57 protein-coding genes, 1 tRNA gene, 1 pseudogene and 1 other annotated feature (1 of these 60 running past the window's edge) are annotated in these 54,356 nt (G+C 55.6%); of the genes and pseudogenes, 25 read left to right on the forward strand and 34 right to left on the reverse strand.

Annotated elements, in window-relative coordinates; genetic code table 11:
* Nucleotides 1-257: 257 nt before the first annotated feature.
* The 3 genes from NR195_RS17645 to NR195_RS17655 all read right to left on the reverse strand — a co-directional run bounded on the left by NR195_RS17645 (nucleotide 258) and on the right by NR195_RS17655 (nucleotide 1,424).
* The gene (locus NR195_RS17645; RefSeq protein ID WP_010259015.1) at nucleotides 258-575 is read right to left on the reverse strand and encodes a hypothetical protein; all 318 of its coding nucleotides are present in this window, start codon (nucleotides 573-575) and stop codon (nucleotides 258-260) included.
* A gap of 138 nt (nucleotides 576-713) precedes the next feature.
* The gene (locus NR195_RS17650; RefSeq protein WP_061901682.1) at nucleotides 714-1,139 is read right to left on the reverse strand and encodes a DUF4186 domain-containing protein; all 426 of its coding nucleotides are present in this window, start codon (nucleotides 1,137-1,139) and stop codon (nucleotides 714-716) included.
* 12 nt (nucleotides 1,140-1,151) lie between these two features.
* Nucleotides 1,152-1,424, reverse strand: a complete 273-nt coding sequence (locus tag NR195_RS17655) for a cupin domain-containing protein (protein ID WP_010259018.1) — start codon at nucleotides 1,422-1,424, stop codon at nucleotides 1,152-1,154.
* Between the two features lie 171 nt (nucleotides 1,425-1,595).
* On the opposite strand from NR195_RS17655, the gene NR195_RS17660 reads away from it, so the two are divergent.
* The gene (locus NR195_RS17660; RefSeq protein ID WP_010259020.1) at nucleotides 1,596-2,492 is read left to right on the forward strand and encodes a lipid kinase; all 897 of its coding nucleotides are present in this window, start codon (nucleotides 1,596-1,598) and stop codon (nucleotides 2,490-2,492) included.
* A 36-nt stretch (nucleotides 2,493-2,528) separates the two neighbouring features.
* On the opposite strand, the gene NR195_RS17665 is transcribed toward NR195_RS17660, so the two are convergent.
* The 6 genes from NR195_RS17665 to NR195_RS17690 form a co-directional block, all read right to left on the reverse strand.
* Nucleotides 2,529-2,762 (reverse strand): hypothetical protein, encoded by a 234-nt coding sequence (locus NR195_RS17665; protein WP_061901683.1) that lies wholly within the window; start codon nucleotides 2,760-2,762, stop codon nucleotides 2,529-2,531.
* A gap of 250 nt (nucleotides 2,763-3,012) precedes the next feature.
* Nucleotides 3,013-3,468, reverse strand: coding sequence for a DUF421 domain-containing protein (locus tag NR195_RS17670; protein ID WP_010671255.1), 456 nt, complete (start codon nucleotides 3,466-3,468; stop codon nucleotides 3,013-3,015).
* A 12-nt stretch (nucleotides 3,469-3,480) separates the two neighbouring features.
* On the reverse strand, nucleotides 3,481-3,990 hold the full coding sequence (locus NR195_RS17675) for a hypothetical protein (protein ID WP_228379703.1): 510 nt from the start codon (nucleotides 3,988-3,990) through the stop codon (nucleotides 3,481-3,483).
* 131 nt (nucleotides 3,991-4,121) lie between these two features.
* Nucleotides 4,122-5,087 (reverse strand): magnesium and cobalt transport protein CorA, encoded by a 966-nt coding sequence (locus NR195_RS17680; protein ID WP_010259025.1) that lies wholly within the window; start codon nucleotides 5,085-5,087, stop codon nucleotides 4,122-4,124.
* 103 nt (nucleotides 5,088-5,190) lie between these two features.
* On the reverse strand, nucleotides 5,191-6,210 hold the full coding sequence (locus NR195_RS17685; protein WP_010259026.1) for a DUF481 domain-containing protein: 1,020 nt from the start codon (nucleotides 6,208-6,210) through the stop codon (nucleotides 5,191-5,193).
* Nucleotides 6,211-6,314: 104 nt separating this feature from the next.
* Nucleotides 6,315-6,911, reverse strand: coding sequence for a DUF1349 domain-containing protein (locus NR195_RS17690; protein ID WP_158149498.1), 597 nt, complete (start codon nucleotides 6,909-6,911; stop codon nucleotides 6,315-6,317).
* 354 nt (nucleotides 6,912-7,265) lie between these two features.
* Here NR195_RS17690 and NR195_RS17695 point away from each other — a divergent pair, with 354 nt between their 5' ends.
* Complete coding sequence (locus NR195_RS17695; protein ID WP_003854080.1) at nucleotides 7,266-7,502, forward strand: DUF2171 domain-containing protein; 237 nt, start codon at nucleotides 7,266-7,268, stop codon at nucleotides 7,500-7,502.
* 346 nt (nucleotides 7,503-7,848) lie between these two features.
* Here the strand turns inward: NR195_RS17695 and NR195_RS17700 are convergent, their stop codons facing one another.
* The 4 genes from NR195_RS17700 to NR195_RS17715 all read right to left on the reverse strand — a co-directional run bounded on the left by NR195_RS17700 (nucleotide 7,849) and on the right by NR195_RS17715 (nucleotide 10,588).
* Nucleotides 7,849-8,652 (reverse strand): carboxymuconolactone decarboxylase family protein, encoded by an 804-nt coding sequence (locus NR195_RS17700; protein WP_163762820.1) that lies wholly within the window; start codon nucleotides 8,650-8,652, stop codon nucleotides 7,849-7,851.
* A 25-nt stretch (nucleotides 8,653-8,677) separates the two neighbouring features.
* Nucleotides 8,678-9,400 (reverse strand): putative quinol monooxygenase, encoded by a 723-nt coding sequence (locus NR195_RS17705; protein WP_010671252.1) that lies wholly within the window; start codon nucleotides 9,398-9,400, stop codon nucleotides 8,678-8,680.
* Between the two features lie 80 nt (nucleotides 9,401-9,480).
* Nucleotides 9,481-10,044 carry an NAD(P)H-dependent oxidoreductase gene (locus NR195_RS17710; RefSeq protein WP_052272109.1) on the reverse strand — a complete coding sequence of 188 codons (564 nt, stop codon included), beginning with the start codon at nucleotides 10,042-10,044 and terminating at the stop codon, nucleotides 9,481-9,483.
* A 220-nt stretch (nucleotides 10,045-10,264) separates the two neighbouring features.
* The gene (locus tag NR195_RS17715; protein WP_033771095.1) at nucleotides 10,265-10,588 is read right to left on the reverse strand and encodes a hypothetical protein; all 324 of its coding nucleotides are present in this window, start codon (nucleotides 10,586-10,588) and stop codon (nucleotides 10,265-10,267) included.
* Nucleotides 10,589-10,729: 141 nt separating this feature from the next.
* Here NR195_RS17715 and NR195_RS17720 point away from each other — a divergent pair, with 141 nt between their 5' ends.
* Entirely contained in the window at nucleotides 10,730-11,629 is a 900-nt protein-coding gene (locus NR195_RS17720) for a LysR family transcriptional regulator (RefSeq protein WP_010259037.1), read from the forward strand.
* A gap of 302 nt (nucleotides 11,630-11,931) precedes the next feature.
* Nucleotides 11,932-12,264, forward strand: a complete 333-nt coding sequence (locus tag NR195_RS17725) for a SymE family type I addiction module toxin (protein ID WP_010671248.1) — start codon at nucleotides 11,932-11,934, stop codon at nucleotides 12,262-12,264.
* Nucleotides 12,265-12,577: 313 nt separating this feature from the next.
* Here NR195_RS17725 and NR195_RS17730 read toward each other — a convergent pair whose 3' ends face one another.
* Nucleotides 12,578-12,901 carry a hypothetical protein gene (locus NR195_RS17730; protein WP_050680174.1) on the reverse strand — a complete coding sequence of 108 codons (324 nt, stop codon included), beginning with the start codon at nucleotides 12,899-12,901 and terminating at the stop codon, nucleotides 12,578-12,580.
* A 498-nt stretch (nucleotides 12,902-13,399) separates the two neighbouring features.
* Here NR195_RS17730 and NR195_RS17735 point away from each other — a divergent pair, with 498 nt between their 5' ends.
* On the forward strand, nucleotides 13,400-13,627 hold the full coding sequence (locus tag NR195_RS17735; protein WP_022626078.1) for a DUF333 domain-containing protein: 228 nt from the start codon (nucleotides 13,400-13,402) through the stop codon (nucleotides 13,625-13,627).
* 1,370 nt (nucleotides 13,628-14,997) lie between these two features.
* On the opposite strand, the gene NR195_RS17740 is transcribed toward NR195_RS17735, so the two are convergent.
* Nucleotides 14,998-15,291 (reverse strand): DUF2542 family protein, encoded by a 294-nt coding sequence (locus tag NR195_RS17740; protein WP_033766659.1) that lies wholly within the window; start codon nucleotides 15,289-15,291, stop codon nucleotides 14,998-15,000.
* Nucleotides 15,292-15,434: 143 nt separating this feature from the next.
* On the opposite strand from NR195_RS17740, the pseudogene NR195_RS17745 reads away from it, so the two are divergent.
* Nucleotides 15,435-16,138 (forward strand): annotated as a pseudogene (locus tag NR195_RS17745) (site-specific integrase); the annotation flags it as partial.
* 15 nt (nucleotides 16,139-16,153) lie between these two features.
* Here NR195_RS17745 and NR195_RS17750 read toward each other — a convergent pair.
* Nucleotides 16,154-16,230: transfer RNA gene (locus NR195_RS17750), tRNA-Arg, on the reverse strand.
* Nucleotides 16,231-16,324: 94 nt separating this feature from the next.
* Complete coding sequence (locus NR195_RS17755; protein WP_022626086.1) at nucleotides 16,325-16,828, reverse strand: DUF1198 family protein; 504 nt, start codon at nucleotides 16,826-16,828, stop codon at nucleotides 16,325-16,327.
* Nucleotides 16,829-17,001: 173 nt separating this feature from the next.
* On the opposite strand from NR195_RS17755, the gene folD reads away from it, so the two are divergent.
* Together folD and ybcJ are read left to right on the forward strand one after the other, a co-directional pair.
* Complete coding sequence (gene folD, locus NR195_RS17760) at nucleotides 17,002-17,868, forward strand: bifunctional methylenetetrahydrofolate dehydrogenase/methenyltetrahydrofolate cyclohydrolase FolD (protein WP_010671240.1); 867 nt, start codon at nucleotides 17,002-17,004, stop codon at nucleotides 17,866-17,868.
* Nucleotides 17,869-18,081 carry a ribosome-associated protein YbcJ gene (gene ybcJ, locus NR195_RS17765; RefSeq protein WP_003849455.1) on the forward strand — a complete coding sequence of 71 codons (213 nt, stop codon included), beginning with the start codon at nucleotides 17,869-17,871 and terminating at the stop codon, nucleotides 18,079-18,081. It begins immediately after the preceding gene.
* A gap of 27 nt (nucleotides 18,082-18,108) precedes the next feature.
* Here the strand turns inward: ybcJ and NR195_RS17770 are convergent, their stop codons facing one another.
* Complete coding sequence (locus NR195_RS17770) at nucleotides 18,109-19,215, reverse strand: AAA family ATPase (protein ID WP_010671239.1); 1,107 nt, start codon at nucleotides 19,213-19,215, stop codon at nucleotides 18,109-18,111.
* Between the two features lie 33 nt (nucleotides 19,216-19,248).
* Nucleotides 19,249-20,634, reverse strand: coding sequence for a cysteine--tRNA ligase (cysS, locus tag NR195_RS17775; protein ID WP_010259051.1), 1,386 nt, complete (start codon nucleotides 20,632-20,634; stop codon nucleotides 19,249-19,251).
* A gap of 212 nt (nucleotides 20,635-20,846) precedes the next feature.
* On the opposite strand from cysS, the gene ppiB reads away from it, so the two are divergent.
* From ppiB to purK, 4 genes are all read left to right on the forward strand, one after another.
* On the forward strand, nucleotides 20,847-21,341 hold the full coding sequence (gene ppiB / locus NR195_RS17780) for a peptidylprolyl isomerase B (protein WP_010259052.1): 495 nt from the start codon (nucleotides 20,847-20,849) through the stop codon (nucleotides 21,339-21,341).
* Nucleotides 21,341-22,057 carry a UDP-2,3-diacylglucosamine diphosphatase gene (lpxH, locus tag NR195_RS17785; RefSeq protein ID WP_033766656.1) on the forward strand — a complete coding sequence of 239 codons (717 nt, stop codon included), beginning with the start codon at nucleotides 21,341-21,343 and terminating at the stop codon, nucleotides 22,055-22,057. The genes ppiB and lpxH overlap by 1 nt, the downstream gene beginning before the upstream one ends.
* Nucleotides 22,058-22,188: 131 nt before the next feature.
* A complete protein-coding gene (purE, locus tag NR195_RS17790) occupies nucleotides 22,189-22,695 on the forward strand; it encodes a 5-(carboxyamino)imidazole ribonucleotide mutase (protein ID WP_010259054.1) in 507 nt (168 codons plus the stop codon).
* Nucleotides 22,692-23,756, forward strand: a complete 1,065-nt coding sequence (purK, locus tag NR195_RS17795; RefSeq protein ID WP_256844782.1) for a 5-(carboxyamino)imidazole ribonucleotide synthase — start codon at nucleotides 22,692-22,694, stop codon at nucleotides 23,754-23,756. Before purE ends, purK begins: the two co-directional genes overlap by 4 nt.
* A gap of 275 nt (nucleotides 23,757-24,031) precedes the next feature.
* On the opposite strand, the gene ybbP is transcribed toward purK, so the two are convergent.
* Nucleotides 24,032-26,449 (reverse strand): putative ABC transporter permease subunit YbbP, encoded by a 2,418-nt coding sequence (gene ybbP, locus NR195_RS17800; RefSeq protein ID WP_256844783.1) that lies wholly within the window; start codon nucleotides 26,447-26,449, stop codon nucleotides 24,032-24,034.
* Nucleotides 26,446-27,132, reverse strand: coding sequence for a putative ABC transporter ATP-binding protein YbbA (gene ybbA / locus NR195_RS17805; protein ID WP_033756810.1), 687 nt, complete (start codon nucleotides 27,130-27,132; stop codon nucleotides 26,446-26,448). Before ybbA ends, ybbP begins: the two co-directional genes overlap by 4 nt.
* On the opposite strand from ybbA, the gene tesA reads away from it, so the two are divergent.
* The 7 genes from tesA to NR195_RS17840 all read left to right on the forward strand — a co-directional run bounded on the left by tesA (nucleotide 27,100) and on the right by NR195_RS17840 (nucleotide 32,676).
* On the forward strand, nucleotides 27,100-27,726 hold the full coding sequence (tesA, locus tag NR195_RS17810) for a multifunctional acyl-CoA thioesterase I/protease I/lysophospholipase L1 (RefSeq protein WP_010671236.1): 627 nt from the start codon (nucleotides 27,100-27,102) through the stop codon (nucleotides 27,724-27,726). The two genes, ybbA and tesA, sit on opposite strands and share 33 nt — an antisense overlap.
* Before the next feature lie 267 nt (nucleotides 27,727-27,993).
* Nucleotides 27,994-28,914 (forward strand): peptidoglycan-binding protein, encoded by a 921-nt coding sequence (locus NR195_RS17815; protein WP_256844784.1) that lies wholly within the window; start codon nucleotides 27,994-27,996, stop codon nucleotides 28,912-28,914.
* Nucleotides 28,911-29,360: a lysozyme inhibitor LprI family protein gene (locus tag NR195_RS17820; protein ID WP_022626094.1), complete on the forward strand. Its 450-nt coding sequence runs from the start codon at nucleotides 28,911-28,913 to the stop codon at nucleotides 29,358-29,360. Before NR195_RS17815 ends, NR195_RS17820 begins: the two co-directional genes overlap by 4 nt.
* A 186-nt stretch (nucleotides 29,361-29,546) precedes the next feature.
* A complete protein-coding gene (locus tag NR195_RS17825) occupies nucleotides 29,547-30,320 on the forward strand; it encodes an SDR family oxidoreductase (protein ID WP_179257114.1) in 774 nt (257 codons plus the stop codon).
* A 79-nt stretch (nucleotides 30,321-30,399) separates the two neighbouring features.
* Nucleotides 30,400-31,257 (forward strand): co-chaperone YbbN, encoded by an 858-nt coding sequence (locus NR195_RS17830; protein ID WP_010259064.1) that lies wholly within the window; start codon nucleotides 30,400-30,402, stop codon nucleotides 31,255-31,257.
* Nucleotides 31,258-31,315: 58 nt separating this feature from the next.
* The gene (locus NR195_RS17835; RefSeq protein WP_010259065.1) at nucleotides 31,316-32,230 is read left to right on the forward strand and encodes an SPFH domain-containing protein; all 915 of its coding nucleotides are present in this window, start codon (nucleotides 31,316-31,318) and stop codon (nucleotides 32,228-32,230) included.
* Complete coding sequence (locus NR195_RS17840; RefSeq protein WP_010671234.1) at nucleotides 32,230-32,676, forward strand: NfeD family protein; 447 nt, start codon at nucleotides 32,230-32,232, stop codon at nucleotides 32,674-32,676. The genes NR195_RS17835 and NR195_RS17840 overlap by 1 nt, the downstream gene beginning before the upstream one ends.
* On the opposite strand, the gene cueR is transcribed toward NR195_RS17840, so the two are convergent.
* Complete coding sequence (gene cueR, locus NR195_RS17845) at nucleotides 32,664-33,068, reverse strand: Cu(I)-responsive transcriptional regulator (RefSeq protein WP_010671233.1); 405 nt, start codon at nucleotides 33,066-33,068, stop codon at nucleotides 32,664-32,666. The two genes, NR195_RS17840 and cueR, sit on opposite strands and share 13 nt — an antisense overlap.
* 97 nt (nucleotides 33,069-33,165) lie before the next feature.
* On the opposite strand from cueR, the gene copA reads away from it, so the two are divergent.
* The 3 genes from copA (at nucleotide 33,166) to ybaK (ending at nucleotide 37,208) form a co-directional block, all read left to right on the forward strand.
* Complete coding sequence (gene copA / locus NR195_RS17850; protein WP_256844785.1) at nucleotides 33,166-35,679, forward strand: copper-exporting P-type ATPase CopA; 2,514 nt, start codon at nucleotides 33,166-33,168, stop codon at nucleotides 35,677-35,679.
* 71 nt (nucleotides 35,680-35,750) lie between these two features.
* Nucleotides 35,751-36,554, forward strand: a complete 804-nt coding sequence (locus NR195_RS17855) for a TraB/GumN family protein (RefSeq protein ID WP_010671231.1) — start codon at nucleotides 35,751-35,753, stop codon at nucleotides 36,552-36,554.
* Between the two features lie 174 nt (nucleotides 36,555-36,728).
* A complete protein-coding gene (gene ybaK / locus NR195_RS17860; RefSeq protein WP_010259070.1) occupies nucleotides 36,729-37,208 on the forward strand; it encodes a Cys-tRNA(Pro)/Cys-tRNA(Cys) deacylase YbaK in 480 nt (159 codons plus the stop codon).
* Here ybaK and NR195_RS17865 read toward each other — a convergent pair.
* Nucleotides 37,205-38,074 carry a LysR family transcriptional regulator gene (locus tag NR195_RS17865; protein WP_010671230.1) on the reverse strand — a complete coding sequence of 290 codons (870 nt, stop codon included), beginning with the start codon at nucleotides 38,072-38,074 and terminating at the stop codon, nucleotides 37,205-37,207. The two genes, ybaK and NR195_RS17865, sit on opposite strands and share 4 nt — an antisense overlap.
* 89 nt (nucleotides 38,075-38,163) lie before the next feature.
* Between NR195_RS17865 and NR195_RS17870 the strand changes: the two genes are divergently transcribed.
* Entirely contained in the window at nucleotides 38,164-38,595 is a 432-nt protein-coding gene (locus NR195_RS17870) for a multidrug/biocide efflux PACE transporter (RefSeq protein WP_010671229.1), read from the forward strand.
* Between the two features lie 34 nt (nucleotides 38,596-38,629).
* On the opposite strand, the gene ushA is transcribed toward NR195_RS17870, so the two are convergent.
* Nucleotides 38,630-40,345 (reverse strand): bifunctional UDP-sugar hydrolase/5'-nucleotidase UshA, encoded by a 1,716-nt coding sequence (gene ushA, locus NR195_RS17875; RefSeq protein ID WP_256844801.1) that lies wholly within the window; start codon nucleotides 40,343-40,345, stop codon nucleotides 38,630-38,632.
* Between the two features lie 581 nt (nucleotides 40,346-40,926).
* On the opposite strand from ushA, the gene ybaL reads away from it, so the two are divergent.
* Entirely contained in the window at nucleotides 40,927-42,621 is a 1,695-nt protein-coding gene (gene ybaL / locus NR195_RS17880) for a YbaL family putative K(+) efflux transporter (protein ID WP_010671227.1), read from the forward strand.
* A gap of 387 nt (nucleotides 42,622-43,008) precedes the next feature.
* Here the strand turns inward: ybaL and NR195_RS17885 are convergent, their stop codons facing one another.
* From NR195_RS17885 to NR195_RS17900, 4 genes are all read right to left on the reverse strand, one after another.
* Nucleotides 43,009-44,310 (reverse strand): inosine/guanosine kinase, encoded by a 1,302-nt coding sequence (locus NR195_RS17885; protein ID WP_010255936.1) that lies wholly within the window; start codon nucleotides 44,308-44,310, stop codon nucleotides 43,009-43,011.
* A gap of 58 nt (nucleotides 44,311-44,368) precedes the next feature.
* Nucleotides 44,369-45,328 carry a ferrochelatase gene (hemH, locus tag NR195_RS17890; RefSeq protein ID WP_256844786.1) on the reverse strand — a complete coding sequence of 320 codons (960 nt, stop codon included), beginning with the start codon at nucleotides 45,326-45,328 and terminating at the stop codon, nucleotides 44,369-44,371.
* 113 nt (nucleotides 45,329-45,441) lie between these two features.
* Entirely contained in the window at nucleotides 45,442-46,086 is a 645-nt protein-coding gene (adk, locus tag NR195_RS17895) for an adenylate kinase (RefSeq protein WP_010671225.1), read from the reverse strand.
* A 129-nt stretch (nucleotides 46,087-46,215) separates the two neighbouring features.
* Nucleotides 46,216-47,076: a DUF6024 family protein gene (locus NR195_RS17900; RefSeq protein WP_010255933.1), complete on the reverse strand. Its 861-nt coding sequence runs from the start codon at nucleotides 47,074-47,076 to the stop codon at nucleotides 46,216-46,218.
* 186 nt (nucleotides 47,077-47,262) lie between these two features.
* Here NR195_RS17900 and NR195_RS17905 point away from each other — a divergent pair, with 186 nt between their 5' ends.
* Nucleotides 47,263-48,132, forward strand: coding sequence for a LysR substrate-binding domain-containing protein (locus NR195_RS17905; RefSeq protein ID WP_033785429.1), 870 nt, complete (start codon nucleotides 47,263-47,265; stop codon nucleotides 48,130-48,132).
* Between the two features lie 82 nt (nucleotides 48,133-48,214).
* Here NR195_RS17905 and htpG read toward each other — a convergent pair whose 3' ends face one another.
* From htpG to NR195_RS17935, 6 genes are all read right to left on the reverse strand, one after another.
* Nucleotides 48,215-50,089, reverse strand: coding sequence for a molecular chaperone HtpG (gene htpG / locus NR195_RS17910; protein WP_029519428.1), 1,875 nt, complete (start codon nucleotides 50,087-50,089; stop codon nucleotides 48,215-48,217).
* A gap of 97 nt (nucleotides 50,090-50,186) precedes the next feature.
* Nucleotides 50,187-50,792, reverse strand: a complete 606-nt coding sequence (recR, locus tag NR195_RS17915) for a recombination mediator RecR (RefSeq protein ID WP_003850420.1) — start codon at nucleotides 50,790-50,792, stop codon at nucleotides 50,187-50,189.
* Nucleotides 50,792-51,124, reverse strand: coding sequence for a YbaB/EbfC family nucleoid-associated protein (locus NR195_RS17920; protein ID WP_003850423.1), 333 nt, complete (start codon nucleotides 51,122-51,124; stop codon nucleotides 50,792-50,794). The genes recR and NR195_RS17920 overlap by 1 nt, the downstream gene beginning before the upstream one ends.
* A gap of 55 nt (nucleotides 51,125-51,179) precedes the next feature.
* Nucleotides 51,180-53,276, reverse strand: a complete 2,097-nt coding sequence (gene dnaX, locus NR195_RS17925) for a DNA polymerase III subunit gamma/tau (protein ID WP_033779645.1) — start codon at nucleotides 53,274-53,276, stop codon at nucleotides 51,180-51,182.
* Nucleotides 51,777-51,838: a sequence feature (DnaX frameshifting element), on the reverse strand. (Overlaps the previous gene by 62 nt.)
* Before the next feature lie 158 nt (nucleotides 53,277-53,434).
* The gene (gene apt / locus NR195_RS17930; RefSeq protein WP_010671221.1) at nucleotides 53,435-53,986 is read right to left on the reverse strand and encodes an adenine phosphoribosyltransferase; all 552 of its coding nucleotides are present in this window, start codon (nucleotides 53,984-53,986) and stop codon (nucleotides 53,435-53,437) included.
* A gap of 144 nt (nucleotides 53,987-54,130) precedes the next feature.
* On the reverse strand, nucleotides 54,131-54,356 hold the 3' portion of the coding sequence (locus NR195_RS17935; protein WP_010255914.1) for a DUF454 family protein. The gene runs 164 nt beyond the window's last position; only the last 226 of its 390 coding nucleotides appear in the window; the start codon falls outside the window, past its right edge; it ends in the stop codon at nucleotides 54,131-54,133.

Consider the following 54,356-nt stretch of genomic DNA (forward strand, 5'->3'; position numbering starts at 1 on the left):
CGCCGTCAAAGCCGAAGGTACCGCGTGAGCGGCGCGAGGACGGCCCGGCAGCAGCAGAGGTGCTCAGGCCCGCACTGTGGCTCGCTCGCCCAGAAAAAAAGCTGCCACGTTTGACCGTGACGGCCTTTGCGTCTTTCCGATCTGACCCAGTACCCTGAGCAGGCTCGATCCAGCAGCAATCCAAAGCCAGAATTTCCCAACCATAAAAAAACCCACCTTTCGGTGGGTTCTTTTTTTAACCTGAAAACAGCCGCGAATTAATTAGTCGCTTTGTTTTTCAGATCTTCAGCACCCTGCTTGGTTTTATCCCAGCCTTTCTCAGTGCCTTCTTTGGTTTTGTGCCAGCCTTTCTGCGTACCTTCGGTGATTTTACTGCCGGTGGTATCGCTTTTGCCTTCAGCAGCATGCTCAGACTTCAGCTTCAGCTCTTTGCCTTCGTTCTGGGTCTGATGCAGTTTTTCCTTCGCGGTATCGGCGCCTTTATGCGCTTCCGCAACGGTGTTGTCTGTGGTGGTAGCAGCAAATACCGGCGAGGCCAGCAAAATAGCAGACAGTGCAATAATTGATTTCTTCATAATTCCCTCTGTATGAATCGTTGCCGTGTAGGTTTTAATCCTGGCATAGTGTTCCCAGGAAAGATTTAAGAATAAACCAGGAATGAAAAAGGGCCAGTTTTCACCAGAAAAAGCCGCCGGTTGTAGCTTTTTCGTCCATTACCAAAGTGCGAGTTGCGGATCGTCGTCCGGTTTCGGCTGGCTTCGGCTGATGCGAGCAGGCGGTGCAGGCTGCTGCATCTGATGAGTGATCCACTGCAGCAACACCGTCACTATATAGGTCTGCTGCTCCGCGCTCAGCGGCTGGTGCTGTCCGATGTTGTGCCACTTACTCAGACAGCCACGACAGCAGGTTGCGGTGGCGTGCTGAGCGATAAACACCGGGTGGCCGCGCATCGGCGTCTGCTTGCCATCATTTTCAGGCTGCGCAGGCGCCAGCCGCTGTGCCACAAACTCAGCGGCGTGCTGGCGCAATACCGGCTCGCCTTTGCTGCTCGCATAATCATATTCCGCGCGTCCCAGACGAAAGCGCTGACGGAACGGCGAGCGTGACAGCCGGGTAAAAAGATCGTCAGAAACCTTCATGCTGATTGCCAGTCACTCATATTTACGTCCCGCCAGATAGCGTACGCCCTGCGACCCGAACGCCTCACGATGGAGTTCATTGGGCTGCAGATGAAATGTCTCACCGGGATGATAGGTGGTATCGCCCTGTTCGGTACTGATGGTGATGTCACCACTCAGAATCAGTGCCAGTGCTTCAAAGGGATGTACATGATTATCAAGCTGGGCGGCGGCTGCACGCTCAATCAACAGAGGCTCGTCAAAACCCTGTTCGGCTAACAATTTTCTGAATTCGTGTTCTGTCATCGCAACTCCTCAGTGTGGATCTGACCCTTAGCAGTGTAGACGATCTTTATCGCCGCTTATGGCACTCAACAGGTTACGTAAAGTAGCGCAAGCAGGGTTGTTCACCGGTCAGGCCAGTGCTGTACTTGCCGTCTCGTTACAGCCATTTTGACATCGGGATAACGCAAAAGTATGTCTCAACAGGAGAAAACTGCCCTGCTTCTGATTAATCAGCGCTCACGCAAAGGACGCGCCGAGGCCAGCCGCGCACAGTCGCTGCTGGCTCAGGCCGGGTTCACCCTGCTGCAACCGGCCGGAGATGATACCCGCAGCTACAGCGAATTAATCGCGGCGTATGCCCATCGCGTTGATGCGGTGATCGTCGGCGGTGGCGACGGCACGCTTAATGCGGCCGCGCCGGGACTGATGCAGACCGGCCTGCCGCTGGGCATTTTACCGCTGGGCACCGCCAACGATTTTGCCCGCACGCTGGGCATTCCTGCCAGCCTGGAGTCCGCGATAAAGATTATCGCTGACGGGCAGCTGCGTGCAGTAGACCTGGGTGAAGTGAATCAGCACCTGTTTCTGAACGTCTCCAGCATCGGCTTTTCGGTGGAACTGGCGCGCAACCTCACGGCGGAATCGAAAAAACGCTGGGGAGTGGGCGGTTATGCCCTGGCGGCTTTGCGGGTGCTGCGGCAGAGCCGTCCCTTCAGCGCTACGCTGGTGCATCAGGGCCATCGGACGCCGATCAAAACGGTTCAGGTGTCGGTGGGCAATGGACGCTTTTATGGGGGCGGCATGACAGTGGAACAGCGTGCCGCACCAGACGATGGGTTACTGGATGTCTATAGTCTGGAGCTGCAGCATAGCTGGCAGCTCATTGCGCTGCTGCCCTTTCTGCGGCGCGGCACTCACGGTCGCTGGCGTAACGTGCGGGCATTCAGCGCCACGGAGCTGACGATTGAGACGCGCCGTCCCCATTACATCAATGCAGATGGTGAGATTATCGGTCAGACACCCGCGCATTTTCGCCTGATCGCCAGTGCACTGCGGGTTTATGCACCGGGCGACAGCGCAGCAAAATAGCCCGACGGTGGGCGCGGTACCGATCGCGGTGAGAAACTAGTGCTGGGTGCTCTTTTTTTCAGCGTAGTCGATGTGTTCGGAAAGATTGGCGACCAGCTTTTTCGCCATGTCGAGGGTCAGACCCAGAAACAGGGTCTCCTGCGGGCCCTTTTCACGCGGGGCATCGGGATCGATATAACCGAATTTCACTACCAGTGCCTGATGAGTGTTCAGGGGACCAATATGCCAGCCGGTAACCGGGTAGAAGGTAAATCGCGTAAATTCATTCATTTAATCCTGACTGTAAAAGCATAACGCTGATTGATAGTCAGGCCAGCTCTGATGATAAAGCATGAGTGGAATACTCAGTCTGAACGAAATCGACAGGATTACAAGGGAAGCGGCATAACAAGCGCAGCGTGACGCGATGAGGATCTGTAATGCATTCAGGGCCTGCTGCAGCAAGGGGATGAGGATATTTCAGGCGTGTGTAACCTGCGCGGCTCCGGCACGGGCGCTCTCCTGTCAGGGCGAACGCCCCTCAGGACTCTTTATCGGCTCGGGGAATAATCGAGATATGCCCGTTAACCTCCAGCACCGCATATTTAATCTGATCAAATCGCTCCAGACCCTGCCCGGAGCGCGCCGCTTCCAGCACATCATCAGGACTGATGCCGGTCATCTTCATGCGGTCAGTCAGCAGATTACCATTCTCGACCAGGATCACCGGGCCGCCATCGATCACCTGCTCCACCACCGGAAAGCGACTTTTCAGTTTGCCCAGCACAATATCAATCGCTACCAGCGTGATAATAGTCAGCGCAGCGCCGGTAACAGAAAAATCGTCGCCCAGCAGCGCCTGCTGAGTTGCTTCACTGATGATCAATAGCAGAATCAGATCGAAAGAGGTCATCTGCAACAGAGTGCGTCTGCCGGCAATTTTGAACACGACCATCAGCACCAGGTAGATCGCTGCGGCACGTAATACCGTTTCCATAAAGCGCCTCTGTCAGGGATAAATCCATTGGGTAAAACGGGCCGGAGCATGGCCGTCACCATGAATAGTGACGTGAATGCGGCCCGCATTGCGCGGCTGCAGGCCAAGCCAGATCGCGTGATCCGGTCCGGTGTTGCGGGCCGAAAAGGTCAGCCGCAGATCGCTGCCAATCGTCACCGCCTCCAGCGGTTGAGGCTGCAGCGTCTGGATTTGCAGGTTATCCAGGGCGCCACCGCCAATCGTAACGGTAAAGCGATCGGTTACCGGTGCGTTGTAGCGAATGCGCATATCCATATTGCTCTCAACCCGGCCAAACCGTTCATACTCCACCTGAATGGTCCCATCCGGCGAGCGGGCGCTGCCGTTACTCAGCACGCCTTTGGAAAAGAGTCCGCATGCCCCCAGAATCACCAGCGCAATCAGGACGTATTCACCTATACGCTGAATCAGCCATTCACGACGTATCCAGCGGAGGTTTTCCTGAATCGGTACTGCCTGGCCGCTGCTATCCTCTTTTTTCACCGTGACCTCACACACTGTTGGCTCAGGAACAAAAACTGCACGCTGCGTTAAGCATAGCCAGACAGTATCGGTTCACTATCTGGCGGGTCGTGACCTTTTCACCGGGACAATCTGGCACCGCATCCTGCCGTTTACAGCCAGCCGGAGCGACGCAGTTTGGCCCACAGCCCGCCGCAGGCCAGCAGGGTCAGCCCCACCGCCAGCGGATAGCCATACAGCGATTTCAGCTCCGGCATATGCTCAAAGTTCATGCCATACATACTGAAGACTACGGTCGGGATCACCAGGATCGCACCCCAGCCTGCCAGCTTTTTCACCACTTCATTCTGCTGCACCGTCACCAGCGCCAGATTGACCTGCATGGCGCTGGTCAGCATTTCGCGCATATCTTCCGCGTCGGTGACGACATGCCGGGCGTGATCCTGCACGTCGCGGATGTAGGCGCGCAGCGGACGCGGGATCAGATCTTCATGCAGGTGGATCAGCTGATTACAGATCTCCTCCACGGGCAGCGCCGCATTGCGCAGTTTCAGCAGATGACGCCGCACGGTGTAGACCGACTGCACCGACTTGCGATCAAATTCACTGGTGAAGAGATCGTTCTCCATCTGTCCGACCCGTTCATTCAGCGAGGTAGAGAGCTCGGCATAGCGATCAACAATAAAATCGAGCAGGCAGTAGAGCGGATAAGCGGGACCAAACTTCAGCAGCGCCGGGTTTTCAGCCGCCCGCTGCCGCACCGGGGTGTAGCTTTCAGAGGCGCCGTGACGGATGCTGATCAGGAAGTTTTTTCCGACAAAAAGATGCGTTTCGCCCAGTTCGCAGCTGTCATCCTTAGCGCACACCGTTTTCACCACGATAAACAGCGATTCGCCATAGTGTTCGATTTTAGGTCGCTGATGGGCATTGAGTGCATCCTCAACCGCCAGTTCATGAAGGCCGAACTCCTCTTTAATCTTCGCCATAAACTCAGCGTCTGGCTGCCACAACCCGAGCCAGATAAACGCCTCCGGCTCTTTGATCACTTCACTGATATCATCGACTTCGACCTCTTCGCCCGCGCATCCCGGACGATACACCCTGCTGCTTACGATCATCTTCTGCTTTCCCGTTGTGACAATACATGCAGCTTAGCCAATCCCACGCCTGTAACCGGATAAAAACCGTAAGGATTTGCTGCGGCGCTGTTCGATCAGCGGCTTACCACTTCAGCCCTAATCCGGTGGAGAAAATGCCTTCGTTCAGGGTATCGGGTATGCCGCTGACCAGATTACGGTGATAGCCAACGTGCAGCGTTGACCACGAAGTCAGGCTGTAGCGCAGCCCGACTTCGGCATCCAGCATAAATACGCCGTCATCATCCAGCGAATGGCCGACATCGCCATTGCTGTAAAGTGTGACCGACTTGCCCAGCAGATAGCGCTGATAGTTCCAGCGCAGCGAGCCGCCAAAGTGCCGCTCTTCCCGGTCATCGCTGTAGCCATACTCAAAGGCACCACCCAGCACCGAGAGTGAGAACGCGCTGAGTTCGGTATCCCACAACTGATAACCCGGACCGGTGCCGATTAGCGCCTGACGTGACAGATTTTCCACCCAGTCGCGCTTGTAGGTGGCGCGGGTCTGCCAGAAGAACTGCTCCCTGACCAGATAGTCAAAGGCGTAGCGCAGGCTGTAGTTATCGGTATTGATGTTCTCGTTTTCCTGCTCGCGATTGTAGGTCGCACCGATATCGTGACGCCATTTTCCCTGATTCAGTTTCGTGTTGAGCGCGAAGCTGTAGTCGTCAGTTTTGGTCGAGGCTTTTTTGACCTTCACGCCCGCATCGATGTTGCCGGTCCAGGCGAGCTGATCGCTGCGGACTTTGGCTTTCATAAACTCATCAATGCGCCGCAGCGAAACCTGCTGCTCCTGCTCGTTGCGTTCCACCCAGACATAGCCGGGATCGGATGAGGAGAGCCGCACCTGATAATGTTCGCCGGTCTTTTTGTTTTCGACATTCACCGGATTCTCGCTGGCGAGCGTACTGACCGCACTCCAGTCCAGCGTGACGGTACCGGCGTAGTGTGTCTCTATCCCCAGCTTGCCGTCGCTGAGATAACGAATCGTGCCGGTCAGCCGATCGCCATTATTCAGCCAGACGGTATCGGCAGTGGCCTGCTGTGCCCATCCGGCGCAGCAACTGATGACCAGCAGCGGGATAAACGAGGTGGCGCAACGCATAGCTTTCCCTGTAAAGGCGTCGTCTTGCACGGGCGACGCGTCACCGCAAATTCTGACCTGACAATTAAGCCGATTCTGCAACGATATGCAATGCGCCGCCTGGCTCAGGAGAGATCGTGCAGTGCTTTGCCGAGCGGTGGAGTAATAGCGAAGTCCGTAAAACTCATCGCCAGCCCTTCACGTTCAGGCGAGCAGCCCATCACTCCGACAAACCGCCGCCCCTGACCGGGCCACGGGCAGAGCCGTAACAACGGCCAGCTCACGCCGTCGGTAGAGTACTGAATTCTTAAGGCCGCATTTTCCAGGGTGGCGCGCAGCCAGAACTGGCGCGCATCGCCGGGAAACACACCGGTAGACCAGTCGGAAAACTCGCGCGTCACCACGCTGCCAATTGCGGGCTGGTCATCGTTAAACTCAATGCCCGCCTTAACCCAGTGCGTTTCGTTATCCTGAATAAACAGCCCGGCCTGATCGTAGAGCTGACTGAAATCCGCCCTTACCTGCACCTGAACGGTAAAGTCATTTTCCACCCAGAAGCCGAAAGCGTGGCCGCTGTGCCGTTCGAAGCCGTACCAGGTACGCTGCCAGAAATCGCTGTTCAGCGCGGTTTCGAACCTCAGCGTATCGCCATCCAGGCTGTGTACCGGCGGCTGATTAATCCAGACGCCACCTTCAGTGGTAATGGAACTGACTGCTGTCATAGGCACTCCTTTGGGTAAGTTAAACCGCCCGCGTGCTGGCCGATCTGCGGCGTGGCGATTGACCTGATTATCATAGCGTTGATTGGTGAACGGGCGGCAGACGATTGCGGCAAATCTGATGGTGTCGATGTGGCAGGCAGTGAGGTCAGCAGACCCGTGGCTGCAGACACTCCGGCTCTGTTTGCGGTTTCGCTTATATGTTTTTATTCTCCTGCCGGAAATAAATAACAGCGACCAGGTCCAGCTCACTGAACTATTTCATTTTGTTAATCCCCTGGCGAAAACAGCATTTAACAACCAGGCTTGTTTTGTCTGAGGGCAACTGAACTCATTAAATATAAGGATTAAGCCACCATGGTAGATAAATCAGAGATTTTAGATCACGCGCAGGTTGTTGATGTGAATGGCGAACATGTCGGGATTGTTGACCACTTCGAAGGCGACGACAAAATTAAGCTGGCGAAAAGCGATCCTGAAGCGGGCGGCAAACACCACATTATTCCATTCAGCTGGGTGAAAGAAGTTGATGATAATAAAGTCATCCTTTCTAAAGCCAAAGCGGATGTTGAAAGTGAGTGGCAGTCTGCATAAAACATTAGCCGTGGCGCCCGCCACGGCTTATTTTATTTATTCCGCAATGTAATTTCCGCCTCCTGCCCTGCCCATCTTTAATTTATTACTGCTTTATATTTCACACCGCCTGAAACGTCTTCAGCAATATCTGTCAGATTTTTACTTTCCATGACGCGGTGCTCCCTGTTTTTATGCCCGGTGGCGGGTGGTCGTAAGTGGAAGGTTTGGAGCGGTCATCATGGCATTGCGCCGGGAGGGAAAAAACCACCAGAATGGCGCAGCACTTTGCCGGATCTCTGTCGGTATCCGGCGGGCATAAGAAACGGCGGGTGAAGTAAAACCTGAGCTCCTCACCCGCTGCAGGTTATTCCTGTTTTGCTGCGCGATCCCGCAGCACTTCCCCCACCACCGGAACCGCTGAAAAGGCATTTGGCCAGCCAGCATAGAACGCGGCCTGAGTGATAATCTCGCCCGCTTCTTCAGCCGTCAATCCGTTGTCCATCGCCCGGTTGAGATGGTAGCTAATTTGCGCACTTTGTCCCGAAGCAATCAGTGCGCTGACCGTCACCAGACTTCTGTCACGAGGCTTTAGCGCTGGCCGCTGCCACAGATTGAGAAACAGCGGATCGGCGGTGAATCTGACCAGCCCGGGTGAGATCGGCCCCACATTTTTCTCCACCGTTGCAGAACGCTGCTGTTCTGCTGTCTGATTCAGTGGCAGCAGTGCCGGAGAGGCTTTGGCCAGTTGATCGGCACCAATGCCTCGCGCCTGAAACACATTTTTGGTCACCGCAATTGCGGACATCGCATTGGGCCAGCCGGAATAGAACGCCAGGTGAGTGATAATTTCGGAGACTTCAGCAGGCGTCACTCCACTGTCGAGCGCCACACCGGCGTAATGTTGTAACTCAGCAGGCTGGTTGCGGGCGATGAGAATGGCAAGCGTGACGATACTGCGGTCTCGGATCGAAAGTGCGTCGCGTTTCCAGAGATCGTCGGTTATCGCTTCACGTCCGAAACGAGCCAGTGCGGGAGAGACGGACTCAATGTCGGCAACCGAAAGGCTGGATGGATTGACGTTCAACATAGTTTCACCTCTTTTGGGTTCAGCAGCGGCCAGGTCGGCCAGCATCATGGAGATCGCGGCGGCGGCAATCACTTTTTTCATCCTCTGATCAGCTTCCTGGTAAAGGTCAGTTAACAAAAGCATTAAGAGCGCCACGGTTTTTCAGCAGAGCTGGCACCACGGGGATCGCCTCTTTGCGGTCGGTCATCTCAGCTGTCAGCCGGATATAGTCGCGAAAATGGGGCGTTTCGCGGTGTTGCTGATAGGCGGCGTCACTGGCGTAGATTTCATAGAAGAACCAGCGATATCTGTTTTTTGCATCGGTCGCGGCATACATCGCCAGTACGCCCGGTTCCACCTTCAGTGACTCTGCCATTTCAGGCAGCACAATATCGCGGAATGCCTGCTGATCGGCCGGTTTCACGTCCACGATCACCAGGTTATTGATGGTTTCTTTATTCTGTACGAAGGGTTTATCACCCAGAAACTGCGGCTCCAGCACAGTGCTCTTTTTCTGGCCGATAAGATCAGGTGCGCGTGTAATAAAAGACCGGTACGGCTCAGAACTGAGATGTTGCTGGTATGCCTCTTCACTCGCATAAATTTCAATCATATAAGCCTGATGAGCATTTTCTTTATGTTTCAGTGAATACATCGCCAGCGTACCTGGTTGCTCTGCCAGCGAACGGGTAATATTATCTCTGGCAACTTCATCGTACTGTCCGTTTTTCCCGGCCTTAATTTCCATTTCATGCAGATTAATGACACGATTTGTGGGTTCTGTTAAAGCGGCTGCCGATGCCGGGCCGGCCATCAGCAGAGTCAGAGTCAGAGCGGTAATATTGTTCACGGTCTGCCTTAATTATCGGATGAGGTGATTTGCGATTCATTCGGTGTATTAACCGGCGCGATTTCTGTTTCATCTGGCTATTAAGCCGTTGTGAGTTCCGTATTGAGCTGAGCAATGAGTCGCGACGCGTGTTGCTTTGCTGCAGCAATTTGCTGCGTGATAATAGTTTCATTACGACTGGCATAGCTTATCCCGCAGGTATAAACCGGTTTCTGCATCTCCAGATTGCAGAGCCGGGCGGTGGTTTCAAACTGAATCAGATAATCCTCCAGCTGATGACCAAAGACGCCATCTGCCGCGTATAACGCCTGCGGTGCGCCAGTGGTGAAGGAGAGGATCAGTTTTTTACCGCCGAGTCTGGCCGTCGATCCGTGCGCAAACCCATGAACAAATACGTCATCCAGCCATAACTTCATGAGCCCTGGCAGCGAATACCATGAGAAGGGAAATTGCCAGACGATAATATCTGCCTTCAGCAGCGCATCCTGTTCGGCACTGACATTGATGTTGTTGTCCGGATAAAGTGCATCCAGACGACGGATTTCAGCATCAGGCAGCGCAGAAGCGACTTCATTAAGAATGGTAGCGTTACCGACCGAATGGCTCAGGTCAGGATGACCGGAAATAATTAATATATTTTTCATTTTCAGTTTTTAATCATTTATTTTTTTAACAGATAGCCAGGCGTTGGCGATGCCATCACGCGCTGGGTACTTTTTGCCGTCCGGCACCGTTTAATCAAAACCCACCGATACGGCTTCCGCCTTTCCTGCAGCCAGCGCTTCACGCGGCGTTTTTACTGCGCCGCCTGCCTGACACCTGTCGGATGACTGGTGACAACACACGGTAGCGGTTTGCGACTGATCATTGGGTGGCGCCCTCTTGCTGAGGCTTATACTCTGCAGCGAACAGGCTTTCCCAGTTGGTGAATGCACCTAACGGGATGCAGTCAAAACTCAGCAGACCGGCTTTTGCCAGCGGAAAGTCAGCCAGCAGGCTTTGGGCCTGTTCCACCGAGTCGCATTCAAGGAAGATCGCAACGCCGGGTCGATCCTGTCGGTAGTAAATATCGCGTAGCGCACCGGATTTATACAGACTCCAGGCATGGAAAGCTTCGGCAGCCATATGAGGGTGATACTTTTCCAGCGTGGCATCGGGGGCGGGTTTATCCAGACACAAAATTCGCATATCAATCTCCTGAGATTCACGGCCAGGGGGAACTGATAAGGAGTATATGCTCGCGATTTAGTGAAGATTAGGCCACTATTGACTCAAAGATATTTAGCCTGCGGCTAATAATAAGCAGCCCGATTGTGTCAGGATTATCCCGTGAACAACGCCATCTATAACCAGATACGCATCTTCCAGAGCATCGCCCGCGAAGGGAATATTTCATCGGCAGCGCGCAAACTGGAGATTACTCCCCCCTCTGTCAGTAAGGCGCTGAAGCTGCTTGAAGCGCACATCGGTCATCCGCTATTTGTGCGAACCACGCGCCGTATTGAGCTGACCGATGCCGGACAGCAGCTGCTGGAACAAACTTCAGCAGCGGTAGCCTCGCTGGAAAAATCGCTGGAAAGCATCCGTGACCAGAATCAGGAACCGTCGGGACTGGTCAGAATCACCCTTTCGCGCTTTGCTTATCTGCTGGTGCTGAAACCTGCGATGGCCGCTTTCTGCCAGCAATATCCCGGTATTCAGCTGGAAATTTCGGTATACGATGGCACCGTGAACATCATTGATGAACGTTTTGATCTGGGGATCCGGTTTGGCGACATTCTGGAAGGTGGCGTGGTGGCGCGCCCGCTGATGAAGCCGTTTCGCGAAGGTTTGTATGCCTCTTCTGCCTATCTGGCAGCGTTCGGTATTCCAGAGTCTCCGTCTGACCTGCATCAGCACCGGCTTATCGGTTACCGGTTTATCACCAATAATCGTATTCTGCCGCTGATTCTGGATCATCATGGCGAACAGCTGACCGTTGAGATGCCGGGTCAGTTGATGAGTAATGATATTGAGGTGATGGCTGATGGCATTCGCAACGGGCTGGGTATCGGGCGACTGTTTGAACCGGTTCATAATTTACAGCCCGATAAAGAGGCATTTATTCCGGTGATGGAGCGTTACTGGAAAACTTATCCGCCGGTTTATCTCTATTATCCTAAAAGCGCGGGTAAAACGAAAAGAGTAAAAACGTTAATCGACTTTCTGCTTAAGCACACTGCGGGTTAAGCACCTGTTACTAATAGCGGGCTTAATGGATGCGGCTAATGGCAGATATTTATGACGAGATCTCGCCTGTTTTCTTTCGTATATTCCGAACGGCGATTGCTTTCAGTTAATTGCATTTTTTTGAGATCGTTATCGTAAAACGCGCTGTTTATCAGATGATTAAAGTCACTGATTTACATCGATTTTCAGCTGGACTTTTCCTGCAATAGTTGATTATATGTACAGGTATTTAGCGCGATACAGAGGTGTTGGAGCACTCCTGTATCGCTAATCACAACCACTATTGAGTGAGAATAGAGATCATGACTGAGTCAGAGTGTAATGCAGTTGGTTTAAATTCAGAAGCCCCTTCCGTTTCCCAACGCAAATTAACGGTGAGTTACGCCAGCCGGTATCCCAGTTACGCGCGTATTCCGTCGATTATCATGAAAGGCCAGTGGCTGGCTGCCGCCGGATTTACCACCGGCACCGAAGTAGAAGTAAAAGTCACGGCGGGCCGTATTGTGCTGACCGTAAAACCACCAGAGCCGGTCGATGAGCAGCTGGTTAACGCGTTAGCGCAGCTGAATAAGCTGCCCGCCAGGAAACAGAAGCAGGTTCTGGCTTTGTCGGGTGTGGTTGCGGGCCAGGTTTAATTTCTGCTGAAGGGATGCCGCTTCTGGCTGGGGAGCGGCAGATCAGTATTGCTGGCAATAATTATCCGCGTTTTTAAATTTAAATTAACTTTTGCCAAGCCAGCGTAGCGCTCCCCCGTTTTAATCGCCTTTTATAATGAGATTACAGATAATCTATAGATTGGAATGATTTCTGAAGAATTATTAAATTTTTATTATCAGATTGTTATCGCAAAATACAGATTATCGATGTACACACTATGTTCCTGTAAGGATCGTACTACTATAAATAAGTGCCAGAAACAGGAATCAGATAACTAACTTTGGATAAAAATTAGCGCTTACATTCTCTGGTAAATTTATATGATTTCCATGCTAGGTTGAGAGGTGTAACAAAATAGATCACAAGAAATGCAAACGTCAGAACAACAATATATGGAATGGCATTTGAAGCATCTACATTGAAAATGCCACCCAGCCCAATAAGCATCAAAATAATAAGAGCAATGACTCCGCCCCAGAAGCGTTTACTTAGATCAATCACGAGGCTCTGAAGTGTATCTTTTTTTGACTCGTCTTTTTTTATAATACTTTTGAGTTTACCGATCTCTTTAGCGGAGAAGCCGTTATTATAGAGTTCTTGCTCAAATTCGCTCATCTGATTCATCCTGAATGCCGTTGCGATACGAGCAAAATATAGCACAGTGTACCTGAGCCATGCTAACCCTCCTCTTTACATGGGCGGCACCGGTACCGCCCGCTGATATTATCTGCGCTGCTGTCATTGCTGTGGTGTAACCCGTTAATCCCGCGATGGCTGCCCCTCCTTAAGTGCTCTATCAATGCGCCTGTTACAGCTGACGAATAAGCGACCAGCAATGCAGCTGCTGAAAGCCGGTTGATGGGGCCAACGCAGCTCTGGCTGTAACCTGATGAGATGCGATCCCAAAGGTAAGGGATAGAGGTGATGCACCTAATGAACACGATGTATGTATAAATCCACACTAACTGGCGGGATTAAGCCCAGGTTATGATCTGATTTCAATGGCTACACAGGGTCACAATAGCCTTTTAATTAAACAGAAAAACCAGCGCGAGATGAAGCAGCGTGGATATAACGATTAACCCTCGTCAATCTCTTCAGATAAGGTTAAAAATGAAAACAATTACAATCGCAGCGACCATTTTATTACTCACAGCCTGTGTACCCCATAATGACAGACAACACGCTGTGGGCATGGCTAACCCAGCCTCTGTGTATTGTGAAAAGATGGGCGGCAAGCTGGACATAGTGAAGGGCCCGGATGGCGAATCAGGTTACTGTACTCTGCCAGGCGGAGAGCGCATCGAGGAGTGGGCACTGTACAGAAGGGATAACCAATAGAATCGTTAGTCGGAAGGCATATCAGGGCAGCGATCAAGGAGCCGTAAGAATGGGACGTTGCTTTATGAAAGGAGGATTACCAGCATACGGCCGCATTGATGTTCCTGATTTCACAAAGTGTGTAGTGCGATGAAAATACTGATATTTATTTGAATCTTCTCCGCAACCTGGTTTCTCATACCTGAAGGGATCATCAGATCCCTGGTAGAAGGCCACATTAGCGGTGACGGTGAAGGCGCTATGGATAGTTTCGAATTCACAGTGATTGCACTTAAGGCGGTGCTTTCGGTTCTGCTGGCCTTTATCGGTGTCTGGCTATATCGCAAAGCTAACCAACGATAACGAAGCGACATTCAAGAAGATGTTCATCGACGGCCAACAGAAGGACCTCAGGGGCTTAGCCTGAGCATTCATTCGCGCAAGGTTGGTGTAGTTGTCAGACAAAGCGGCTAAGCCGTTTTGAGAAATGGTAATTACTTTATCCATTTCTTCAGCTTTGATTCGTCGAAGTTAGTGCCTGTGTAGACGCGGCCGGAAAGCAATGTTGCAATAACCGCACCAAAAATCAGCTTCTTCATATCCCTATACCCAAAATAATAGACGGGATAAATCCTCGCATGGAGTAGTCGAAAAAAAGTGGAAAATGATCAATTTTGCTAAAAGTCATAGCGCGCCTGCCGATAAGCCAGAGAACGCAAATCACGGAGAAATCACAATGGAACACCCAAACCCACTCGCAGCGATGACGTTCATAATCTGGTTTTTTATGTTTATTCCATGCTTTCGTATGGCTCAAAAGGCGGGATTCGGATGGAAAATGGCTCTGTTACTATCATTCCCCGGCTTGCATTTCTTTACACTCTATATCTTCGCTTATAAGAAGTGGCCCAATCTGCCCAATGCTTGAGACCTGATAGCAAAAAAACCACCTGAGTGGGCTATGCCATTATGCACTTTATGAATTTATGGAAAGGCACTAGCGATTCTTTGTTGCAACAACTTCATTAGTCTTTTCATAAATTCTGGCTCTTCGAGCCCAATACTCCCTGAGTGCTCCCCCAGACTAACAAGAATCTCATCATCGCCACCTAAAAGGTGTGCAGCAAAAATGGTATAGCTACCTGAAGATTATAACCATCATGCGAAATATGGATTACCCATTCAAATTTTAATTCCTTTCAAACACTTCTCGCTGCTCAGCCCTAAATGTCTCCAATCAGAGGGTTGAGGTTCTACTGAGCCAGTTGAATGCCTTTTACTTGAATGCCCATAGCTTTCTCCGGGCAATAAAAAACCGCAAGTTAGAGGTTTAAGATTGGGTAAACGATGAGGTTGTTTTTCCTAAGCAAAGGTTGAACTGCGAACGAGACCTAAAACCAAAATGCTGGCATTGTGCGGATTTCATTGTACCAATGGTTAACTGCGGGGATTTCCTGTAAGAACCAGAAGCCGATCCCAATCATCATGATGCTAATTCCAAAATGAAGAATAGTGCTGATCCAATATTCAATAGGTTTGGCATCCTTGTAGATGAATTCCTTGCGACTCGTTCCCTTAAAGGTTTTGGTATAGATTCCCCGATGCATGTAAATGAAAGACTCAGCCAGCGTTATTAGACCAACTATAAAGGCGGCACATACTGTGAACCAATACTGAAATCCCATTATTTTTCATCCCAGCCAATTTTTTAGGTTCATTATTACACAGCTATATAAGATTCCAGTAAGGGTGGCGTAATATTTCGCCACTCACTCAAAAGTGTCTGCATATTGAATGCCTGAATAACCTCATCCATGCAGCCCTTATGCAATCGCTGCTGCGTGCAGCAGTAAATGAATGGGGCTGGATAAAGACAGCGCCGGTTATCAAAACAAAGAAGCCTGTCAGCTAGCGCATCCGCTGTTAACGCGAGAGGAAGCGAACCGGCTGATTGATTGCATGCCGGAAAGCATAAAACCAGTGGTCATATTTGCGCTGGCTACCGGCCTTCGCCTTTCAAACATTCTGGATCTGGAATGGACGCAGGTTGATATGCAAAGGAAGGTCGCCTGGATTAATTCGGAGAACGCCAAAGCGGGCAAGGCTATTGGCGTGGCTCTGAATGATACGACATGCAAAGTGCTGAAGGGGCAGATAGGTAAGCAGTCACGTTAGGTGTTCGTACAAACCAAGGCGAAGCATCGCAGCGATGGAACGCTGGCACCGGCAGGCAGGAAAATGCGCAGTGATGATAACACGGCGTGGAATATCGGTCTAAAAGCGCCAGGCATAGAAGACTTCCGCTTTCATGACTTACGGCATACGTGGGCGAGCTGGTTAATCCAGTCTGGTGTTCCGCTTTCCGCGCTGCAGGAAATGGGTGGATAGGAAAATATTGAAATGGTGCGTCGGTATGCTCACCTCGCACCTAACCACCTGACCGAACATGCGCGCAAAATTGACTCACTTTTGGGTGAGAGCGACACAAATACGACACAAGAAGATAATCAGGTAGGATTGAAGCTGGCGTAAACCGATGATTTTATTTGGTACGCCCTACAGGATTCGAACCTGTGACCTACGGCTTAGAAGGCCGGTGCTCTATCCAACTGAGCTAAGGGCGCATGGAGATGGCACGGATTATACGTCGGGAAGCGGGTACGTCAACGTTTTTGCCGTTTCTCCGCAGCGAAGTGCTGCTGTAATGACCAATTGACGTCAGTGGCGCCTGCGCCATTCGCTGAGCGACACGAGTTTACTGTTGTCGGTAAATTCTCCTTCCAGCTCAATCCCTTGTGTTGTGAAACGCGCATTGTATTGCTCACGAAGTGCATGCAGCTCCTGGATGTCCGGTTCCAGCTGGCGCAGAAAGCCCAGCGCGAGCAGCAGCTGCTGGCGGCTAATAAGCGGTGGAAAACCGGCTCGACTGAGAATCGCATGCCAGCGCTGGCTATTCTCCTCACTGCCGTCAACAATGAACACCTGCCAGATCAGCAGTACCGCTGCGCCATTATGCAGGTGCGTTTCATTATCCTTGCTGAGATAGTCGGTAAACTCTTTCGCCGCCTCTTTCCCCATCATAGAGATCATTGATTCCACCTGTACCGGTGGCAGCTGCAGCCGTTTGCTGAGCCGCTGAGCGGCGTGGCGTGAGCCAGCGGTGAGCAGCTGAAATCCAGCGACAAACACCACCGCCAGAGTAGCAAGCATTATCCAAATCATTACATCGTCCCCGGATTGTCCTGCAGATATCATACGCATGCAGGCTGGCACTCGTCGCGACGAAAAAGCCGGAAAGCACATACGCGGCTGAAACTGTAACTGACAGCGCGCCGCGCTTCTGACAAAATACCCCCCTTCCCCGATTCAACACAACACAGTGGATTTCCTCTCTGATGGCAGCAAAAATTATTGACGGTAAAACGATTGCGCAGCAGGTGCGCGTTGAGGTTGCGGAAAAAGTGAAGCAGCGCCTGGCCGCCGGAAAACGCGCGCCAGGTCTGGCAGTGGTTCTGGTGGGTGAAAACCCGGCATCGCAGATCTACGTGGCCAGCAAACGCCGCGCCTGTGAAGAGGTCGGTTTCCACTCCCGCTCTTACGATCTGCCTGCTACGACCCGCGAAGCTGAGCTGCTGGAGCTGATTGATGCGCTCAATCAGGACGACGAAATCGATGGCATCCTGGTGCAGCTGCCACTGCCAGCCGGCATTGATAACGTCAAAGTGCTGGAGCGCATCACGCCTGATAAAGATGTCGATGGATTCCACCCTTATAACGTCGGTCGCCTCTGTCAGCGTGCGCCAACCCTGCGTCCCTGCACGCCACGCGGTATCGTGACGCTGCTGGAGCGCTACAACATTGACACCTACGGCCTGAATGCCGTGGTGGTTGGCGCATCCAACATTGTTGGTCGTCCGATGAGTATGGAACTGCTGCTGGCGGGCTGCACCACGACCGTCACTCATCGCTTTACCAAAGATCTGCGCCATCACGTTGAGCATGCCGATCTGCTGGTCGTTGCAGTGGGTAAGCCAGGGTTTATTCCGGGTGACTGGATCAAACCGGGCGCCATCGTCATCGACGTGGGCATTAACCGGCTGGAGAGCGGCAAAGTGGTGGGCGATGTTGATTTTGACAGTGCATCCGAGCGCGCCTCCTACATTACCCCGGTGCCGGGCGGTGTTGGTCCGATGACAGTAGCAACACTGATTCAAAACACGCTGCAGGCGTGCGAAGAGTTTCATGATAAAGAGGTAGTATAAATGACAAGTTTTTCACTGGGTAAATTCCCGCACGTCGATCTGTGTGACCTGCTGAAACTGGAAGGATGGGTTCAGAGCGGCGCACAGGCGAAAGTCGTGATTGCCGAGGGTGAAGTGAAGGTCAACGGTGCGGTAGAAACCCGCAAGCGCTGCAAAATCGTAGCCGGTCAGACCGTGGAATTCGCGGGTTTCCGCATTACTGTGGTCGAGTAATTTACGGGCGTCCCTGCGGGGACGCTGTTACACCCGCTCATCCCCCTTTACGCACGTCTCCCCTTCCCGCTGTTCCAGTGCAATATGATTCACCGCCGTATGCTGCGCTATCAACGTCGCGAGCCGGGGTGAATGGCTGGTGATCCAGAGCTGACTGAACTCGCTGGCTTCGGCGATTAAGCGCGCCAGCGCAGGCAACAGATCTTCATGCAGGCTGTTTTCCGGCTCATTCAGTGCCATAAAGGCGGGCGGACGCGGGCTGAGCAGTGCGACAACCAGACAGAGAAACCGCAGCGTGCCATCAGAAAACTCCGCGCTCTCCAGCGGACGCAGAATGCCCTGGCGCGACATCAGCATCTGGAAACGGCCATTCTGCACATCGACATCAAACTGGCTGTCGGGAAACGCCTGTTCCATCACCTCAGACAGGAGTTCGGAATGACCGCGCTCAACAATGGTCGCCCAGGCCGCCGCCAGATTGCTGCCATCATGGCTCAGCACCGGCGCACGCACGCCAATCTGCGGTGCCCGTATCGGTGAGCCAGGCCAGACCGCAAACTCATGGTAAAAGCGCCACTGCTGCAGACGTTCGCGCAACTGCGAAAGCTCCGGATAGCGATGCGGTTCGCCAAGCTGACCAAACAGCGACTCTTCGGGATGCAGCACCGCCGGATAGGCGACGCGCTCGCCCTCAACGTTGTGCAGAAAGGCAGTCTGATTTTCGCGCTGCATAATACAGGCGGAAGGACGGCGCTGCTGACCGCTCAGCCAGAGTCGCTCCTGCTTCACCAGCGGATCGAGATTAAACAGGCTGGTCACCAGCGGCTCGGGAAAGCCAATCTCCAGCTGGTAATCCATATCATCCATCACCACGGCCAGCTCCAGGCGCTTTGGATCGTGTCGGCGATCGCCCCGGCGTAAGCCGCCCGCCCACATCGCTTTCTGAATACCGCCTTCTTCAGCCAGCGCCAGTGCCAGGCGACCGCTGGCCGCCTCATGCAGCAGCCGCACCGCTTTGTAGAGGTTGGATTTACCGCAGCCGTTAGGACCGCTCACCACATTCAGCTGCTGCAGCGACAGCGTCAGGTTACGTATCGAGCGGAAGCCGCGGATCTGAATCTGTTCAATCGCCATAATAAAAAAGGGCGATTGCTCGCCCTCTCCGGTTTATTTTCGACGCCAGCTGGAGCCCTGCGGCCCATCCTCGACGATGACACCCAGCGCGTTAAGCTTGTCGCGCGCGATGTCCGCTTCCGCCCAGGCTTTGGCGGCGCGCGCATCGGCACGGGCTTTAACCCAGTGCTCAATCTCGGCAACCTCTTCGTCATTGACCTGCGCGCCGCTTTGCAGGAACAACTCAGGGTCCTGCTGCAGAATGCCCAGCACGTTGGCCATCTCGCGCAGCTTCGACGCCAGCCCGTGCGCTGAAGCGCCATCTTCACTTTTCAGGCGGTTCACTTCACGCGCCATATCGAACAGCACCGAATAGGCTTCCGGGGTGTTGAAATCATCATCCATCGCGCTGCGGAACCGCGCTTCAAACGCTTCGCCGCCGTGGGCAGGCACGCTGCTGTCGGTGTGACGCAGTGCCGTATAGAGTCGCTCCAGCGCCGCACGCGCCTGATTCAGGTTATCTTCGCCGTAGTTAAGCTGGCTGCGATAGTGACCGGACATCAGGAAGTAACGCACCGTCTCCGCATCATAATGTTGCAGCACGTCACGCACGGTGAAGAAGTTACCGAGCGATTTGGACATCTTCTCGCGATCAACCATCACCATGCCGGAGTGCATCCAGTAGTTGACGTAAGGACCGTCATGGGCGCAGCTCGACTGAGCGATTTCGTTTTCATGGTGCGGGAACATCAGATCGGAGCCGCCGCCGTGGATATCGAAATGGGTGCCCAGCTGTTTGCAGTTCATTGCCGAGCACTCGATGTGCCAGCCGGGACGACCGTTGCCCCAAGGCGATGACCAGGCTGGCTCATCCGCTTTGGACATTTTCCACAGCACGAAGTCCATCGGGTTGCGCTTCACGTCGGCGACTTCAACACGCGCGCCCGCCTGCAACTGCTCCAGATCCTGACGCGACAGTGCGCCGTAATCGGTGTCGCTGAGGACATCAAACATCACGTCGCCGTTATCCGCCACATAAGCGTGACCGCGAGCGATCAGCGTTTCCACCAGCTCGATAATCTCAGCGATGTGACGGGTAGCGCGCGGCTCCTCATCGGGCGGCAGAATCCCCAGCGCGGCGAAGTCGTTGTGCATCTCGCCAATCATGCGGTTAGTCAGGGTTTCGATGCTCTCGCCGTTTTCGTTGGCGCGCCTGATGATTTTGTCATCAATGTCGGTGATGTTACGTACATAATTAAGCTGATAACCGAGGTAACGCAGGTAGCGCGCCACCACGTCAAACGCCACGAACGTCCGCCCATGACCAATGTGACAGAGGTCATACACCGTGATGCCGCAAACATACATCCCGATTTTACCGGCATGAATGGGTTTGAATTCCTCTTTCTGTCGACTCAGGGTGTTATAAATCTTAAGCATTGAACGGTTCCGTTTTCGCGTGTGGTTGGCACTTTTAAGTATCCAGACATTGTGCCGTATTTTTATCGCTCGCGCGACGCAAAGCAAGCCAACTGCGCCGCGCTGCTGACGCGTCATTGGAAATTATGATATAAGAACGGTCGACAAAAAGGGGGACGCCCATCGACAGAGCGACCTCAGCAACTGATGACAACCTTTACAGGACGACAAAAATGGTAACTTTCCAGACGAACCATGGCGATATCGTAATCAAAACTTTCGATGATAAAGCGCCGGCAACCGTACAGAACTTCCTGGATTACTGCCGTGAAGGTTTTTACGACAACACCATTTTCCACCGCGTAATCAACGGCTTTATGATTCAGGGCGGCGGCTTCGAGCCGGGCATGAAGCAGAAAGAAACCAAAGCCGAAATTCAGAACGAAGCCAGCAATGGCCTGAAAAACACCAAAGGTACGCTGGCAATGGCACGTACCTCTGCGCCGCACTCTGCGACCGCACAGTTTTTCATCAACGTAGCTGACAACGACTTCCTGAACTTCCGTGACGAAAGCGTTCAGGGCTGGGGCTACTGCGTATTCGCTGAAGTGGTTGAAGGTATGGATGTGGTCGAGAAGATCAAAGCGGTCTCTACCGGCCGCAGCGGCATGCACCAGGATGTGCCAAAAGACGACGTCGTTATCCAGAAAGTGACCGTCAGCGAGTAATGTCGCGCACGCTGTTTATCGCAGATCTCCATCTGTGTCAGGAAGAACCGGCGATTACCGCCGGTTTTCTGCATTTTTTACAGCGCGAAGCGCCCCACTGCGACGCGCTCTATATTCTCGGCGATCTGTTTGAAGCCTGGATTGGCGACGACGATCCCAATCCACTGCATCAGCAGGTTGCCCGCGCCCTGCGCGCCCTTCCGGTTCCGGTTTACTTTATCCATGGCAATCGCGACTTCCTGATTGGCCGACGCTTCGCGCAGGCCTGCGGCATGACGCTGCTGCCGGAAGAGCAGGTGCTGACGCTCTACGGCCATCGGTTGCTGATTATGCACGGCGATACGCTCTGTACCGACGATGCGGGTTACCTGCGTTTTCGGGCCAAAGTGCATAATCCCTGGATCCAGCGGCTGTTTCTCGCGTTGCCGTTGTGGATACGTAAACGTATTGCCGCCCGGATGCGCGCCGACAGTAAACAGGCCAACCAGCATAAATCCCAGACCATCATGGATGTGAATCAGGAAGCGGTCGTCGCCACTATGCTGCGCCAGCAGGTGCCGCTGTTAATCCACGGTCACACTCATCGCCCGGCGATTCATACGCTGAGCCTGCAGGGTGAAACGGCGCAACGCGCGGTGCTGGGTGCCTGGCACAGCCGGGGTTCCATGATCCAGCTCGACGCCAGTGGCATTCAGCTTATCCATTTCGACTTTTAATCTGCGGTTAAATCCACGACCTTAAGCCCGACGCAACCGTTTTCCTTGCGTGCTTCTCATGCTATTCTCGGTGCCCTTCAAAACCTGTCCGCCCGGCCAGGTCTGTTTGTTCATTCACAGGAGTTGACCCCATGTCATCCAACGCCCCGGCCCGCATCGCCATTGTTATGGGTTCCAGAAGTGACTGGGCCACCATGCAGTTCGCCGCTGAAATCCTCTCCAGCCTGGACGTCCCTTTTGATGTTGAAGTGGTCTCTGCGCACCGCACCCCGGATAAACTGTTCAGCTTCGCCGAAACGGCAGCCGACAAGGGTCTTCAGGTGATTATTGCTGGCGCAGGTGGCGCGGCACATCTGCCGGGTATGCTTGCGGCAAAAACGCTGGTGCCGGTGCTGGGTGTGCCGGTGCAGAGCGCGGCACTGAGCGGCGTCGATAGCCTCTATTCGATTGTGCAGATGCCGCGCGGTATTCCGGTCGGTACGCTGGCGATTGGCAAGGCGGGCGCAGCCAATGCCGCGCTGCTGGCGGCGCAGATTCTGGCGCTGCATGACAGTGCGCTGGCGTTACGCCTGACCACCTGGCGTCAGAGCCAGACCGATGAGGTGCTGAACCATCCCGATCCGCGGGTGGATGCATGAAGCCGGTTTGCGTACTGGGCAACGGCCAGTTAGGTCGTATGCTGCGTCAGGCGGGTGAACCCCTGGGCATCGCGGTGTATCCGGTGGGCTTAGACGCCGATCCTACCGCGCTCCCTATCGCCGACAGCGTGATCACCGCCGAAATCGAACGCTGGCCGGAGACGGCGCTGACGCGTGAGCTGGCCAGCCATCCGGCCTTTGTTAACCGCGATATCTTTCCGCGTCTGGCGGATCGTCTGACGCAGAAACAGCTGCTGGATCAGCTGGGACTGGCCACCGCGCCGTGGCAGTTGCTGGCGGACAAAAGCGAATGGCCAGCGGTGTTCGACTCGCTGGGCGAGTTAGCGATTGTGAAAAGCCGCACCGGCGGTTACGACGGCCGGGGTCAGTGGCGTCTGCGTGCTGATGAGACTCACACCCTGCCGGAGGCGTGCTACGGCGAATGCATCGTTGAGCAGGGCATCAACTTTTCCGGTGAAGTCTCACTGGTGGGGGCGCGCGGTCACGATGGCCAGGTGGTGTTCTATCCGCTGACGCATAACCTGCATCAGGATGGCATTCTGCGCACCAGCGTTGCGCTGCCGCAGGCGGATCAGGCACAGCAGCAGCAGGCCGAAGCGATGCTGAGTGCGATCATGCAGGAACTGAATTACGTCGGCGTAATGGCGATGGAGTGTTTCATTACGCCAGAGGGATTGCTGATCAATGAGCTGGCGCCGCGCGTCCATAACAGTGGGCACTGGACGCAGAACGGTGCGTCGATCAGCCAGTTTGAGCTGCATCTGCGCGCCATTCTTGGCCTGGCATTACCGCAGCCGGTGGTGTTTGCGCCGTCGGCGATGGTCAATCTGATTGGCACCGACGTGAATCTGAGCTGGCTGCAGCAGCCGCTGGTGCATCTGCACTGGTATGACAAAGAGGTGCGTCCGGGTCGTAAAGTGGGCCATCTGAATCTGACCGACAGCGATACAGAACGGCTCAGTGCTGCCCTTAACGCGCTGGTGCCGCAGCTACCGGAAGCGTACGCCAGCGGCATCGCCTGGGCGGTTGAAAAACTGTAATCCCCGCACCTGAGTCTGATGATGGCTTTACCAGGCAGCTCAGAAGCTTAATGCGATGGGAGCATACGCCTGGAGCAAAGCATCGGGCCGCCCGGCTAAAAACGCCGGGAGCGTTTTTGAACAAAGCAAAGCGTTGGCCCGGCTACGGGCGCACCTCAGGGATGAGGAGCGTAATCGCCCGCGCTGAGCCTGCCATGGATGGCGTTTTTGCGTCTTTGCGGAGGGCGTATGCTCCCTGAGCCAGCACCTTACCGTCGAGCGCTACGGGTGCTAACTCACGTCGCATCAAACTTCCTGAACAACGCTTTCCCTTTGAGTAATCGGATCCCCAGCCAGCCACCGCACAGCGATAACAGCAGCGCGCCACACAACGGCAGCGCCAGCCATAGGGTCCAGTCAGGCTGCCACGGGAAGTCGAAAATCTTAGTCTGTAATCCCCACAGCGCCGCTTCTGCCCCCATCGCCGCCGCCACGCCGGAGACCACGCCGAGCAGGGCAAACTCACACCACAGCGTCGTACGCAGCAGGCGTTTACCGGCACCCAGCGTGCGATAGACCACCAGCTCCTGACGCCGCTGGCGCATACCGACCTGAATCTGCGCCAATAGTAGTAACACACCACAGGCGGTCACCAGCACCACCATGATCTCCAGCGCCTGGCTGACCTGCGCCAGCACCTGACCGATCTGCCGCATTATGCTGCCGATATCCAGCAGACTCAGCGCCGGAAAAGCACGGTTAAGCTGCGCCAGCAGAACAGGATTCGCCTCCATGCGGAAGCTGGTGAGCCAGGTCTGCGGCTGGCTGTCGAGCGCGCCCGGCGGGAAGATAAAGAAGAAGTTCGGCTTCAGGCTTTCCCAGTCCACTTTACGCAAACTGGTAATGCGCGCGCTGAAGGTCTGCGTATCGCCATCGAACGTCAGGGTATCGCCGAGCTTCAGCCCCAGCCGATCCGCCAGTTCCACTTCCATCGACACTTCACCCGCTTTAGGTGGCCAGTTGCCTGCCACCAGCGGATTGTGATCCGGGCGATTGGCCAGTTCCGTCAGGTTGAGCTCACGGTTCAGGGCGTTATCCAGCTTCGGATCGGCCGGTTTGCCGTTGAGTTCACTGAGCCGCACCCGCGCAATCGGGTAAAAGGTCCCGGGCGTGATCTGATGCGACTGCAGGAAATCACGCACCTGCGGCACCTGATCTGCCGTCATATTCAGCAGGAAGAAGTTCGGGCTATCCGCCGGTAACTGCTGCTGCCAGCGATCCAGCAGATCGCCACGCATTACCAGCAACAGCGCCAGCAGCATGAACGACAGCGAAAAGGCCGCGAGCTGGCTCAGCGTCATGCCGGGCTGGCGCAGCAGCCGGTTGATCGCCAGTCGTAACGCCAGATTGCGCACTACCAGCCGACGCAGCAGCAGCAGGGTTCCCCAGCCGAGTAGTGCCAGCAATCCGGCCAGCACCACCACACCCGCCAGCAGCGCCCAGAGCATTTTACTGCCGCCAACCAGCAGCGCTAACAGCGTCACCACCACCGCGATCATCACCGGAATATAGATCTTCAGCGGCCAGAGGTTCGCCACCGCATCGCGCCGCAACACCCGCAGCGGCTGTGTCGCCAGCAGCAGACGATAGGGACGCAGACCCACCAGCAGCGAAATCACAAACAACGATCCCACCGCCCAGATCCATGGCCAGACGCTGGCCGCCGGTAAGCTGGCAGGCAGCACGGGTTTCAGCATCGCCATCAGGATCGCTTCAACGCCCTGCCCCACCAGACCACCGGCAATCGCCGCCAGCAGCAGCACCGCCAGCCACTGACCGATGATCAGCCGCTGCAACGCGCCGTGCGTCGCACCCAGGGTTTTCAGCACCGCCACCAGATCGTAGCGGCTGCGGCAATAGTGGCTCATGGCGACCGCCACGGCCGCAATCGCCAGCATCAGCGTCAGCAAGGCCGAGAGCAGCAGGAACTGCTGTGCCCGCTGCATCGAACGGCCCAGTGCATCTTCCGAGTTCTCCACGCTGATCCAGCGCTGGTCCGCCTTCAGTTGCGGTTCAATCCAGCGGTCATAGCTGGCCAGCTGATCGGGATTACCGGAAAACTTATAGCGCCAGGCGATGCGGCTGCCTGGCTGAATCGCACCGGTTTTGGCGGCATCCGCCAGATTGATCAGCAGACGCGGCGCCATCTCAAACGGGTTAAAGCCGCCATCCGGCTCCTGGATCACCTCCCCGCTGATGCGCAGCTGGGTGTCACCCACTTCCAGCGTGTCGCCCACTTTCAGGTTCAGCAGCGCCATCAGGCGCGGTGCCGCCAGCGCGGTACCCGCCTGCGGCCTCAGCCCTGGCGGCTGCGTCTGCAACGTGCCAAACATCGGGTAGCGATCGTCCACCGCTTTTACTGAGGCAAGCTGCGGTGACTGATCGGCAAAGGTCATGGTCATAAAGGTCAGCTGACGGCTCACCGTCAGACCGCTTTCAGCCGCTTTTGCCAGCCAGGCTTCTGGCGCTGCATCACTGCTGCGCAGCGTACGGTCGCCGGCCATAAAATCACGGCTCTGCTGATTCAGCCCTTTTTCCATGCGATCGCTGATCGACCCCAGCGCCAGCACGCAGGCGACCGCCAGCGTCAGGGCCAGCCAGACAATCAGCAGCGAGGGCGAACGCCACTCGCGCCAGAACCAGCGCCAGATCATTGCTCCTCCCACAATTTACCGTCGCGCAGCCGCAGGCGACGATCGCAGCGCGCCGCCAGTTGCTCGTCATGCGTCACCAGAATCAGCGTGGTGGCAAAATCGCGGTTAAGGGAAAACAGCAGATCGGCGATGCGGTCACCGGTTTTACGATCGAGATTGCCGGTAGGCTCATCGGCAAACAGCAGACCAGGACGGCCACTGAAGGCGCGGGCCAGCGCCACGCGCTGCTGCTCGCCGCCTGAAAGCTGGGCGGGCAGATGATGCAGACGTTCGCCCAGTCCGAGCAGCGTCAGAAGCTCTTTCGCCTGTTCACGGCTCTGACGGTCGCTGTCGCCGCGCAGCAGCGAAGGAAGCTGCACGTTCTCCTGGGCATTCAGGGTTGGCACCAGCATAAATGACTGGAATACAAAGCCGACCTGCCGGGCACGCAGGGCCGCACGCTGCTCTTCGTTCATCTGGTGCAGCGGCTGCCCCAGCAGATGGACTTCGCCGCTGCTGCCATCGTCCAGCCCGGCCAGAATTCCGAGCAGGGTTGACTTGCCGGAACCGGACTCGCCAATCAGCGCAATGGTCTCAGCTGGTTTGACAACCAACTCAACTCCGGTAAGGATGGTTAACTGATGCTCTCCCTGACCGACGGACTTAGTAAGATGATGAACTTCAACAATGTTTTCCGCTGGCATTATCCCTTCCTGTTATTGATTCTTCTGCTGGTGTCGCGTCTTGCTGCTGCAGATACGCTGATGGTGCTGGGCGACAGCCTGAGTGCGGGCTATCGCATGTCTGCCACTGCGGCCTGGCCCAGCCTGCTCGATAAGCAGTGGCAGCAAAAACCTAAAGTGATCAACGCCAGTATCAGCGGTGATACGGCTGCACAGGGGCTGGCGCGCCTGCCCGCACTATTAAAACAGCATCAGCCGCAATGGGTGTTAATCGAATTGGGCGGTAACGATGGTTTGCGCGGTTTCCCGCCCGACGCTATCGCGCAGAATCTGAGTAAAGTTATCGACGATGTTAAAGCCGCCAATGCGAAGCCGCTGCTGATGCAGATTCGTCTGCCTGCCAACTATGGCCGCCGCTACACCGAAGCGTTCAGCGGCATCTATCCCGGATTAGCGCAGCAGCATAACATTCCTCTGGTGCCCTTTTTCATGGAGCAGGTTTATCTGAAACCCGAGTGGATGCAGCAGGATGGCATTCATCCTAATCCTGATGCCCAGCCTTTTATCGCCCAGTTAATGGCGAAAGACCTGGCCCCCTTAGTTAAGCAGCCGTAGCGCGCCGGGATGCGCAAAAAGGGTAAAGAAATGAAAAAGCACTAAATAACGGCAAGGTGGCGACGGAGATTTTCGACCGCTTTGCCATCTCTAAGTGTCCAGGCTTACTCTCTAAACAATATCAATGCGAAAAGATAATTCCGCCGTTCCTTAAAATTCACTTTAATGCATCTTAAATTAGCATTTTAACAGTCGCATATAAGTTGGCGTTACCCTCTCCAACTGGTTAATATTTCTGCACGGAATTTTAGCTGCAAAGGAATGTATATGCCCTATCACCGCTATCACGACCCCCGCATATTTCGCCTGACTTCATCTGTCGGCGCTTGTGGAACCAATAATCCCAATGAAGTTAAATCAATTCAACGCATGATAAATGATGCTGGCTATCAGTTCGCAACGGGTCGCAGGCTCCCAACAAATGGACAATGCGATACTGCCACCACTGAAGCTATACGCTGGTATCAGCGGTTGCTGAATCTCTCGCCGAGTGGATTGGTTCAGCCAACCGACACATGGTTTATCAGGGCAATAAGTGAAGCAACCACACCTGGCTGGCGGCCTTCTAATACCTCTGGCCCCTTACGAGTCAGCCAGGGACAAATTACTTTTGACGCCGAAGGCACCGACTATATAACCGCCGTGGAGCCCTTCAAACAGCGCCGCTATCCCAATTTTTCACGCATTCTTCAATGGCCGCCCACGAGTTTTTCGGGGGTTACACTTGGTCGAGGCTATGATATGGGCAGTAGATCTGCTGGTGAAATCTACTCCACACTAAGGCAAGCTGGGATTGAAGAATATAAAGCCGTTTTGTGCTCTAAAGCAGCTGGCCTGAAAGGGCGGCACGCAGAACAGTTTGTTAAGGTTTATGGTCCGTTGGTCGGCGAGATAAACCACACTCAACAAATCCGACTTTTTGAAATTGCGTACAGGGTTAAACGGAACGAAGCCCTTAACCTTTATCGGCGAATAGCACAATCCATGCCTTCCGCCCCAGCATGGGAACAGTTAGACCCCAAAATTCGAGATGTCGTAACCGATATTTTCTATCAGGGTGTTCACAATGCCAGGGCACTGTTTCAGGCCGCAATTGAAAGTAAGCCCGCATTAATAGCCCATATTAAAAGTAGTCCTACATACATGACCTACGAAAACCACAGAAACAGAATAAGGTATCTACAGTGAAAAAAGTCTTAATTCTAATGGTTGCTCTTATTGCACCTGCTATGGCGCAGGCTGAATTATCATCAGGGCCAGAACGTAACGCCTGCTTCAAACAGAATGAAGACATACCAACTGCATATAACTGTCTGTCTGCCAAAAGAGACAACAGCAATAAAGCGCTGGATGCGCTAATAGCGGATACAGTTAAGAGAATCAAAGCCAACAATGTCGGCCCTTTTAATGGAAAAGAGTCCAGCAAAGAAACGTCCGGAGACGTTTACTCTCGGCGCTTTCTGGATGCGCAAAAAAAATGGAAGGATTACCGGACTCAACTTTGCCTGTCTGTAGCTACAGAGCTTAACGAGGACGCATACGACTACCAGTCATATATCGACCAGTGCCAAATTAATCTGAACAAAAACCATTCTGCTGAAATCACACAAATGGGACTGCCACCCGTCAATTAAGCACACTGGTCTCACTGCTCAGACGTAAAATCTGAAATCGGGCATTTTTTGCGGGGCTGTATAGCCCCGTTTACCGCCCGTTCTGTCAGCCGGTGCGGGCGACAAACTGTCAATCCACAACATAAAATCATTAACGAACATAACTTAACTTATTGATTATTAAATCTTATTCAAGGGCGTGAATTTGTGCAAAAAAACATTCTGATTACAGGTTGTTCGAGCGGTATTGGCCTGGTTGCCGCTCACGATTTACTGGCGCGGGGTTACCGGGTGATCGCCGCCTGCCGTAAAGCAGAGGATGTCGCCCGCATGGAAACACTGGGCTTTACCGGGCTGCAACTGGATCTCGACGATCCGCAAAGTGTGGATCAGGCCGCCGACACAGTGCTCGCGCTCTGCGATAACCGTCTGACGGCGTTGTTTAACAACGCCGGATTCGGTCTCTATGGCCCGCTGCACACCCTCTCCCGCCAGCAGCTGGAACAGCAGTTTTCCAGCAACTTTTTCGGCGTCCATCAGCTGACACTGCGTCTGTTGCCCGCGTTGCAGGCCAGCGGCGATGGCCGCATTATTAATACCAGCTCGGTGCTGGGGCTGATCTCCACACCAGGCCGGGGCGCCTATGCCGCCAGTAAATATGCACTGGAAGCCTGGAGCGATGCGCTGCGGCTTGAAGTGCGCAGCCGCGGCATCCGGGTCAGCCTGATTGAACCGGGTCCGATTCAGACCCGCTTTACCGACAATGTGACGCAGGGCGAACAGCATAACCCGGTGCGCAACCCTGGCATCGCGGCACGTTTTACCCTGCCACCGGAAGCCATTCTGCCTAAACTTCGTCATGCACTCGAGAGTAAACATCCGCGTTTACGCTATCCGGTGACACTGGTCGCACACATAATGAGCCTGCTGAAACGGTTACTCCCCGGCTGGATGCTGGATCGCATTTTGCGCAGCCATTAATCAGCCATGCGCAATAGCGCTTGAAGCCGGGCCAGTTGGCCCCATATTCTTAGAACACTTTTTGCAAAGAGACTTATCCATGTCACCACAAGCTTCGATCATCGACATCAACGAATCTAACCTGCAGCAGACCCTTGAGCAGTCGATGCAGCTGCCGGTGCTGTTCTACTTCTGGTCTGAGCGCAGCCAGCACTGTCAGGATCTGACGCCCGTGCTGGAGCGCCTGGCGCAGGAGTACGCGGGTCAGTTTATTCTCGCAAAACTGGATTGCGACAAAGAGCAAAGGGTGGCGTCGCAGTTTGGTCTGCGTTCAATCCCGACCGTCTATCTGTTCCAGGATGGTCAGCCGGTTGACGGTTTCCAGGGTCCACAGCCGGAAGAAGCGATCCGCGCCCTGCTGGAAAAAGTCCTGCCGCGCGAAGAAGAGCTGAAAGCGCAGCAGGCGATGGCGCTGATGCAGGAAGGTAAACCGCTGGAGGCGCTGCCGTTATTAAAAGATGCGTGGCAGCTGAGCAACCAGTCCAGCGAGATCGGTTTCCTGCTGGCTGACGTACTGATTACCCTGAACCGCAGCGATGAAGCGGAAGCGGTGCTGAAAGTGGTGCCATTGCAGGATCAGGACACCCGCTATCAGAGCCTGATGGCGCAGATCGATCTGCTGAAACAGGCAGCGGATACGCCGGAGATTCAGCAGCTGCAATCCCAGCTGGAGGCTGACCCGACTAACGCCGGGCTGGCTGCTAAACTCTCGTTACAGCTCCATCAGGTGGGTCGTAATGAAGAAGCACTGGAACTGCTGTTCAGCTTCCTGAAATCCGATCTTAATGCCGCTGATGGCCAGGCGCGTAAAATGCTGCAGGAGATTCTGGCGGCGCTGGGTACCGGCGATGCACTTGCCGCGCGTTATCGTCGTCAGCTCTATTCCCTGCTCTACTAAGCGGCAGCACCCCGGGCCGAAGCGACTCGGCCCGTTAATCTGACAACGCGGAGGTTGTATGATAACTGTAATTCCTGCCCTGATTATTCTGGCGCTGGTGGCGGTCTGGGCCACCGTCAAGATCGTGCCACAAGGTTTTCAATGGACGGTTGAGCGCTTTGGCCGTTATACCCGCACCCTGCAGCCAGGATTAAGCCTGGTGGTGCCGTTCATGGATCGTGTCGGTCGTAAGATCAACATGATGGAACAGGTACTGGATATTCCCTCGCAGGAGATCATCTCCAAAGACAATGCCAACGTCACCATCGATGCAGTCTGCTTTATTCAGGTCGTTGACCCGGCGCGTGCCGCGTATGAAGTCAGCAATCTTGAGCAGGCGATTCTTAACCTGACCATGACCAATATGCGTACCGTGCTTGGCAGCATGGAGCTGGACGAAATGCTGTCACAGCGCGACAGCATCAACACCCGCCTGCTGCATATCGTGGATGAAGCGACCAATCCGTGGGGCGTCAAGATCACCCGCATCGAGATCCGCGATGTGCGTCCGCCGCAGGAGCTGATTGGCGCGATGAATGCGCAGATGAAAGCGGAGCGAACTAAACGCGCCGATATTCTGACAGCCGAAGGGGTGCGACAGGCGGCGATCCTGCGCGCTGAAGGGGATAAGCAGTCGCAAATCCTCAAAGCAGAAGGTGAACGGACCTCGGCGTTCCTGCAGGCAGAAGCGCGCGAACGTCAGGCGGAAGCGGAAGCTAACGCCACTAAGATGGTCTCGGAAGCGATCGCATCAGGTGATATTCAGGCCATTAACTACTTTGTGGCACAGAAATATACCGATGCGCTGCAAAAAATCGGTGAAGCTAATAACAGCAAAGTGGTGATGATGCCGCTGGAGGCGAGCAGTCTGCTGGGTTCGATTGCGGGCATCGGTGAACTGCTGAAGGAATCACGCACTGAGTCGAAACGCTGATGCTGGTCGATATTATCGCGCATCCGCACTGGTTCTGGCTGACGCTGGGTGGGTTACTGCTGGCGGCTGAGATGCTGGGCACCAGCGGTTACCTGCTCTGGAGCGGGCTGGCGGCGGTCATCGTCGGCCTCATTGAGTGGTTTGTGCCGGTAAGCTGGACGGCGCAGGGCTCTCTGTTTGCCGTGCTGACGCTGATCTGCGTCTTTTTATGGTATCGCTGGATGCGCCACCGTGAAGCGCGTCAGAAACCCAATGCCCTGAACCAGCGCGGCAGTCAGATGATCGGGTTGCAGCTGACGCTGGATACCGCGCTGCATAACCGCACCGGCCATGTGCGGATCGGGGACAGCAGCTGGCGGGTCGAGGCGGAGCAGGATCTGCCTGCGGGCACAGCAGTGGTCGTAACCGGCATTGAGGGGATTACGCTGCGTATTCAGCCACGCTGACCGCAGCATCCAGCCAGATTGTTGATAATCGGACATTCGGCGCCGTCATCGCCGGGACAGGCCTCTGCCAGCGCCAGCAGGCGAGCGCGCATGACGTGCAGCTCTTCAATATGCGCCGCAATTTCCTCCGCTTTCTGCAGAGTACGGGCTTTTACATCGGCACTGTGGCGCGACGGATTGTTAAACAGCGCCACCAGCTCACGACACTCATCCAGCGTGAAGCCAACCTGTCGTGCCTGACGTAACAGGTTCAGCTCCTCAAGATGGTGTCCGTTGTAGCTGCGGTAGCCATTTTCACTGCGCAACGGCGGCGTCACCACCCCCTTCTCTTCGTAAAAACGTATCGCCTTGCTGGTCAGTCCGGTCTTTTTTGCCACATCGCTGATGTTCATTTTCGTCCCCTTGACCTTCCCCTTGATGGAAGGTTTATGCTTAAGCATGAATCGAAAATGACCAATCGGTCAAATGGGATTACAGAAGGAGTTGATTATGTCACACACTATTTCTCTGGCACTGGACGGCTTGTCCTGCGGCCACTGTGTCAAACGTGTCAAAGAGGCACTGGAACAACGCGATGATGTTGACCAGGCCGACGTGACCCAACAGGAAGCGCAGGTTTCCGGTCACGCAGATGCGGCCGCGCTGATCGCCACCGTGGAGCAGGCGGGTTATCACGCGACGCTGAAAACCGCGGACGCTTCCCCAAAGTCTGAACCGTTGACAGCATCAGAGCCGCCGCCGGAGGCGCTGACAACGGAGACTGCTTCCCGTCCGGCAGAAACAACCCTCCCCACCCATATGCTGCTGATTGAGGGCATGACCTGCGCCAGTTGCGTGAGCCGGGTGGAAAAAGCACTGCAGCAGGTAGCAGGCGTCAGCCAGGCGCGCGTAAATCTCGGCGAACGCAGTGCGCTGGTGCTGGGCGACGCTGATCCGCAGCAGCTGGTAGCGGCCGTCGATGCCGCGGGTTATGGCGCGCAGGTAGTGGATGACGAGCAGGAGCGACGGGAGAAGCAGCAGCTCAGCGCCCGCAGCGCGATGCGGCGTTTCAGCTGGCAGGCTGCAGTCGCCTTAGCGTTTGGCCTGCCGCTGATGATCTGGGGCATGGTGGGCGACAACATGATGCTCACCGACCACAACCACGGCGTCTGGCTGACGCTGGGCATCGTGACTCTGCTGATCATGATCGTCACCGGCAGCCATTTTTACCGCAGTGCCTGGCGCAGTTTACGCAATGGCAGCGCCACCATGGATACGCTGGTGGCACTCGGCACAGGCGCCGCCTGGATTTACTCCTTTAGCGTGGTGCTGTGGCCCGACTTTTTCCCGCCACAGGCGCGCCATCTCTATTTCGAAGCCAGCGTCATGATCCTGGGCCTGATCAATCTGGGGCATGCCCTGGAACAGCGGGCGCGTCAGCGATCTTCTAAAGCGCTGGAAAGATTGCTGGATCTGACGCCAGCCCAGGCGCGGCAGGTTGATCAACAGGGCGACAGGCTGATTCCGGTCAGCGATGTGCAGCCCGGCATGACGCTGCGCCTGGTCACCGGCGATCGGGTGCCGGTCGATGGCGAGATCGCTACCGGTGAAGCCTGGTTTGATGAAGCGATGCTGACCGGCGAAGCGGTGCCGCAAAGCAAGACCCCGGGCGCAGCCATCTTTGCCGGCACCCTGGTGCAGGATGGCTCGGTAGAATTTATCGCCCGGGCGACGGGTAATCACACCACCCTGTCGCGCATTATCCGGCTGGTGCGTCAGGCGCAGAGCAGTAAACCGGATGTGGGCCGTCTGGCGGATCGCATCTCCGCCGTTTTTGTCCCGGTGGTGGTGTTGATCGCACTGTTCAGCGGCGCAGTGTGGTATCTGTTCGGGCCGCAGCCACAAATTGCCTACATGCTGGTGATCGCGACAACCGTGCTGATTATCGCCTGTCCTTGTGCGCTGGGCCTGGCGACGCCGATGTCGATTATTGCTGGTGTTGGCCGCGCCGCCGAGCTGGGGGTGCTGGTGCGCGACGCCGATGCCTTGCAGCGCGCCAGCCAAATCGACACCCTGGTGTTTGATAAAACCGGCACACTTACTGCCGGCAAGCCGCAGGTCAGTGACGTGCAGGTCTGGGGCGATGCCACCCGTGAATCAGTGTTAGCGACAGCAGCTGCGCTGGAGTTCTCCTCGGGTCATCCACTGGCGAAAGCGATTGTCGCCGAAGCGAAACTGACCCAGCCGCCTCTGTTAGCGCAATTTCGTACAATACGCGGCAAAGGGGTCAGCGGTAGTCTGGATGGCAGAACGCTGCTGCTGGGTAATGCCGCGCTGATGCAGGATAACGGCGTCGATTACCAGGCGGCGGAAGCAGAGATTGCGCGGCTGACGCAACAGGGTGCAACGCCGGTGTTACTGGCTGAGCAGGGCCAGCTAACCGGGCTTATCGCGCTGCGCGATCAGCTTCGACCGGAAAGCGGCGCAGCTCTGAAGCGACTGCATCAGCAGGGTTATCGCCTGATTATGCTGACTGGCGATCATGAAAATACCGCGCGCGCCATTGCTGCCGAGGTCGGTATTGATGAAGTAATTGCGGGCGTGATGCCGGAAGGCAAAGCGGCTGCAATTGAACAATTACAGCAGCAGGGCCGTCGCGTCGCGATGGTGGGTGATGGCATCAATGACGCGCCCGCACTGGCGCAGGCCGATGTGGGCATTGCCATGGGTGGCGGCAGCGATGTGGCGGTGGAAACCGCGGGCATCACGTTGATGCGTGCCGACCTGAACAGCGTGGCAGACGCGTTAGCGCTCTCTTCCGCGACCCTGCGCAATATCCGGCAGAACCTGTTTGGGGCATTTATCTATAACAGCATCGGCATTCCGGTGGCAGCGGGTGTGCTCTATCCGCTGACCGGTACCCTGCTCAGCCCGATTGTGGCGGGTGCAGCGATGGCGCTCTCCTCCATTACCGTGGTCAGCAATGCTAACCGCCTGCTGCGTTACCGGCCACCGCGCGAGTGATCGCCGTTTCAGCGCTGTTTTTCACGCGCTGAAGTCGCTAGCATGGGGTTTTGAATCGCAAAGGACCGGGAATGACAGGCAACATCTGGCGCTCACTGCGCGGCTTTATCAGCCAACTTTTTCCCGCCAGTTACCGCTGGCCTGCGATGGATGTCCGGCTTGGCGATCGTCAGCTGCATCTGGTCGGCAGCATCCACATGGGGACGCGCGACATGCAGCCGTTGCCCGCCCGTCTGCTGCGTCAGTTGCAGCAGGCGGATGCACTGATTGTGGAAGCGGATATTACGCAGGGTGGTTCACCCTTTGATCACCACGGCGATCGTCCTGCGCTCTCCACCCGGCTGGATAGTCACGCGATGCAAACGCTCACCGCACTCTGTCAGGAGATGAGCCTCAATCTGAGCCTGTTTGATAATCTGCCCGCCTGGCAGGTGGCGCTGATGTTACAGGCGCAGCAGGCACAAAGGCTGGGATTACGACCTGACTACGGCATCGATTATCAGCTGTTGCAGGCCGCGAAAGGTCTGAACAAACCGGTGATTGAACTGGAAGGCGCAGAGGCGCAGATCGCCCTGCTGACTGCGCTGCCGGATGATGGCATGGCGCTGTTACAGGATACGCTGCTGCACTGGCACACCAATGCGCGCCTGCTGCAGATGATGGTGAGCTGGTGGCTCGATACGCCGCCACGCCAGCCGGAAATCGCCCTGCCCGCCACCTTCAGCCAGGCGCTGAATGATACGTTGATCGGTCAGCGAAATGCGCAGTGGTGTGACCGGCTTCAGGGATTATCAGCAGGAAACTATGTGGTAGCGGTCGGTGCTCTGCATCTCTACGGCGAAGATAACCTGCCTGAGATGCTGAAGAAGCCCTGAAAAAAAGAGAGCCGATAATATTATCGGCCCGTCAAAGAGGAATTTGTTTATGATTTTGGTTATCGCTCAGCAATCAGATTGCTGGCGCGCGGCTAATTTTCACTCAAAGAACAAAGTTTCGCCACCTTTTTCCACGATTCTGCGTAATAAGATTATTCTTAGTAAGGAACCTGTATGACGCCCGCCGTAAAATTGCTGGAAAAACAAAAAGTCAGCTTCACCCTGCATCCCTATGAGCATGACAGCAGCGAAACCCATTTTGGCGACGAAGCGGTACGTAAACTCAATCTGGATGCGCGCCAGGTCTATAAGACGCTGCTGGTGGCGCTGAATGGCGAGGCGAAACAGCTGGCAGTGGCGATTACGCCGGTATCGACGCAACTGGATCTCAAGAAGGTGGCAAAAGCGCTGGGCGCGAAGAAAGCGGATATGGCCGACCCACAGCTGGCCCAGCGGGTCACTGGCTATCTGGTGGGCGGCATCAGTCCGCTGGGCCAGAAAAAACGGCTGCCTACGGTGATCGACCACTCAGCCAGCGCGTTTGACGCCATGTTTATCTCAGGCGGCAAGCGTGGGCTGGATATCGAACTGGCTCCCCGGGATCTTTCACGACTGCTGGACGCTCCGTTTGCGGATATCGCCCGCCACGACTAAACCCGTGGCTGTGCGCAGAGCTGATCGATCATCCAGCGACCCGCCGGACCGGGTGGCGTACGGCGTGACCAGACCACCTCAATGGCGATATGCTGCGGCCAGCCCGGCATCGACAACTCTTTCAGAACGCCATGACCAAACTGTTTCACCAGCCAGCGCGGCAGAATCGTCCAGCCAAATCCCTGCTCCGCCATCTCCAGCAGTAACAGATAGGTCGGTGCCGACCAGATGCGCCCCATTGGCGCGGGTTCAGATGCCTCAACCCAGGTATTTAATCGCAGGTGACGAACCCCTTCCAGCTCGCTTTCGCTCAGGGTCTTAAGCTGAGCCAGCGGATGATCGCGATGTAAAAAGACCGCCATCTGTGCTTCAACCTGCAGTCGCGCCACCGCGATATCCACCGGCAGATTGGGCTGTGCCCGCACCACGCCCAGATGTACCCGCCCGGCCTGCAGCAGATCCAGCACATCACCATCCTCGGCAATCATGACCTCCAGTTCAATCTCCGGATAACGGGCATCAAATTGCCTGAGCAGATGCTCGTGATGATCGGTTTGCCAGAAGTCTGACATGGCAAAACTGAGCCGGGGTTCAACGCCCTGCGACAGCCGTATCGCCAGCGCATCCAGCCGCTCGCTGGCTGCCAGGATCTGCTGAACCTGAGGAATAACGCGGCGTCCCTGCTCGGTGAGGACCGGCTGCCGACCTGCCCGTTCAAACAGCGCAAAGCCGAGATCGTCTTCAAGACTGGCTACTGCCGCGCTGATGGTGGACTGACTTTTACCTAGCGCGCGCGCAGCGGCAGAGAAAGAACCGCTCGCCACAGTCTGCATAAAAGCCTCAAGGGATTCCGGGGAGTAACGCATCTGAACCATCGCTTTTTCCGATAGGTGTTCATTTTATCTTAGCATTCCGACGTGTGAAAATGCGCCGCATTATTGAAGGAGAACTCACAATGCGTACCCGCTCACTTAAAGAACGTATTCTTCATGCTGTCTGCTTTGAAACGCTGGCGATTCTGACCGTTTCGCCGCTGGCGGCATGGGCAATGAATAAACCGCTGTTTCAGATGGGATCGCTGGCGATTATGCTCTCTACGGTCGCGATGCTATGGAACATGATTTACAACAGCGGATTTGATCGCCTCTATGCGCCAGGCCAGAAACGTGGCCCGGGCGTGCGTGTATTACATGCGCTGGGGTTTGAAGGTGGATTTATCCTGATTGGTCTGCCCATTGCCGCCTGGATGCTGGATATCTCTCTGGGTCAGGCTTTCCTGGTCGAAGTGGCCTTTTTCCTCTTCTTCCTGCCCTACACCATGGCCTACAACTGGGTGTGGGACAAACTGCGCGAGCGCTGGATCAGACGTCACGCCTGCCGGGCGTAAGAAAAACGGGAGGCGCAAGCGCCTCCCGGTCAGTTCAATGCGTGGCGGCTGTTTCGTTCCCCCACGGCCAGATCCACGCCAGGATCATTTTTGGATAGTTACGCTTCCGCGCTTTTTCCGCAGCTTCATCCCGCGCCCGGATCTGCTCATCGGTCAGATGCACAATCTGCCCTTTCGGCTGATAGTCGCTGGCTTTGACCGGCGAGTGCGTCTTGATCCAGTCACGCAACACCTGCGCATCGACTACCCCGCTGTTGAGATAACCCGCATGATTATCCAGACGCGGATAACCGTCGCCGCCAGCCGCATTGAAGCTGTTGGTTGCCATGCGATAATGCTGCGCATCCTGCAGCGGTTTACCGTTAATGCTGACGTCGCTGACATGTTTACCGTCTGCGGTCAGGCTGATGCCGGCAAACTGGGCGTAGCCGCCTGAGTCAGGCTGAATATTAGCGACCACATCCAGATATTTTTTGATCTCCGCCCCGGTCAGGCTGACCGAGACCACCTGATTGCCAAACGGCTGGACCTGCAGCAGGTCACGCCAGCTCAGCTTGCCCGATTTCAGCGAGGTGCGAATACCGCCACCGCTCATCACCGCAAAATCGGCTTTGGTGTGCGCCATCTGAGCGCGCAGAATCAGCTGGCCGAGATTCGTCTGCTCAAAGCGAACCTGCTCTTTTTCACCGCTGAAGCTGCCGTCGGCGCTACCGACATTCACGGTTAACTTCGCCTCAGCCCGTTTCTGGAATGGCATCAGCAGTTTCATCATGGCGGTGTTTTTCGGGATCTCTTCCTGCCAGGTGAGCCAGGTTTCGCTGCCATCCGCGTTCTTTATCTGATGTTTAAGGTTGACCGGCACCAGCTGATAAGCCTCCAGCGTCACCTGCCCATTACGGAAGGTGAAGTCACCACGTCCGACATATTTGCCCCATTTATCCGCCTGCATAATCCAGATCCCGTTCTGCTGATCGGGTTTGCAGGGCTGGCCCGGCTGATAATTTTTAACGCTGACGTTCTCTTTTTCCATGCAGACCGCATCATGCGAATGACCACCAACAATCAGATCGATGGTGCCGGCAGGCAGGCTGCGCGCCAGGGTGACGTCATCAATGCCATTGCTGCCATGCTTACCGTCGTCATAGTGACCAAGGTGGGTCAGCGCGACAATCACGTCCGGCTTCTCTGTGGCGCGCAGTTCGGCCACCGCCTTCTCCGCCTCCGCAATCGGATCGCGGAACTCGGTATCCGTCAGGCCCGCCGGATTGGCCAGTTTCGCCGTATCCGGGGTGATCAGCCCGACCACCGCAATTTTCAGCCCGAGACGATTGAATACCGCCCAGGGCTTAAACAGGCGCTGACCGGTACTTTTCTGATAAACGTTGGCGGCGAGCAGCGGGAATCGCGCCCACTTCTCCTGCTTTCGCAGGACCGCGATGGGCTTGTCGAACTCATGGTTGCCCAGCGCCATGGCATCATAGCCAATCAGGTTCATCGCGCGAAAATCGGGTTCAGCATCCAGCTCATCGGACTCCGGCACGCCCGTGTTCACATCACCGGCAGAGAGAATCAATGCGCCGCCGCCTCTGGACTGCACATCGTAGCGCATCGTATCCATTAAGGTTTTCTGCGCCGCCAGACCATATTCACCCTGCTCAGTAAACCAGAAATGACCATGCTCATCGTTGGTGTGCAGCAGGCTGAAACGATAGGTGCGATCGGCCTGGGCGGCCTGTGAAAACAGCGGCATCAGGGCCACCAGTAGTGCCACGCCCGCCCCTGTCCATTTAGATAACAACACTGTGATTCTCCTTAATTTGCCGTCTGGCCCGATTTTCTGCCGGTTTGCCCCACTGTGTCGCACATTCCCCCGGCGAACTCAAGGCCAACGCACATTCGCCTGTCTCTGTATGCCGCTCTTTTTATCTCCGGACCGCTTTTGCTGAGCATGACAATAGCCGCAAGGCCGCGCCAGCGTCAGACTGGTTTGTTCCGGATAAGCCAGAACGGGTAGCCAGGCCTGATGTTAACCAGTTGTTTACCCCTGCAAAAGTGCCGCTGACGGGCTTTACCCTGTCTGTGCGCGCATTTAACCCTTATTTGTGTCATACCCACGGCATTTAAGGATGCTAATTTTTATTTACCCGGACCGCTTTAAACCGTCAAATCAGCCAATATTATGGATAATGAACAAAAACACCCTTTCGATTGTGCATTTGACTTTTTTTCCTGCTTTTTTAGGGTATTCCCGCAAATTGCTCAGCGAAAGAATAGATTTTGTTTTAAACTCATTTGTTACAAGCGGATACATTTGTATACAAGGAGACAGGCATGCATCACACCACACCGTTGATCACTACCATTGTCGGAGCACTGGTTCTGGCATTTCTCCTTGGGATGCTGGCGAACCGCCTGCGTATTTCGCCCCTGGTTGGCTACCTGATGGCAGGCGTGCTGGCTGGCCCTTTTACCCCCGGCTTTGTTGCCGATACCAATCTGGCTCCTGAACTGGCAGAACTCGGCGTGATTCTGCTGATGTTTGGTGTCGGCCTGCACTTCTCAATGAAAGATCTCATGTCGGTAAAGTCGATAGCCATTCCCGGTGCCATCGCACAGATCGCGGTCGCGACGTTACTGGGAATGGGCTTATCGTGGACAATGGGATGGTCGTGGATGACCGGCCTGGTGTTTGGTCTCTGCCTTTCTACCGCCAGTACCGTGGTGTTACTGCGCGCGCTTGAAGAGCGGCAACTGATCGATAGCCAGCGCGGGCAGATTGCGATTGGCTGGCTGATTGTTGAAGATCTGGTGATGGTGCTGACACTGGTGCTGCTGCCTGCGATTGCCGGCATGATGGAACAGGGCAACGCCAGTGCCGGACTGCTGGCCTGGGACCTGCTGTGGACCATCGGCAAAGTCGCCGCCTTTATGGTGCTGATGATGGTGGTGGGACGGCGTGCCGTCCCCTGGATCCTCGCCCGCAGCGCCGCCACCGGCTCGCGTGAGCTGTTTACTCTGGCGGTATTAGCGCTGGCGCTGGGCATCGCCTTTGGTGCTGTTGAATTCTTTGATGTTTCGTTTGCGCTGGGCGCTTTCTTTGCCGGTATGGTGCTGAACGAGTCGGAACTGAGCCACCGCGCCGCGCGCGATACGCTGCCGCTGCGTGATGCCTTTGCCGTGCTGTTCTTTGTCTCGGTCGGCATGCTGTTTGACCCGTCGATTCTGGTGACGCAGCCGCTGGCAGTGCTGGGCGCGCTGGTGATTATTGTGGTGGGTAAATCGGTCGCCGCCTGGCTGCTGGTATCGCTGCTCGGCCATTCACGTCGTACAGCGTTGACCATTTCGGTTAGTCTGGCGCAGATTGGTGAATTCGCCTTTATTCTGGCCGGTCTGGGTATCTCGCTGGGCCTGCTGACTGACGAGGGCCGCAACCTGGTGCTGGCCGCCGCCATCCTGTCGATTATGCTTAATCCGATCCTGTTTACCCTGCTGGAGCGTTTCCTGGCGAAAACGGAGACGATGGAAGAGCAGACGCTGGAAGAGGCGATTGAAGAAGAGAAGCAGATCCCGGTGGATTTCTGCAATCACGCGGTGATTGTGGGTTACGGCCGGGTGGGCAGTCTGATTGGTCAGAAGCTGCTTGAAGCCAATGTTCCGCTGGTGGTGGTTGAAAACTCCCGCGCTCGTGTCGAAGCGCTGCGCGAGCGCGGCATCAAGGCGGTGCTGGGTAATGCTGCCCGCGCTGACACGATGGAACTGGCCCGACTCGACTGCGCCCGCTGGTTGTTACTGACTATTCCGAATGGCTATGAAGCGGGTGAAGTAGTCACCGCCGCGCGTGAAAAACATCAGAATATCGAGATTATCGCCCGCGCCCACTATGACGATGAAGTCGAGTACATCATGGAACGGGGTGCCACCCGTGTGGTGATGGGTGAACGTGAGATTGCCAGCAGTATGCTGCAAATCCTGCAGGATGAGATGACCCAGGGCGAAGATTTACAGCCCTGCGATGTCGTGCGCTGATTCGTGTTAAGCAAAGCCTGGCAGGCTTCTGATATATCAAAACCAGAGTAAATTTTACCGCAACGAATAAACTCAACACGCAGGGAACACGGACAGAAGAGCAAAGCGTCCCGTCGACCGGGACAAAAACGCCGGGAGCGTTTTTGAACAACGCGAAGCGTTGGCCCGGCTACGGGCGCACCTCAGGGATGAGGTGCGTACTAAAAACGCCGGGAGCGTTTTTGAACAACGCGAAGAATTCGCCCGGCTACGGATGGCTTAGCAATTTTCCGATCTGACCGTGTTCCCTTAACAGGCTCGATCTCATCGCTAACCGAGCCAGACGTTGCCAGTCTTCTAAGGCCCTTCTCTTCAGAAGGGCTTTTTTATGCGCGGCAGCTGCCAGCTTTACCTATCCCAGTAAGACTCTTCCAGACTGTCTTCCCGCTCCGGCAGACCGCGGGTCAGACGCGGCGAATGCTGATTCAGCACCTGGTAGCTGACGCGGTTGGCATATTTACATACCTGCGCCAGCGATGAGTAGGTCAGGTAAGGACGCGCATGTTTGCTGGAGTTTGGCACATTCAGGCTGTGATAGTTGTTGGCGGTGATGTCATGCAGTAACGCCGCCAGCGCACCATCTCCGGCGCCGTTGGTGTTCATGATCTTTTCCGGTCCGCCCATATAAGGCGCGATGTGCGAGAAAATGCGCAGCGGCTGCTGGCAATCCTGCTGGCGCATCACCCGGCTGAACTCATACTGGTTGAATTCAGCAATCGCGCCAGGCAGCAGCGGATGGTTGGTTTTGCGTTTGAACTCTTCTTCGGTGTAACCCGCCATATAGAGCCCAATCGGGCCAGCAGTACACAGCACCAGATCGACCCAGTCCAGCGCCATATTGGCGGCGAGCAGCGGATCGCTTTCGCCGGTCAGCGCCAGCGCTTCCTCTTCATTCATCGCCACGATGCTGACATGCTCGCGCAGGAAATCGCGCCAGAACTGAGGATTGTCGCCAATCACATGTTTGGTGCCCAGCGTCAGCACCACCGGCACGTTGTGGCGTTTGGCATACTCAATCGCCCGTAACGTTGCCTGTGGCATCGGTTCACCTTCGGCACAGCGCACCAGATAGGAGGTCAGTACCAGCGCAGAGGCTCCGGCGATCACCTCTTCCGGTACGTTATCCGGATGCAGCTGGTTCATCTGGCCGGGGCTGATAGCAAAGGTTCGCTCGCCATGTTCGCCAATCAGCGTAAAGCAGCGTCCAATGGCGCCATCCACGCCCTGCAGATAGTTAAGATCGACCCGGCTTGAGGTGTTACAGAGATAGCGATAGGCGTAGCCGCCAATCTGGATGTTATTGCACATGACGCCCAGCAGCACGGAGCGGTCATCGGCCAGCACCGAGAAATTATGCAGCGTGTTACCGATGGTGCCACCAGCAAACTGATGGGTGATCAGCGCTTCCTGCATCAACTCGTTGTACAACGCTTCCGCGACGGCATTATCGATAACCAGCGAGTGCCCGGCACTCAGGCCATAACGTGCGAGAAAAGCGTCATCGACTTTGGCTTCGATATCCACCAGCGTCTGGTCGATACCCACCACCCAGCTGCCTGCATCAACATCGTGTTGGGCGGGCTGTAACAGGGGATCGCGTGCGCTGACAGGAAAGTAGTGTTTGGATTTGCGTTTGCCGGGAAATTTCATCGGGAGGTGCCGTCTGGAAAAACAGGCGGAGAATGATATCACACTCTCCGCCTGCGCTTTAACGGCGTGCGTCGACCAGTTGCACCATCATGTCGATATGCGCCTCATCGGCGTTCAGCGCAGGGATATACTCAAACTTCTCACCCCCGGCATGCATGAAGATTTCGCAGTTTTCACCACTGATCTCTTCCAGCGTCTCCAGGCAGTCTGACGAGAAGCCCGGGCTCATCACCTGAACATGTTTGATCCCTTTAGCGGGCAGGCTTTCCATGGTTTTATCGGTGTAGGGCATCAGCCACGGCTCACGACCAAAACGCGACTGGAAGGTCATCATATACTGATCGTCACGCAGGCCCAGCGCTTTGACCAGGGCCGCCGTGGTATCCGCACAGCGCTGCGGGTAGTCATCGCCTTCGTTAGCAAAACGTTGCGGAATGCCGTGGAAGGATAACACCAGCAGATCGGGCTGACCGTGCCGCTCAAAGGATCGCTCCACCGTCGCTTTCAGCGCGGCGATATAGGCCGGATGTTCGGCGTAGTCGCGGATAAACTGCACATCAGGCAGCGAGCGGTAATCTTTGAATACCGCGGTCAGGCCATCCCACACTGCCGCCACGGTGGAGCAGGAGAATTGCGGATAGAGCGGCAGCACAATCAGGCGGGTCACGCCCTGCGCCATTAGCTTATCAACCGCGCTTTTCAGGCTGGGATTACCGTAGCTCATGCCCACCTCGACGGGCATATCGACCCGTGCCGCCAGCGCATCGCGCTGACGCATGCTGTAAACCAGCAGCGGTGAACCGCCTTCCATCCAGACCGATGAGTAGAGCTTAGAGACGCGCGGCGAGCGAAACGGCAGAATAGCGGCATTGAGAACCGGCCACCAGAGCCAGCGCGGCGCATCGACCACGCGCGGATCGCTTAAAAACTGTTTCAGATAGCGTTTAACTGCAGGTGTGGTGGGCGCGTCTGGCGTACCTAAATTAACCAATAACACGCCGGCCTTATCTTGCCTCATTTGAGTTCCTTGATAACAACGGGGATGCGTGAAAACGGGAAAATTGTAGCGGAATTAGTGGGAGGTAAAAGCGATTACTGCAAAAGGGGCCAGTAATACCGGCCCCTGTGAACTTAGCCCAGGATCTTAGCCAGCTCGGCACTGACTTCGGTCACCTTACGGGTGCCGTCGATTTTATGATAGGCAGTGTTGCCCGCTTCCGCTTCTTTGCTGTAGTAAGCAATCAGCGGCGCGGTCATCTGATGATATTCCACCAGGCGTTTACGCACGGTCTCTTCCTGATCGTCTTTACGCATGGTCAGCTCTTCGCCGGTCACATCATCTTTGCCTTCCACTTTCGGTGGATTAAAAGTGACGTGATAAACGCGGCCTGATGGCGTGTGAACGCGACGGCCCACGATACGCTCAACGATCAGTTCATCCGGTACGGCGAACTCCAGCACGTGATCAACGGTGATCCCGGCCTCTTTCATTGCATCTGCCTGAGGAATAGTGCGCGGGAAACCGTCCAGCAGGAAACCGTTTTTGCAGTCTTCCTGGGTGATACGCTCTTTGACCAGCGCAATCACCAGCTCATCGGTCACCAGTTTGCCAGCATCCATAATGGCTTTCGCCTGGTTGCCCAGCTCGCTGCCTGCTTTTACTGCTGCACGCAACATGTCGCCGGTGGAGATTTGCGGAATGCCATACTTCTCCATGATGAATTGGGCCTGAGTCCCCTTACCTGCGCCCGGAGCTCCGAGCAGAATAATACGCATTGCGTAAATCCCCTTGCGAATCGCATTGATCTATCTTAGAAGCGAAAGAACATACCATTATGACCCGCTCATCACAAGGAAGGGCGCGGATCGCGCAGGGCGACCTGAGCTGCTTTTTGGCCCTGCCCCCTACCCGCCTGGCCTGCCGGACGCTTTTTCAGATTTACCGCCTGAGCCGAGCAGGAATTGCAGTCGTCGGCTCAGATGATGGGTCATATTCACGCTTTTTTTGCCGCTGCCGCGCACGTTAGCATTCAGCAGCAGCCGCGCCTGCTGCGGCCATTTCACCACATCTTCCGCATCTGACAGCGATGTGATCACGGAGGCCGGGACATTAAAGCTGGCAAACGGCAAACCGGGCTGATGGCAGGAGTTCAGCGGCAGCGGGTCTGACAGGGAGAGCGCATCGACGGTGGCGGCATTGTAAGGCCGCCAGTGCGGATCGTCGAAGCGGCGCAGTGCCTCATGCGTGGCGGTCAGGGTCAGCCCCTGTTCGAAAAGCCGCAGTTCGCTGCGCACCAGCGTACTGAAGTCATGGGTCCGCAACGCCACCAGCACCAGATCGCTGCAGATCTCAGCGTGGCGATCCAGTCGGGTGACAAACAGATGGGCTTCGTCGATCAGTTTCTGATGCAGCACGCTGGCAAAACTCTCGCTCGCCTCCGTCACACCCTGGTTCTGGCAATCCCGCAGCGGACGCACGCGGCCATTGGGCAATTCGACATGTGGTACCAGCATGATGCTGCCTGCGATCAGCGGAACTGCTGGCAGGATGTTGAGTTCGGTTACCGGAAAGTGCGAGGCGTAACGGTGCTGATTGCGCGCCTGCTCCTGCCGCAGAAAGAGCTGAGAAAGAAGGACCTGCGCCACATGCAGCGAGGGCGCGAAGAAGAGATCGAACTGCTCCAGCCGGTAAAAACGTGAGAGCGCCAGGCGTAACCGATGGCGCGCCTCTGCTGAGGTTTCAGAGGATAAAGAGCGGTGTGCCATGGTTGTCTCGCTTCGGGGAGTGTGCGGCGTGAACGCAGGTTAAGCGAGGCGGAATACCCTGAAAAATCACAGATATAAGGCTGAGTCAACCCGCCAGAATTTGCCCTACAGAGTAGGGCAATGCGGCTGGACTTTAAAATGATATAAATTGACAATCCCTGTTAGATTTTTGCACAGGGGAAGAGGATGAACGGACTGCCGCCACTGAGAGCGCTGCACTATTTTCACCAGGCAGCCTTACACAGCAGTTTTAGCGTGGCGGCTGAACATCTGCATGTTACGCACAGCGCCATCAGCCATCAGATTCGCCAGCTGGAGAGCTGGATGGGCAAACCACTTTTTGTCCGCAGCCATGGCCGCGTGAAACTGACCTCACACGGTGAACGTCTGCTGCTGAGCTGTCAGCAGGCGTTCAGTGAGTTGCGCAGCAGCTGCGAAAGCATTCGTACCGGGCTGCTTCAGCAGATTCGGGTCTCCTGCGCCCCCAGCTTTTTGTCGCAATGGCTGATCCCCCGTATCGCCAGCTTTTATCAACGCTATCCGGAGATTGAAGTTCACTTCCAGCCGCTGACGCAGATCTCGCAACTGCGCAGCGAACATGTGGATGTGCTGATCCTCAGTCACGGCGAGCCACCTGAATCTGACATAGACGCCACGCTGGTCAGCGAGGATGAGATTGGACCGCTCTGCGCACCTCACTTTGCCTCGCAGCTGCGGGGCGGCGAGGATCTGGCCGCGATGCCCCTGCTGCATGCGGATACCCGGCTGCACGCCTGGTCAGAGTGGGCGGACAAAGCTGGGGTCAGCGGCCGTTTTAACGGCGGTAAGCATTTTGAGAGTCTGACACTGGGGATTCAGGCCGCACGAAGTGGTCTTGGCGTCCTGATGGCACCGCGTTTGCTGGTACGCAAAGAGCTGGAGGATGGCACGCTGCTTGCGCCGCTTGGCTTTGTACGCGTCGAGCGGGCCACATGGATGATGACAAAGCAGAGCCGTCGGCACGATACGGAGATCAGCCTGTTTCGCGACTGGCTGCAGGATGCCGCAAAACCATAAAAAAAGCCGGTGAGGGTCACCGGCTTGATGCTGTGGCTTTATCAGCCGTCTGAGGCCGGTGAAAACCACCGGCCTGTTACCATTATGCGGTCAGCAACTGGTTCATGCGGCGGATAAACTGGTTAGGATCGTCCAGCGTGCCGCGCTCGGCCAGCAAGGCCTGATCCAGCAGCAGCTCAATCCACTCACCGAAGCGTGCTTCATCCTGCGTATCCGCAACACGTTTCACCAGCGGATGATCCGGGTTGATTTCGAACAGGTACTTCACTTCCGGCACTTCCTGTCCGGCCGCGGCAAACAGCTTCGCCATCTGCGTGGTCATCTCGTTGGCGTCGGTGGTGACAATCGCCGGAGTATCGGTCAGGCGATGCGTCAGACGCACCTCTTTCACGCGTTCGCCCAGCAGAGTTTTCACCCGCTCAACAAAAGGCTCCAGCGCTTTTTCCGCCTCTTTCTGCTCTTCGGTCTCTTCATCCGCCAGCTTGCTCAGCGATTCATCCGCTTTGCTGACTGACTGGAAGGTTTTACCATCGAACTCAGTGAGGTAGCTCATCATCCATTCGTCGATGCGATCGGAGAGCAGCAGCACCTCAATGCCTTTTTTGCGGAACAGTTCCAGATGCGGGCTGCTCTTCGCGGCGGCATAGCTGTCAGCGGTGATGTAGTAAATCTTCTCCTGACCTTCCACCATGCGGCTGACGTAATCTTCCAGCGAAATGGTCTGTGCTGAACCTTCGCTCTGGGTAGTGGCGAAACGCAGCAGCTTAGCGATCGTCTCCTGGTTAGCGTGATCTTCCGCCGGGCCCTCTTTCAGCACCAGACCAAACTCATTCCAGAAGGTCTGGTATTTCTCGTTGTCATCTTTCGCCAGTTTTTCCAGCATCTGCAGGGTACGCTTCGTCAGCGCGGCGCGCAGACTCTGGGTCACGCGGCTATCCTGCAGGATCTCACGGGAGACGTTCAGCGGCAGATCGTTGGAGTCAATCAGGCCACGCACAAAGCGCAGATAGTTCGGCATAAACTGCTCAGCGTCATCCATGATAAAGACGCGCTGTACGTAGAGTTTCAGGCCATGTTTCTGATCGCGGTTCCACATATCAAATGGCGCACGCGCCGGAATGTAGAGCAGGCTGGTATATTCCTGCTTACCTTCCACCCGATTGTGGCTCCAGGCGACCGGATCGCTGTAATCGTGGGCGATATGCTTGTAGAACTCGTTGTACTCTTCGTCGCTGATCTCAGATTTGTTGCGGGTCCACAGCGCCTGGGCTTTGTTAATCTTCTCCCAGTGTGTCCCTTCGCCTTCTTCATCTTTGCTTTCGATCTCAACCGGCAGCGCGATGTGATCGGAATATTTGCTGATGATGTTGCGCACGCGCCATGCATCCAGGAACTCATCCTCGCCTTCGCGCAGATGCAGGGTGATCTCGGTACCGCGATCGGCTTTCTCAATCTCAGCCAGGGTATATTCGCCCTCGCCTGCGGATTCCCAGAACACGCCTTCTTCGGCTGACGCGCCCGCGGCACGGGTACGCACAGTGACTTTATCCGCCACGATGAATGCAGAATAGAAACCGACACCGAACTGACCAATCAGCTGGCTATCTTTCGCCTGATCGGAGCCCAGCGATTCAAGGAAGGATTTGGTGCCTGACTTGGCGATAGTCCCGAGGTTCTCAATGACCTCATCGCGACGCATACCGATACCGTTGTCGCTGAGCGTAATGGTACGGTTGTCCTTATCAACAGAGAGACGAACGTGCAGCTCGCCATCACCTTCATACAGGCTGGAATCTGACAGGGCACGGAAGCGCAGTTTGTCTGCCGCATCCGAGGCGTTGGAGATCAGCTCACGCAGGAAAATTTCTTTGTTTGAATAGAGAGAATGGATCATCAGGTGCAGAAGTTGTTTTACTTCCGACTGAAAGCCACGGGTCTCTTGTCCTTTCATGGTCATTGCTACCTCAACAAAACAGGTTGAACAAACGTTGAGGTTGATGTGGGGGTGACAGGGAGATTTTCAAGCCGGTGTCTGTCACAACACCGGCAAGTGATTAAAATTTAAACTTCTGGCGGCCCGCCAGTGAATGGGACAGCGTGGTGCCATCAACCATCTCCAGCTCACCGCCCACCGGTACGCCGTGCGCGATACGGCTGGCGTCGACGCCATACTGACCACAGAGTTCCGCGATGTAGTTCGCGGTCGCCTCGCCTTCAACCGTCGGGTTGGTGGCGAGGATCACTTCCTGCAGGGTTTCACTCTCCAGTCGCTGCTCCAGACGATCCAGGCCAATATCAGCCGGACCGATGCCGTCGAGCGGCGAGAGATGTCCCATCAGCACAAAGTAGCGACCGCCAAACTGGCCGGTTTGCTCAATGGCGTGAATATCCGCCGGGCTTTCCACCACGCAGATTTGACCATTCTGCTGACGCCGTGGATTGGCGCAGATGGTGCAAATTTCCTGCTCGGTGAATGTCCGGCAATCGGCGCAGTGTCCGATCTCCGACATCGCCCGGGTCAGCGCCTGCGCCAGCCGCATGCCACCGCTGCGATCGCGCTGCAGCAGCTGAAACGCCATGCGCTGCGCCGACTTCGGCCCAACGCCGGGCAGACAGCGCAGCGACTCCATCAAAGATTCAAGCAGTGGACTGGTTTGCATCAGAACGGCATCTTAAAGCCTGGTGGCAGCTGCATGCCTGAAGAGACAGAAGCCATCTTCTCTTTCTGGGTTTCATCAATGCGACGTGCCGCATCGTTGAACGCGGCTGCAATCAGATCTTCCAGCATATCTTTGTCATCTTCCAGCAGGCTGGGATCGACTTCCACGCGACGGCAGTTGTGCGCGCCGTTAATGGTGACTTTTACCAGGCCAGCACCAGACTCACCGGTCACTTCAATCGCGGCAATCTCTTCCTGAACCTTGGCCATTTTGTCCTGCATCTGCTGGGCCTGTTTCATCAGGTTGCCCAATCCGCCTTTACCACCAAACATAGTTTTCTCTCTCAGCTGAGGCTACAACGCTATCGTTAAGATAGCAGCAGCGTGTTCAAACAGGTCGGATACTCTCCTCATCCAGATCGGCATCAAAAAAGCGCTGCAGCGTCTGAATGTGGGTATCACAGGTGATCGACTGACGCGCCTGCGCCAGTTTCTCTTCGTAAATGGCCTGACGCCATTCAAGTGGCGTCAACACCGATGAATTATCGTCTTCAACTACCGAGAGTTCAACTCTCTGACCGGCATGCTGACTCAGCGCATCGCTTAATACCTGCTGCGCCGACGGTGAATTAAGGTGACGCTGGCTGCTACGCAAATGCAGGCAGACCCCAGTTTCGGTGGTCTCTTTCCAGGCATTTAACGCCAGCTGCTGCACCAGTTTCGGCAGCGGCAGGATCGCAATCTCTGCGGCCCAGGGATCGCGCTGCTGCGCTTCTTCGGCCAGACGCGCCGCCAGCTCAGGGGTTTTCTCATGCTCCAGCGCAGAACGCAAGGCCTTTGGCGTCGCCACCGGCTCCGCCACTTCCACCGGCTGATTAACCGCTTTCCAGCGGTACGCTTCCTCTTTTACCGGGGCGGCAGGCTCGCGATCGCGGATACGCTGCTGACTGCGCTCGGTGACCGAGGCCAGCCGCTCCAGCGCGGAGTTGGCCGGCCGCGCACCTGGCGCTGCCGGCTCACGCTTTTTTGGCTTGTTCGCTCCCTGACGCAACAACTGAGTGCGCGCCTGCAGGAGCTGACTGGTGGAACTGGAAAGTGCGGTATCAGGTGTGGCATCTGGCGACGGCGAATGCTGCGGTGCAGCATCGGGCGCGGCCATCTGCGGCTGAGCGGCAACCTGCTGCTGCGTCTGCTCCGGCATCTGCTGTTGAGTCTGCTGCGCGACGGGCGACGCGGTGTGCGACGGCGGCGTAGCGGCAGGTGACGGTGAGGCTGGCTGTGCTGCCGGTTGCCGTGCTAACGACGATGGGCCGGATGCTGCCGGTGACGTCTGCGCAGGGGCGACAGGCGCCGTCTGCTGAGTTAATGCGGGACGCGCAATGGGTTCAGCCACGGCAGCTTTAGGATGAAACGCCAGTGCACGCAGCAGCGTCATCTCCACACCCATGCGACGATCGGGCGCAATAGGCAGATCCTTGCGGCCCATCAACAGGGTCTGATAATAGAGTTGCAGATCGGCGGGCGGCACCACCCGCGCCAGTTCACGCAAGCGAAGGGCGTTACTCTCATCATCGTCATTAAGCGAGGTCGGCAGCAATTGCACCATCGCAATCTGGTGCAGCAGGCGCAGCATTTCTACCAGCAGCGCTTCCCATTCCACACCCCGTGACGCGGCCTGGCTCAACAGGCTCATCACCTGCTGACCGTCACCGTCGACCAGCGCTTCCAGCAGCCCCAGCGGCTGTTCATCGTCCAGCGTGCCGAGCATGACGCTGACCGTACTGCTGGTCACCGCGCCCTGCCCCATGGCAATGGCCTGGTCGGTAAGGCTCAGCGCATCGCGCATACTGCCATCGGCAGCCCGCGCCAGCAGCTGCAGCGCCCGGGTTTCACTCTCAATCTGTTCCTGCTTCAGAACATGCTCAAGCTGCTGACGGATTTGATCCACATCCAGCGCTTTGAGGTGGAACTGCAGGCAGCGCGAGAGAATGGTCACCGGCAGTTTCTGCGGATCGGTGGTCGCCAGCAGGAATTTAACGTGTGAAGGGGGCTCTTCCAGCGTCTTTAACAGCGCATTGAAGCTGTGACGCGACAGCATATGCACTTCATCGATCAGATAGACTTTGAAGCGGCCACGCGCCGGGGCGTACTGCACGTTGTCGAGCAGATCGCGGGTATCTTCAACTTTGGTACGCGATGCGGCGTCGATCTCAATCAGATCGACAAAGCGGCCCTGCTCAATTTCACGGCAGTTATCACACTGACCACAGGGGGTGGCAGTGATACCGGTTTCGCAGTTAAGGCCTTTGGCCAGCAGACGCGCAATAGTGGTTTTCCCTACTCCGCGGGTGCCGGAGAAGAGATAAGCATGATGGATGCGTCCCAGAGACAATCCATTCGCCAGCGCCGTCAGAACATGTTCCTGACCGACAACATCAGCAAAAGCCTGGGGACGCCATTTTCGCGCAAGTACCTGATAGCTCATGTGGAGTTCGACGAAGTTGGATGGAAAGATGAGCGCAGACGCTCTGCAACCCCTGTATAAGATTGCAGTAGTCTATCAGCTACGCTTTTGGCTGGCACTCGTTATCTTGACGCCGAAGGCGTGACGGCCTCGCCGGATGGCAAGGCCGAAAGAGTGGCTTAGTGGCCGGGGAATTTAACCAGGCTGTAGCTCTCAACGCCCATGGCATTAAGACGCGTTTCTCCGGTCAGATCGAACAGATTAATAATGAAAGCCGCGTCTTTAACTTCACCGCCTGCACGACGAATCAGTTTAACGGTCGCTTCAATCGTCCCGCCGGTCGCCAGCAGGTCGTCAACCACCAGCACCAGATCGCCTGGCTGGATGGCATCTTTGTGCAATTCCAGCTTATCGGTGCCGTACTCCAGCTCATAGGATTCGCTGTAGACTTCACGGGGCAGTTTGCCGGGCTTACGCACCGGAACAAAACCGACGCCGAGGCCTAACGCCACCGGTGCACCAAACAGGAAACCGCGCGCTTCCGTCCCCACCACCTTAGTGATGCCTTTATTACGGTAACGCTCAACCAGCAGCGCAATCGACGCGGCATAGGCTTTGGGATCTTCCAGCAGGCTGGTGACATCGCGGAACAGGATGCCTGGCTTAGGATAATCGGGAATGCTTTTAATGCTGTTTTTAATGAATTCAAGCTGCTGCGCAGTGTCGGTCATAATGATACGCCTGGTAAAAAATTCTGTTTCGCGCAGCTTCAAAAGCGCTAATACCTGATAACAGGCTCAGCGGAAGTCAATTCACAAAGGGAAGCCACGCACGAAGACGCCCAAATCTAAGCAAATGACCGGCTAAATGCAACTTTATCGCGGCGGCGGCGGTGCGTCCGCTGCTTCTGCCACCACCGGAATACGCCACATAAACAGCAGCAGCGCCGCCAGCATGATCAGCAGCATGATGCGTACCCAGAGCTGATGCACCAGGAAAAGTGAGAGACTAAAGGTGGCGACTATCAGGCAGATAGCGCGTACTTTAGCCCCTGGCGGCATCGCGCGATGCTGCTGCCAGTGACGCAGATAGCGGCCAAAT

It is taken from the genome of Pantoea sp. Ft-CA_14 (assembly GCF_024520875.1).
Taxonomy (GTDB): domain Bacteria; phylum Pseudomonadota; class Gammaproteobacteria; order Enterobacterales; family Enterobacteriaceae; genus Pantoea; species Pantoea agglomerans.

What these genes read in the sequence shown, in the direction of transcription:
- NR195_RS17685 (WP_010259026.1), bottom strand. Translation starts at nt 6,210, where the DNA reads ATGCGTTGCGCCACCTCGTTTATCCCGCTGCTGGTCATCAGTTGCTGC.
- NR195_RS17730 (WP_050680174.1), bottom strand. Translation starts at nt 12,901, where the DNA reads ATGAGCGAATTTGAGCAAGAACTCTATAATAACGGCTTCTCCGCTAAA.
- htpG (WP_029519428.1), bottom strand. Translation starts at nt 50,089, where the DNA reads ATGACCATGAAAGGACAAGAGACCCGTGGCTTTCAGTCGGAAGTAAAA.
- NR195_RS17740 (WP_033766659.1), bottom strand. Translation starts at nt 15,291, where the DNA reads ATGGGATTTCAGTATTGGTTCACAGTATGTGCCGCCTTTATAGTTGGT.
- NR195_RS17905 (WP_033785429.1), top strand. Translation starts at nt 47,263, where the DNA reads ATGAACGGACTGCCGCCACTGAGAGCGCTGCACTATTTTCACCAGGCA.
- NR195_RS17815 (WP_256844784.1), top strand. Translation starts at nt 27,994, where the DNA reads ATGCCCTATCACCGCTATCACGACCCCCGCATATTTCGCCTGACTTCA.
- NR195_RS17645 (WP_010259015.1), bottom strand. Translation starts at nt 575, where the DNA reads ATGAAGAAATCAATTATTGCACTGTCTGCTATTTTGCTGGCCTCGCCG.
- NR195_RS17770 (WP_010671239.1), bottom strand. Translation starts at nt 19,215, where the DNA reads ATGGCGATTGAACAGATTCAGATCCGCGGCTTCCGCTCGATACGTAAC.
- NR195_RS17835 (WP_010259065.1), top strand. Translation starts at nt 31,316, where the DNA reads ATGATAACTGTAATTCCTGCCCTGATTATTCTGGCGCTGGTGGCGGTC.
- NR195_RS17865 (WP_010671230.1), bottom strand. Translation starts at nt 38,074, where the DNA reads ATGCGTTACTCCCCGGAATCCCTTGAGGCTTTTATGCAGACTGTGGCG.
- NR195_RS17680 (WP_010259025.1), bottom strand. Translation starts at nt 5,087, where the DNA reads ATGATCGTAAGCAGCAGGGTGTATCGTCCGGGATGCGCGGGCGAAGAG.
- recR (WP_003850420.1), bottom strand. Translation starts at nt 50,792, where the DNA reads ATGCAAACCAGTCCACTGCTTGAATCTTTGATGGAGTCGCTGCGCTGT.
- NR195_RS17695 (WP_003854080.1), top strand. Translation starts at nt 7,266, where the DNA reads ATGGTAGATAAATCAGAGATTTTAGATCACGCGCAGGTTGTTGATGTG.
- ppiB (WP_010259052.1), top strand. Translation starts at nt 20,847, where the DNA reads ATGGTAACTTTCCAGACGAACCATGGCGATATCGTAATCAAAACTTTC.
- NR195_RS17755 (WP_022626086.1), bottom strand. Translation starts at nt 16,828, where the DNA reads ATGATTTGGATAATGCTTGCTACTCTGGCGGTGGTGTTTGTCGCTGGA.
- ybbA (WP_033756810.1), bottom strand. Translation starts at nt 27,132, where the DNA reads ATGCCAGCGGAAAACATTGTTGAAGTTCATCATCTTACTAAGTCCGTC.
- apt (WP_010671221.1), bottom strand. Translation starts at nt 53,986, where the DNA reads ATGACCGACACTGCGCAGCAGCTTGAATTCATTAAAAACAGCATTAAA.
- NR195_RS17660 (WP_010259020.1), top strand. Translation starts at nt 1,596, where the DNA reads ATGTCTCAACAGGAGAAAACTGCCCTGCTTCTGATTAATCAGCGCTCA.
- NR195_RS17885 (WP_010255936.1), bottom strand. Translation starts at nt 44,310, where the DNA reads ATGAAATTTCCCGGCAAACGCAAATCCAAACACTACTTTCCTGTCAGC.
- ybbP (WP_256844783.1), bottom strand. Translation starts at nt 26,449, where the DNA reads ATGATCTGGCGCTGGTTCTGGCGCGAGTGGCGTTCGCCCTCGCTGCTG.
- NR195_RS17670 (WP_010671255.1), bottom strand. Translation starts at nt 3,468, where the DNA reads ATGGAAACGGTATTACGTGCCGCAGCGATCTACCTGGTGCTGATGGTC.
- NR195_RS17725 (WP_010671248.1), top strand. Translation starts at nt 11,932, where the DNA reads ATGACTGAGTCAGAGTGTAATGCAGTTGGTTTAAATTCAGAAGCCCCT.
- purE (WP_010259054.1), top strand. Translation starts at nt 22,189, where the DNA reads ATGTCATCCAACGCCCCGGCCCGCATCGCCATTGTTATGGGTTCCAGA.
- NR195_RS17715 (WP_033771095.1), bottom strand. Translation starts at nt 10,588, where the DNA reads ATGCGAATTTTGTGTCTGGATAAACCCGCCCCCGATGCCACGCTGGAA.
- ybcJ (WP_003849455.1), top strand. Translation starts at nt 17,869, where the DNA reads ATGACAAGTTTTTCACTGGGTAAATTCCCGCACGTCGATCTGTGTGAC.
- ybaL (WP_010671227.1), top strand. Translation starts at nt 40,927, where the DNA reads ATGCATCACACCACACCGTTGATCACTACCATTGTCGGAGCACTGGTT.
- adk (WP_010671225.1), bottom strand. Translation starts at nt 46,086, where the DNA reads ATGCGTATTATTCTGCTCGGAGCTCCGGGCGCAGGTAAGGGGACTCAG.
- dnaX (WP_033779645.1), bottom strand. Translation starts at nt 53,276, where the DNA reads ATGAGCTATCAGGTACTTGCGCGAAAATGGCGTCCCCAGGCTTTTGCT.
- NR195_RS17690 (WP_158149498.1), bottom strand. Translation starts at nt 6,911, where the DNA reads ATGACAGCAGTCAGTTCCATTACCACTGAAGGTGGCGTCTGGATTAAT.
- folD (WP_010671240.1), top strand. Translation starts at nt 17,002, where the DNA reads ATGGCAGCAAAAATTATTGACGGTAAAACGATTGCGCAGCAGGTGCGC.
- copA (WP_256844785.1), top strand. Translation starts at nt 33,166, where the DNA reads ATGTCACACACTATTTCTCTGGCACTGGACGGCTTGTCCTGCGGCCAC.
- ushA (WP_256844801.1), bottom strand. Translation starts at nt 40,345, where the DNA reads ATGCCGCTGTTTTCACAGGCCGCCCAGGCCGATCGCACCTATCGTTTC.
- NR195_RS17870 (WP_010671229.1), top strand. Translation starts at nt 38,164, where the DNA reads ATGCGTACCCGCTCACTTAAAGAACGTATTCTTCATGCTGTCTGCTTT.
- NR195_RS17840 (WP_010671234.1), top strand. Translation starts at nt 32,230, where the DNA reads ATGCTGGTCGATATTATCGCGCATCCGCACTGGTTCTGGCTGACGCTG.
- ybaK (WP_010259070.1), top strand. Translation starts at nt 36,729, where the DNA reads ATGACGCCCGCCGTAAAATTGCTGGAAAAACAAAAAGTCAGCTTCACC.
- NR195_RS17855 (WP_010671231.1), top strand. Translation starts at nt 35,751, where the DNA reads ATGACAGGCAACATCTGGCGCTCACTGCGCGGCTTTATCAGCCAACTT.
- NR195_RS17710 (WP_052272109.1), bottom strand. Translation starts at nt 10,044, where the DNA reads ATGAAAAATATATTAATTATTTCCGGTCATCCTGACCTGAGCCATTCG.
- NR195_RS17650 (WP_061901682.1), bottom strand. Translation starts at nt 1,139, where the DNA reads ATGAAGGTTTCTGACGATCTTTTTACCCGGCTGTCACGCTCGCCGTTC.
- NR195_RS17700 (WP_163762820.1), bottom strand. Translation starts at nt 8,652, where the DNA reads ATGAAAAAAGTGATTGCCGCCGCCGCGATCTCCATGATGCTGGCCGAC.
- NR195_RS17655 (WP_010259018.1), bottom strand. Translation starts at nt 1,424, where the DNA reads ATGACAGAACACGAATTCAGAAAATTGTTAGCCGAACAGGGTTTTGAC.
- cysS (WP_010259051.1), bottom strand. Translation starts at nt 20,634, where the DNA reads ATGCTTAAGATTTATAACACCCTGAGTCGACAGAAAGAGGAATTCAAA.
- cueR (WP_010671233.1), bottom strand. Translation starts at nt 33,068, where the DNA reads ATGAACATCAGCGATGTGGCAAAAAAGACCGGACTGACCAGCAAGGCG.
- purK (WP_256844782.1), top strand. Translation starts at nt 22,692, where the DNA reads ATGAAGCCGGTTTGCGTACTGGGCAACGGCCAGTTAGGTCGTATGCTG.
- NR195_RS17920 (WP_003850423.1), bottom strand. Translation starts at nt 51,124, where the DNA reads ATGTTTGGTGGTAAAGGCGGATTGGGCAACCTGATGAAACAGGCCCAG.
- NR195_RS17665 (WP_061901683.1), bottom strand. Translation starts at nt 2,762, where the DNA reads ATGAATGAATTTACGCGATTTACCTTCTACCCGGTTACCGGCTGGCAT.
- NR195_RS17735 (WP_022626078.1), top strand. Translation starts at nt 13,400, where the DNA reads ATGAAAACAATTACAATCGCAGCGACCATTTTATTACTCACAGCCTGT.
- NR195_RS17900 (WP_010255933.1), bottom strand. Translation starts at nt 47,076, where the DNA reads ATGGCACACCGCTCTTTATCCTCTGAAACCTCAGCAGAGGCGCGCCAT.
- lpxH (WP_033766656.1), top strand. Translation starts at nt 21,341, where the DNA reads ATGTCGCGCACGCTGTTTATCGCAGATCTCCATCTGTGTCAGGAAGAA.
- NR195_RS17830 (WP_010259064.1), top strand. Translation starts at nt 30,400, where the DNA reads ATGTCACCACAAGCTTCGATCATCGACATCAACGAATCTAACCTGCAG.
- tesA (WP_010671236.1), top strand. Translation starts at nt 27,100, where the DNA reads ATGATGAACTTCAACAATGTTTTCCGCTGGCATTATCCCTTCCTGTTA.
- hemH (WP_256844786.1), bottom strand. Translation starts at nt 45,328, where the DNA reads ATGAGGCAAGATAAGGCCGGCGTGTTATTGGTTAATTTAGGTACGCCA.